Source organism: Streptomyces sp. S3(2020) (assembly GCF_013044505.1).
In the GTDB taxonomy this organism is placed as follows: domain Bacteria; phylum Actinomycetota; class Actinomycetes; order Streptomycetales; family Streptomycetaceae; genus Streptomyces.
In genome coordinates, this window is the sequence record NZ_JABERD010000001.1 from 57,099 (window position 1) to 112,920 (window position 55,822).

Here is a 55,822-nt window from a genome sequence, read left to right on the forward strand (position 1 = left end):
GAGTTCGTCGTAGAAGTCCCGAACGGCCTTGAGGGAGGCGGGGTCGACGCCGGAGACGACCTTCGGAGTCTCCTGGAAGCCCCAGACGGCGTTGCCGGGGTCGATGCGCTCAGGGCTGTAGCCGAGGTGGAAGTCGGCGCCCGCGGCCAGGCCCGAACCGTCCTCCAGGAGCGGGCCGAACAGCTCCTGGGTGGTGCCGGGATAGGTGGTCGACTCCAGGACCACGGTGGCCCCGGGGCGCAGATAGCGGGCGAGGGTGACCGCCGACTCCTTGATGTACCGCAGGTCCGGAGTGCCCTCGTGCAGCGGGGTCGGCACGGTCACCACCGCGACGTCGAACCCCCCGCAGTCCCGGGCCGACTCGCTCGGGCGGTAGGTGCCGTTGTCCAGCGCCGCGCGGATCCGCTCGGAGGAGACGTCCTCGACGAAGGACTCACCGGCGGCCAGGCTCTTGATCCGCCGGGCGTCGACGTCGTAGCCGATCACCTCGTGTCCGACCTCCGCGGCGCGGATGGCCAGCGGCAGACCGACGTATCCCTGTCCCACCACGACGACACGCATCAGTGACTCCTGTTCGCGGAAGCGGCCTGCGGGGTGGGCCGGATGAACTCGCGCGCCGTCATGAGGACGAAGGCGGCGTTGGTCGTGAGATAGCGCCGGCCCAGGCGGCGCGGCTCCTGGAGCGCGCGGTAGAGCCATTCGAGCCCCATGCGCTGCCAGGCGGCGGGGGCGCGCTTGGTGATCCCGGCCAGGATGTCGAAGGAGCCGCCGACCCCGTGCACGACCCGGGCGCCGGTGCGCGCGCCGTGGGCGGCGGTGAAGATCTCCTTCTTCGGCGAGGTCATGCCAAGGAAGAGCATCTGGGCACCGCTGTGCGCGATGTCGTCCGCGATGTCTTCCTGCTGGGAGTCCTCGAAGTAGCCGTTGCGGCTGCCGGCGACCTTCAGGGCGGGGAAGCGGTCGGCCACCCGGCGCACCATCTCCTCCAGTACCTCCTGCCTGGCACCCAGGAAGTACACCGACATGCCCGCCGACTCCGCCTCGGCGAGGAGCCGCAGGAACAGATCGATGCCGGCCACCCGTTCCGGCAGCGGGGCGCGCAGCACCCGGCCGGCCCAGACCACGGCCTGTCCGTCGGCGACGACGAGATCGCACCCGGACACCGCCTCGGCGAGCCTGGGGTCGCGCCGCATGTTCACCAGCTTCGCGGCGTTGACCACCCCGACCTCCAGCCGGCGGTCCTCCCGGACCGCGTCGAGGCAGCGTGCCACGGTCTGGTCCATGGTCAGTGGGTCCAGCTCCACCCCGAACAGGGTCCGGCGCTCGCTCATATCCGGCCCCCCTGCCAGGCGTAGAGCATCCAGCCGAACTCGTACGGCCGGCATTCGCGGTCCACGGACAGCGGGCGGTACACCCGGTCCAGGGACTTCAGCCGCAGGCCCGGCGCGAGCCGGGTGCCGAGGCCGCGGGCGGCGCGTACGGCCTTCTTCGGGTCGCCCCGGTAGACCTTGCGCCAGGTGGCGCCGAGCTCGTCGAGGATCAACGGCTCGTGTCCGGCGCCCAGTTCGGGCACGTCCGACATCCAGCGCAGGCCCTTGCGGATCGACGGGCCGAAGTCGCCGCCGCCGGCGTCGGTGAGGTCGAACAGGGCGGTCGGTGCCATCGCGTGCTGGTGGACGCTGTAGACCGGGTAGCCCTCCACGACACCGCCGGTGCGCGCGTCGTAGTGCCACCACCACTGCCCGCCGTCGCCCTGGAGCTCGCAGATGCGCCGCGCGCACGCCTCGGACGCGGCCAGCGCCTCGGGGTCGCCGCCCTGGTCGTCGCTGGCGTGGGCGCGGGCCAGGGCCTGGAGCGGGTACGTCTGGTCGGCGAAGCAGGCCACATGCGCCCGGTACCAGGGCACCAGGCCGGGTCCGGTCGCGTGCGGGAACAGCGGGCTGTCGCCGATGCGGGCCCTCAGCAGACGGTCGCGGGCCGCGGTGAAACGTCTCTCCACGTCGACCGTGTCGCGAGCGGCCGCGAGAGCGGACAGCACCCATGCCGCCTCGACGGTGTACTGGGGCCGGCCCTCCTCGTCCAGTGCCTCGACCCGGGCGAGGGCGTCGGAGAGTTTGGGGTGTCCGGTCTCGGCGGCGGCCCAGGCGATGAGCGCCGCGTCACCGAGGTTGGTCACCGCGGGCAGCGACTCGATCAGCAGACCCGTGAACTCCTGGGCGGTACGCCCCGCGAGCACCGCGCGCTGGCGGTCCTCGGGGAGGAACTCGACCCCCAGCGCGGTGATGGCCGCGTACCGGGTGCTGGTCCCGCGCCGCTCCAAGGTCCAGGAACCGTCTGGGGCTTTGCTCCCGGACATGGTGAAGGAGAAGGCTTCACCACCCGGGAGCAGCATCTCCGGAAGCCCCAACTCGGCTACGGAGAGCAGCCGTTGGGCGAGCGAGAGCAGCGGCGGATCCTCGTGGCCGAGAGCCGCCAGACGTGTGATGGTCATCTTCTGGGCACACCAACCCCCCTGTGGGTCCTTTTTTGCGCAGACTGGGATCGCCGCTGGCACGGATGGCCATACGGCGGAAGAAGGCGGACGTCAGGCGCCGGAGTGGTCGTCGCTCCTGGCAGCAGGCATACGTGTCCCCACCCTGTAACCCCCCCTGGGCACTACTGGTTCGTGCGCCTATTGTGCTCGGTCTGCACAGATCGCACACACGTTATGCCTGTAGATGTTCGATGATTTGCGTTTTTAGGGAAACAACGGAAACGGGAGTCATGCACGGGCCACGAGTTCGCTGTCCTTCTCGTCGTACAGCTCGCCCGTCTCGGGGCACTCCCACACGCCCGACTCGCCTTCCCGTTCGGTCAGTCGTACGCCGGCCCGGCCGACCCAGCCGATGCGGCGCGCCGGAACGCCGGCCACGAGCGCGAAGTCGGGCACGTCCCGGGTCACCACGGCGCCCGCCGCGACGAGCGCCCAACGGCCGATGCGTACCGGGGCCACGCACACCGAACGGGCCCCGATCGAGGCCCCCTCGGCCACCACGACCGCCACGGCCTCCCAGTCGCCGCCGCGCTTCAGCCGGCCCTCCGGGTCCACCGAGCGCGGGAAGTAGTCGTTGGTGAAGACCGCCGCGGGGCCGACGAACACGCCGTCGGCGAGGACCGCGGGTTCGTAGACCAGCGCGTAGTTCTGGAGCTTGACGTTGTCGCCGATCCGTACGCCCGGGCCGACATACGCCCCCCGGCCCACGATGCAGCCGCTGCCCAGCCGGGCGTCCTCCCGTATCTGGGCCAGGTCCCAGACCGTCGTCCCGTCGCCGATCGTGGCCGTCTCGTCGACCTGGGCGGTCGGCTGGATCCTGGAGCTCATCGGGAGGGACCTCTCTTCTCGAACAGGACTGGAAACGTCGCCCCACCAGGGTGGGCGCGGGAGGAAGGCCCCGTCACGACGAGATCTGGACCTTGCCGCGATCGCCCGGGGCGTGGCGGCGGGCGACCGGCTCGCGGGAGTCACCTCGGCATCGCGGCCGACGAGGCGGAACTCCACCCACGGGACGCCGCGCACCAAGGAGTGGCGCGGCACGATCGAGTACGCGGTCTCGCCGTGGCCGGCCGGAGCGAAGAGATGCGCGCCCGCCGGCGGAAGGCCGCTCCGGGGGCACGTGGGATGCTCCTCCGGGCCGATCGCCCGGGTGCCCGCGACGGGTGCGAGTCGCTGGACCGACGTACCGGTGACGGTGCGCGAACGGGTACCTGGGCCACCGGACAACAGGAGTGCCTTCACGAGATCACCATACGTACGCCGCGCTCACCGAAGAAAGGATTCGGCGCAGGTCGGCCGGTTCGTGCGGCCCGGGCATCCCGTGTGCCCCGGTGAGGTCATCCTGGAGGCTGACCCGGCGTTGGTACCGCGGTACCAGTGGCCGCGCGAAGTGACCTCCGCGGGCCCAGGGACGGGTGCGAGGGCGCCCCTAGCGTGAGTGGGGACAGACGTCACGGGCCCGCCGTGGCGGTGCGACGCGAAAGACGACGCCCGATGATCGAAGTACGCGACCTGACCAAGCGGTACGGGGACAAGACAGCCGTCGACTCACTGAGTTTCACCGTCAAACCGGGCGAGGTCACCGGATTCCTCGGCCCCAACGGCGCCGGAAAATCCACGACCATGCGCATGATCATCGGCCTGGACGCACCGACCGGCGGCACGGCCACTGTCAACGGCCGCCACTACGCGCGGCACTCCGCACCGCTCCAGGAGATCGGCGCCCTGCTGGAGGCCAAGTCGGTCCACCCGGGCCGCTCGGCCGTCGGCCACCTCATGGCCCTGGCCCACACCCACGGCATCCCGCGCCGCCGGGTCGACGAGGTCATCGAGCTGGCCGGACTCACCAGCGTGGCCGGAAAACGCGTCGGGGCCTTCTCCCTCGGCATGGGCCAGCGCCTCGGCATCGCCGCCGCCCTGCTCGGCGACCCGGCCGTCGTCATGCTCGACGAACCCGTCAACGGCCTCGACCCGGAAGGCGTGTTGTGGGTACGCAACCTGCTGCGCTCCCTGGCCGACGAGGGCCGGGCCGTGATGCTCTCCTCGCACCTGATGAGCGAGACCGCCCTCATCGCCGACCACCTCGTGATCATCGGCCGGGGCCGGCTGCTCGCCGACACCACGGTCGACGACTTCACCCGGGAGGCCGGGGGCGGCGGAGTGAAGGTCGCCACCACCGAGCCGGTCAAACTGCGCGCACTGCTGGCCGGGCCGGACGTCGTCATCTCCTCCAGCGCCACGGAGGAACTGGTCGTCTCCGGACGCGGCTCCCGCGAGATCGGCGTCATCGCCGCCCAGCACGGAGTGCCGCTGTACGAACTCACCCCCCAGTCCGTCTCCTTGGAGGAGGCGTTCATGGAACTCACCCGTGACGAGGTCGAGTACCAGAGCGCCCCGGCCGGGACCGCCCGGAAGGCCGGCTGATGACCGCCCCGACCCTCACCGTCGTACGCCCTCCCTACAAGGTCACCGGCCGTCGCGTCCTGCGCGCCGAGTGGGCCAAGTTCTGGTCGCTGCGCTCCAGTTGGATCACCCTGGGCGTCGCCCTGCTCCTGCTGATCGCCATCGGCGCGATCGCCTCCGCCACCTACAGCCCCGACGCCGTCGCGGGCGACGGTCCGCCCGGACCGGGCGGCGGCGCGGCCAGTGACGCCGTCAGCCTGGCCCTGACCGGACTGACCTTCGCCTCGCTGGCGATCGGCGTGCTCGGCGTGCTGGTCTCCGCGGGCGAGTACAGCACCGGCATGATCCGCTCCACCCTGGCCGCCGTACCCAGGCGACTGCCGGTGCTGTGGTCGAAGAGCGCCGTCTTCGGATCCGTCGCCCTCGTCGTCACGACCGTCGCCGCGCTGGCCGCCTTCACGCTGGGCGGCCTGGGCCTGGACGGCGAGAAGATCGCGCTGTCCCTCGGCGACGACGGGGTGCTCCGCAGCCTCGTGGGCGCCGGCCTCTACCTCGGCCTGGTGGCCGTGTGGGGCGTGGCCCTGGGCGCACTGGTGCGGTCCACCGCCGGAGGCATCGCCATCCTGGTCGGCGTCCTGCTCATCCTGGGCGGCCTGGCCACCCTGCTGCCCGACTCCTGGGAGGACACCATCACGCCCTACCTGCCGGGCAACGCAGGCGGTGCCGTCTACGCCCTGCACGAGTCCGCGGACTCCCTCAGCCCCGGCGCGGGCCTCGCGGTCTTCGTCGGGTGGGTGGCGCTGACGCTCGCCGGCGCCGCGTACCGGCTGGCCCGGACCGACGCCTGACCGGCGCAGACCCGACAATGGGACGCATGAGAGCCCGGCTGGCGGACCGGAGCCCGGAGACGGTGGTGTCACCGTCCTCCGGGCTCGACGCCGCGTGGGCGCACCCGGTCCTGGGCCGGCTGCTGCGCGGACAGCGGCGCCAGCAGGGCCTGGACCGACGTCATCCCTGGCTGTTCGACACGGTCGTGGTCCTGGCCGTGGCCGCCGTCAGCCTGCCCGACGTGTTCACCGGCGGCGACGAGGGCCCGTTCGGCGGGGCCCGGCAGGGGTCCGACGTCCCGACCTGGGTGATGGCCGTCGGCGCGATCGCCCTGGTCCTGCCGCTGTGGTGGCGGCGCAGGGCGCCCGCCGTCGCCTTCTTCGCGATCTCGCTGATCTCGCTGGTCCAGTGGTCGCTGGGGATCTGGCAACAGGCCGGCGTGAGTCTGCTGGTCGCCCTCTACAGCCTGGCGTTGCGCGGATCGCTGCGCACGCTCGCCTGGGCGGCCGGACTGATCGTCCTGGAGACGACCCTGGCCGTCTGTGTCCTGGTGCCCGTGGACCGCCCGCTGATCGGCCTGTTCTTCCTGCTGGGCACCACGACGGCCGCGGTGGCCCTGGGCCTGACCTTCCGCACCCGCCGGCTGTACATGGCGGCCCTGGAGGACCGGGCCGACCGGCTGGAGATCGAGCGGGAGCAGCGCGAGCGGCTCATGGCCGCCACCGAACGCTCGCGCGTCGCCCGCGAGATGCACGACATCGTCGGCCACAACCTCTCCGTCATGGTCGGCCTCGCCGACGGCGCCGCCACCCTCGCTGCGCACGGTGGCCCGGAACCCGTCGAAGCGCTGCGCCTCATCGGCGACACCGGACGGCAGGCCATGGGCGAGCTCCGGCGCACCCTCGGCGTCCTGCGGGAACGGCCGGAGGACGCCTCGCTCAGCCCGCTGCCCGGCATCGGCGACCTGGACGCGCTGCTCACCCGCGTCCGCGCGGCCGGACTGAAGGTGACGTACCGGACCGGCGGTGATCCGGCCGCGCTCGGCGACGGCGTCCAGCTGACCGTGTTCCGCATCGTCCAGGAAGCCCTCACCAACACGCTCAAGCACGCCGGCGCGGGAGCCGTGGCGGAGGTGACCGTCGCCGTGGAGAACGGGGGAGTCCAGGTCCGGGTGACCGACAGCGGACCCGGGCGCGGCGAGGGCCCGCCGCCGGCGACCGAGCCCGGACACGGGGTCGTCGGTATCCGGCAGCGGGCCGCGATGTACGGCGGGACCGTCACCATCGGGCCGCGCGACGGCACCGGTGGCTGGGTCGTGGACGTCCTGCTCGACGCCCCGGCCGGGCCCGAACCCGGGGAGCGTGCCCCATGACCACCGTCCTCATCGCCGACGACCAGCCCCTCCAGCGCCTCGGCTTCCGCATGCTGCTGACCGGTACCCCCGGCATGACCCCCCTCGGCGAGGCCGAACACGGCGCCGAGGCCGTGCGGATGGCCGCGGAACTCCGCCCCGACGTCGTCCTGATGGACGTCCGCATGCCCGGCATGGACGGCATCGAGGCCACTCGCCGTATCGTCGCCGCCGGCGGCCGCACCCGCGTCCTCATCGTCACCACGTTCGACCTCGACGAGTACGCCTACGCGGGCCTGCGCGCCGGAGCCAGCGGTTTCCTGCTCAAGGACGCCCGCCCCGAGGAACTCGTCGCCGGCATCCAGGCCGTCGCGACGGGCGACGCGGTCGTCGCCCCCAGCCTGACCAGACGTCTGCTGGACACCTACGTCCACCAGGTGGCCCCGCCGCCCACCGCGGCCCCGGACCCGCGCGTCGCCTCGCTCAGCGGGCGCGAACACGAGGTGCTGGTCGCCATCGGCCGGGGCTGGACCAACGCGGAGATCGCCGAGCGGCTGATGCTCACCGAGTCCACGGTGAAGAAGCACGTCAGCCGGGTACTCGCCAAGGTCGGCGCCCGCGACCGCATCCAGGCGGTGATCGTGGCGTACGACGCGGGCCTGGTCACACCACGGTCCTGAACGCCTGGGCGCGGTAGTCGGTGCTGTGGGGGTCTGTTGGTGAGGGCGCCCGGGCTCGGCTTCTGGCTTGTGCTTCGGAAGGCGCCGGGGTAGGTGTGCTCGGCCTCGCGGTGGTCTCGCTGGTGCCCGGTGTTCTCGGGAACGGGTGCGTCGACCGGTACGGACGCGCATGTGTGGGCCGATGCCCGGTGCGGAGGCGGGTGTTGCGTCGTATCCGCGGTTCGGTCCCCGTGGCGCGGTCGCCGTGCCGGATGCCCGCGCAGGTCGTCAGGTGTCTCGGCGTCGCGGCCACGGTTCCCGCCCGATGGCGCAACCGACCGGCACACACGCGTGCGCCGCTCCCGGAGAGTGTCCCTGCTCTCCGGGAGCGGCGCGTGGGGCCGTCGGTCGGGGCTCACATGTGGACGGCGGGGGCGGCGTCGGGGTCGGTGGTGGGGACGCCTCGGCGGTAGAGGAGGGCGCTGACGACCAGGCCGACGGCGAAGAAGGCGGCGGACCACCAGTAGGCGGTGGAGTAGCCCTCCAGGCCTGCCTGGGCCATGACCATGGGGTCCTTGGGGTTCTTGCCGGCGATGTAGTCGGTGACGGCGCTGGAGAAGAGGGTGTTGAGGAGTGCCGTGCCGAGGGAGCCGCCGACCTGCTGCATGGTGTTGACGGCCGCCGAGGCGACACCGGAGTCCTCCGCCGCGACGCCGCTGGTGGCGAGGCTCATCGCGGGGGCCATGACGAGGCCGAAGCCGAGACCGGCGACGATCAGCGGCGGCATGATGTGGGCGGCGTAGGAGCTGTCGAGGTCGAGGCCGGTGAGCCAGACCATGCCGGCGGCCGAGATGCCCATGCCCAGCGGGACGATCGGCTTGGGGCCGAAGCGCGGGACGAGCACGGTGGTGGCGAGGGTGGAGGCGACCATGAGTCCGGCGACCATGGGCAGGAAGGCCAGGCCCGTCTTGATCGGCGTGTAGCCGAGGCTCTGCTGGAGGTAGTAGGTGAGGAAGAGGAAGACACCGAACATGCCGGCGCCGATGAGCAGCACGGAGACGAACGAGGCGCCGCGGTTGCGGTCGAGCAGGACGCGCAGCGGCAGCAGGGGGTGCGCGGCACGGGTCTGCCACCAGGTGAACGCGGCGAGCAGGACGGTGCCGGCCACCAGGAAGCCCCAGGTCTGCACGGAGCTCCAGTCGTGGCTCTCGGCGTTGGAGAAGCCGTAGACGACGCAGAACAGTCCGCTTCCCACCAGGACGGCGCCGGGGATGTCGATGGTGGCGGACTTGTCCCGGGTCGTGCGCTGGAGCAGGAGGGCGCCGCCGACGAAGGCGACCACGGCGAAGGCCAGGTTGACGTAGAGGGTCCAGCGCCAGTCGAGGTACTCGGTCAGGACACCGCCGAGCAGAAGGCCGATGGCCCCGCCGGCGCCGGCGATGGCGCCGTAGACGCCGAAGGCCTTGGCGCGTTCCTTGGCGTCGGTGAACGTCACGGTCAGCAAGGACAGGGCGGCCGGTGCCAGCAGGGCGCCGAACAGGCCCTGGGCGGCACGGGCGGCGACGAGCATCTCGAAGCTGCCCGCGGCGCCGCCGAGCGCGGAGGCCCCGGCGAAGCCGACCAGTCCGACGAGGAAGGTCACCTTGCGGCCGAAGAGGTCGGCGATCCGGCCGCCGAGCAGCAGCAGGCTGCCGAAGGCGAGCGCGTAGGCGGTGACCACCCATTGCCGGTCGCCGTCGGAGAAGCCCAGGTCCTTCTGGGCCGAGGGCAGGGCGATGTTCACGATGGTCGCGTCCAGCACCACCATCAGCTGGGCCACGCCGATGACGGCGAGGATCCACCAGCGGTGGCGGGCCGAGACCTGACCCGGTGGAAGGGAGGTGACTTTCGCGTCGGCCGGGGTGTCGGTGGGTGTCTGAGGCATGACGGGACTCCAGAAGTACGGCAGGGGAAGAAGAGGCGGCGCTGGACGGCTGCGTCGTCGGAGTGGCTCTCACTTCCGGGAGGACAGCGTCTGACACCTGTCAGATTAGCTTCAATCTGACAGGTGTCAAGTAAGCTGTTGTCGAGCCCCTCGGCCGGACACGTGGGCCGATACGTGCAGCGGGCGCCCCTCGGGCGGGGTGCGAGGATGCACCCGGCAGGACACGCGGGCGGCGCACGCGGGGACGAGCAAGCGGCAATGGAGGCAGTGGTGGGAGCAAGAGCCGAATCCGCTCGACGGCCGGGGCGCCCTGGTGCGGGCAGCCCCGCCGTGCCCGAGGAGGAGAGCATCCTGACGCGCGGCCTGGAGGCCTTCGCGGAGCTGGGCTACGACCATGCCTCGGCCCGCGAGCTGGCCCGCCGGCTGGGCGTCAGCCACAATTTCATCAACGACCGGTACGGGTCCAAGGCGGCCTTCTGGCGTGCCGTGGTGGACCACGCGCTGGGGGCACAGCTGGCCGGTGTCCTGGACGTGGATCCCTCGGCCGACGACGCCGAGTGGCTGCGGCGGGTCATCACCGCCTTCTACCGGTCGGCGGCGGACGCGCCGCTCATGGGACGGGTCTTCGTCAACGAGTTCACGCAGGACAGCGAGCGGCTGGACCACCTGTACGAGAACTACATCGCCCCGACCCTCCAGGCCCTCACGCCCGCCATCGACCGGCTCGTCGCCTCCGGACGGATGGCGCCCATCCCGATGCACGTCCTGTTCTTCGCCATCGTCCCGCCCATCTCGGGCATGGTGGAGGTCCCCCTCGCGCGACGCCTCGGGCGGCCCGAGGCCGCCTACTCCCCGGAACAGCTCACCGCCACGGCGGAATCACTGGCGACGCTCGTGGTCAACGGCCTGCTGGCGACCGGCACGACAGGCCGCTCCTGAGCGCAGCCCGAAGGGGCGGTCCGGAGGGACCGCCCCTGACACGAGCGTGCTCCGACGCCTAGGACGCCATGGCCGTCCCGCGCGCCCCCCACCGGCGTACGCGCCGCCTGCCCGCCACGCGGCAGACGACGTAGATCGTGAACGACACGGTGGTGACATAGGGGCTGATCGGGACGGAGCTGCCGAGCGCGAGCAGGATGCCGCCCTCGATCGAGAGGACCGCGAAGAGCACGCTGAGCGCGGGGAGCAGCACCGGCGACGCGGTGACACGGGCGGCGGCCGCGGCCGGTGTCACGACGAGGCTCAGGACCAGCAGCGCGCCGACGACCTGCACCGACAGGGCCACCGCGAGCCCCAGCACGAGCATGAAGGCGAACGACAGCGCGCGCACCGGCACGCCCCGTGCCTCGGCGACGTCCGGGTCGGCGCTGGCGAAGGACAACGGCCGCCACATGACCGCGAGCGCGACCACGACCAGCGCCGAGGTGCCCAGCAGCCACGCCATCTGCGGGGTGTCGACCGCGACGATCTGCCCGGTCAGCAGGCCGAACTTGTTGGCCGCCCGCCCCTTGTAGAGAGCGAGGAAGAGCACCCCCAGCCCGAGCCCGAACGGCATGATGATGCCGATCACCGAGTTGCGGTCCCGCGCCCGCGCCCCCAGGACCCCGATCGTGCCGGCCGCGAGCAGCGAACCGACGATCGAGCCCACCACGATGTTCGCGTCCAGCAGCAGCGCCGCCGACGCCCCCGCGAAGGACAGCTCGCTGATGCCGTGCACCGCGAACGGCAGATCACGCATCATCACGAAGACCCCGGCGAGACCGCCGACCAGGCCGAGGGCGGCCCCGGCGACGAGCGAGTTGCGGACCAGCGCGAGGAGTTCGCCGTAGTTCTCGAAGCTGAAGATCTGCTGCCAGACCCCGTCGGCAGACGTCATGAGCGCACCTCCTCGACGGCGGGGGCGTGGTGGGGCGGTGCGGCCGTCTCCTCGGGGGCGCCGACGACCACGACCCGTCCCCGCACGCGGACGACGTCGACCCGTGTGCCGTACAGCTCCGACAGGGACGCGGAGGTCAGCACCTCCTTCGGCGCGCCGACGCGGTGACCGGCCCGGGCCAGGTACAGCACCCGGTCCACCAGGCCGAGCACCGGATTGATCTCGTGGGTCACGAAGACCACGGCCGTGCCCTGCGAACGGCGGCGGGCGTCGACCAGTTCGGTGACGGCCCGCTGGTGGTGCAGGTCGAGCGAGAGCAGCGGTTCGTCGCACAGCAGGATCCGCGGATCGGTCGCCAACGCCTGCCCGATGCGCACGCGTTGGCGCTCCCCGCCGGACAGCATGCCGAGCGGGACGTCCGCGTACGCCGACGCCCCGACCGACTCCAGGATCTCGTCGACCCGTCGGCGGACCGTCCCGGTGCGCAGCCGTGGTCCGAAGCGGTGCCCGTCGATACCGAAGCGCACGAGGTCGCGGGCGCGCAGCATGGCCTGCGCCGACAACTCCGCCTGCTGGGGCACGTATCCGATCTGCCGTGCCGCCTCGCGCGGAGAACGGCCCAGCACGGTCAGCGTCCCGGCGGACAGCGGCTGCCGGCCCAGCAGGGCCCGGACGAAACTGGTCTTGCCGGCCCCGTTCGGCCCGAGCACGGCCACGAACTCGCCGGGCCGCACGTCGAGTTCGAGGTCGCGCCACACGACCCGCTCGCCGTACGACAGGGCGGCCCCGCGCAGACTGATGACCGCACCGGTCCCGCCCTGTACCGGGATCCGGCCCGGGGCGGCGGCGCGGACGCCGGGGCCCCTCACTTGTCCAGCGCGCCCGCGAGCGCGTCGACGTTGGAGGTCATCCAGGCGACGTAGTCCTTGCCGCTGGGCAGGGTCTCCGTCACCGGGACGACGGGGATGCCGGCCGCCTTCGCCGCGGCCTCGGCCTTCTCGGTCTGCGGACCGGAGGTCTGCGCGTTGTAGACCAGCGCCTCGACCTTCCTGCCGGAGAACAGGGCCAGCGCTGCCTGGAGGACCTTGGGGGAGACGTCGCTGCCCTCCTCGATGGCCTCGCTGAACTCCGCGGGCGTCGCGTTCCTCAGCCCGCTCGCCTCGATCATGTACAGCGGCACGGGCTCGGTGATGGCGACCGCCTCACCACCGTGCTCCTTCTTGATCTGCGCCTCCTTCGCCTCCAGGGGCTGGAGTTTCGCCTTGAAGGCCGTCGCGTTCTCGGTGAACGTGGCCGCGTCGTCCGGGTCGGCCTTGCCGAGGGCGGCGGCGATACTGTCGGCGATCCTGGAGACGGTGGGGAAGTCGTACCAGACGTGCTCGTTGAGCTCGCCGCCCTTCGGCGCGGTCTTGCCGGAGACCTTGACGGCGTTGACGACCTCGGCGGAGGAGCCGCCGCTCTTCAGCATCCGGTCCACGAAGTCGTCGTAGCCGCCGCCGTTCTCGACGACGACCTTCGCCTTCGACAGGGCCAGCTGGTTCTGGGTGTTGGCCTCGTAGGAGTGCGGGTCCTGGTCCGGGTCGCTGATGATCGAGGTGACATCGACCTTCGTGCCGCCTATCTGTCCGACGATGTCGCCGTAGACGTTCGTCGAGGTGACGACCGGTATCGCGGAGGCGGCGGCCGGGGTCTGCGAGGCGCTCCCGCCGCTGTCGGAGCCCGACGAACTGCCACAGCCTGCCAGGACGACCAGCGAGGCGCCGGTGATCAGGGCGGCGAGGTGCCGGGACGGGGACGTGGGCATGGATCCTCCACGGAGGGGTGGAACAAGGGGACGTATGCCACGCTAGATGAAAATGAATGTCAGAAGTATGGCCGAATCCGTTCCATGTGAAAATCATTGCCAATACTTGACGCCGACGCTGGCCGAAACCTGACGTGGGCTTTGCCGCTGTGTTGTTGTACCTGCAAAGGGTTCGCAGAAGCCTGGGAGGCGCGGCTGAAGACGGCCGTTCGCCGACACGTGAGGGCCCGCGCCGCCATGACCACCGCTCACCGCATCCGCACCTCGATGACCCGGAAGGAGTGGGCGAGCCTCGGTGGGATGGCCACGTTCATCCTGGCGTTGCATGTCATCGGCTGGTTCACGCTGGTGGTGATCGTCGCGCCGGAGCACTACAGCCTGGGCGAGAAGAGCTTCGGGATCGGTATCGGGGTCACCGCCTACACCCTCGGCATGCGGCACGCCTTCGACGCCGACCACATCGCCGCGATCGACAACACCACCCGCAAGCTGATGAGCGAGGGGAAACGGCCGCTGTCGGTGGGCTTCTGGTTCTCCCTCGGGCACTCCAGCATCGTCTTCGCGCTCGCCTTCCTGCTCTCGCTCGGGGTGAAGGCGCTGGCCGGACCGGTCGCGGACGACGACTCCACGCTGCACAGCGTCACCGGCTGGATCGGCACCACCGTCTCCGGGACCTTCCTGTACCTCATCGCGATCATCAACATGGTGATCATGGCCGGTATCTGGAAGGTCTTCCGGCAGATGCGCACCGGCCACTTCGACGAGGCCGCCCTGGAGGAGCAGCTCAACAACCGGGGCTTCATGAACCGCCTGCTGGGCCGGCTGATGAAGTCGATCACCGAGCCGTGGCAGATGTACCCGCTGGGCCTTCTCTTCGGCCTCGGCTTCGACACGGCGACCGAGATCGCGCTGCTCGTGCTGGCCGGCTCGGGCGCCGCCTCCGGGCTGCCCTGGTACGCGATCCTGTGTCTGCCGGTCCTGTTCGCGGCCGGGATGTCCCTGCTGGACACGATCGACGGCTCGTTCATGAACTTCGCCTACGGCTGGGCGTTCTCCAAGCCGGTCCGCAAGGTCTACTACAACCTCACCATCACCGGACTGTCCGTCGCCGTCGCGCTCCTCATCGGCACGGTCGAACTGCTCGGCCTGATCGCCGAACAGGCCGACCTCCACGGCCCGTTCTGGGACTGGGTCGCCGGCCTCGACCTCAACATCATCGGCTACGTCGTCGTGGCCCTGTTCTTCGCCACCTGGGCGGTCGCCTGGCTGGTGTGGAAGGTCGGCCGGATCGAGGAGAAGTGGACTACGGGCCTGGCCCGTCCCACCGCGGTCCCGGCCACCGAGGAGACCTGAGCGGACCCGCGTCCCTCGTCGTAGCGGCCGGCCGCTACGACGAGGGACGGTGCCGGGTGTCCCCTCCCGGCACCGCCCGGGGCCGTGTGCCGCTCAAGGCACGGCCCGTATCGGGGTGCGGAGGCCGGGGCGAGGGGCTCCGGCCTCCGGGGGCGTCCGCTCAGACGCCCGCGCGCTCCTCCGGGGAGGTCCGCGTCTCCCGCGGTTGCGCAGGGCCGTCCCCGCGGTTCTTGCGGCGGCCCGGCAGGACCGCGAGGACGATCAGCGTGCCGGCGGCCATGATGATCCCGCCGATGAGGCTGGTGTGGGCGACGCTGTGGGCGAAGGACTCGTGCACGGCGTCGAGCACGGCCTGCGCCTGCTGGGGTGTGGCGCCCGGGGTCCTGGCGACCTGCTCCGCGACCGCGAGCCCGCCGCCCACCGAGTCCTTGGCCGTCTCCAGCGCGTCGTGCGGCAGCTGTCCGCCGACCAGGTCGGTCAGCCTGTCCTTGTAGGACGTGGCGAGCAGCGAGCCGAGGATCGCGATACCGAGGGAGCCGCCGAGTTCCAGCGCGGTGTCGTTGGCGCCGCCGCCGACGCCCAGCTCGCTCTCCGGGAAGGAGTCCATGATCGTGTCCGTGGCGGGCGAGACGCTCAGGCCGATCGCGAAGCCGAGCATCATCATCGGGGCCAGGAAGTCGGTGTACGTCGAGCCCGTCTCGATCCGGGTGAGCAGGAAGACGCCCGCGGTGCCGATCACCATGCCCGCCGTCACCATCGCCTTCACCCCGAGCTTCGGGGTCAGCCGCCCGGTCGCCGCCGCGCCGAGGAACACGGCACCGGCCAGCGGCAGCAGTCGTACGCCGGTCTCCAGGGCGTCGTAGCCGAGGACGAACTGGAGGAACTGCGTCGAGTAGTAGATCGCGCCGAAGGTGCCGAAGAAGAAGAACAGCACCGCGAGCATCGAGCCGCTGAAGGGGCGCTGCCGGAACTTGCGGACATCCAGCATCGGGTGCGGGTGGCGCAGCTCCCACGCCACGAAGGCGACCAGGCCGACGCCGGCGATGACGGCCGCGGTGATCGGTCCTGCGCCCCAGCCGAAGTGCGGGCCCTCGATGATCGCGTAGACCAGGGAACCGACGGACACGATCGACAGCAGACCGCCGACGTAGTCGATCCGGCCCATGGCCGCGGCCTTCGACGGCGGGACGAGGGCGAGCGCGCCGAGGACGGCGACGAGCGCGATGGGGACGTTGATCAGGAACGTGGAGCCCCAGGCGTGGTCCTCCAGCAGATACCCGGCGAGCAGCGGACCGGCCGCGATGGCGAGCCCCGAAGTCGCCGTCCAGGCCGTGATGGCCTTGGCGCGCTCACCGCGCGGGAAGGTGGCGACCAGCAGGGACAGCGTGGCCGGCATGACCACGGCCGCGCCGACCCCCATGATCGCGCGGGCGGCGATGACCAGCGCGGTCTCGTCCACCAGGCTGCCCATGACCGAGCCGCCCGCGAAGATCAGCAGACCGGTGACGAGCGCGCCGCGGCGGCTGTACTTGTCGCCGATCGAGCCCAGCACCAGCATCAGCGCGGCGTAGGGGACGGTGTAGCCGTCGATGACCCACTGGAGGTCGCTGCTGGACAGGCCCAGGTCGGTGGTCATGTCGGGGGCCGCCACGATCAGCGACGTGTTCGCCATGACGACGATCAGCAGGCTCAGACAGAGCACCACCAGGGCCCACCAGCGCCGTGCGTACGGCCCTGTCATCTTCTCGACGGGAGTACTGGCAACGAGCGGCATCACGAGCTCCTCGGAGTGAGGCGGGAGGTGCGGGCGGGGTATCAGCACCTCGGGCAGTTAATTGCCCACTGATGTGCAGCGTAGGTTATTGCTCGCCAGTGTGCAACTAGAGCGCTGTCCGTGCCTCCGGCCCGGCGGTTTCCCGACAGCGCTTGACGTGCCGTACCGGCAGACGGTGAGGTGAGGCCAGATCAGATCAACTCCGGGAGTTCGCATGCCACTTGACGCCAAGCTCATCAACAGCGACGTGCCCCACTCCGCCCGGATCTGGAACTACTGGCTGGGCGGCAAGGACTGCTACGAGATCGACCGCCTCGTCGGTGACCAGATCGTCGAGGCAAATCCGCAGATCCTCGACATAGCCCGGGCCCAGCGGGCCTTCCTCGTCCGAACGGTGGAACACCTCGTCCGTGAGGTGGGCATACGCCAGTTCCTGGACGTCGGCACGGGCCTGCCCACCGCCGACAACACCCATGAGGTCGCGCAGCGGATCGCCCCGGAGACCCGGATCGTCTACGTCGACAACGACCCCGTCGTGCTCGCCCACGCCGAGGCCCTGCTCACCAGCTCGCCCGAGGGCGTGACCGCCTACATCGACGCCGACATCCGCGACCCCGAGGGCATCCTGCGGACCGCCGCCGAGACGCTGGACTTCAGCGAGCCCATCGCGCTCGTGCTGCTGGGGATCACCGCCCACATCGTCGACGACCAGGCCTACGACATCGTCGGGCGCCTCGTCGAGGCCTTGCCGTCCGGAAGCCATGTCGTGCTCTGCGACGACACCGAGGTGCTCGACCCCGAGGGCATGCGCACCATGATCGAGCAGTGGAACGAGGCGGGCGACAACCCGCGGGTCAACCGCAGCCCCGAGGAACTGGCCCGCTTCTTCGACGGACTGGAACTGGTCGACCCGGGAGTGGTCTCGGTCTCCCGCTGGCGCCCGGGACCGGCCGGGACCGAGGGGCCGGAGGTCGACGACTTCGGAGGCGTGGGCCGCAAGCCGTGACAACGGCGCGGGCCGGGCGGTTCCGGGCACTCGCCCCCGACCCGCCCGGCCACGTCCGCCCCGCCGTCGATCCGACGGTGACGATCGACGGGCCGGGCGGCATCAGCGGGGCGGGACGCCGTGGCCCGGCGCCGAGTTCGGTCCGCTCCTGGTCGCTGGTGACGTCGAGGCGGCGACCTGGCACGACGATCACCGCCTCGCCCAGCGGCTTCACTCCCGCTCCCGCTCCCGCTCCCGGGTACGGCGACGGCCGGTCGGCAGTGGTACCGGGGTGACCCCGGCGACCACGGTGTTGGAGACGGTGCCGATGCCCTCGACGGTGAGGGTCACGGTGTCGCCGGGACGGAGCGGCGGGGGGTCCTGGCGACCCCGGACGCCCCACAGCTCGGCCAGGCAGCCGCCGTTGCCGCAGGTGCCCGAACCGAGGACGTCACCGGGGCGCACGACGGTGCCGCGCGAGGCGTAGGCGACCATCTCCTCGAAGGTCCAACTCATGTGGGAGAGAAGGTCCTTGCCGATGATCTCGCCGTTCACGGCGGCCGTCAGGGACAGCCGCAGGAACCCGTCCGCGTCCCGGTACTCCTCCAGCTCGTCGGCGGTGACCAGGTACGGGCCGAGCGTGGCGGCCGTGTCCTTGCCCTTGCAGGGGCCGAGGTTGACCTGCATCTCGCGGGACTGGAGGTCGCGCGCGGACCAGTCGTTGAGGATCGTGTAGCCGACGATGTGCTCCCGGGCCCGTTCGGGCGTGAGGTCCCGGCCCTCGCGGCCGATGACCGCGGCGACCTCCAACTCGAAGTCCAGGACCCGTGAACCCGGGGGCACGGGCACGTCGTCGTACGGTCCGACGACCGCGTAGGGGTTGGTGAAGTAGAAGGTCGGGGCGTCGTACCAGGCCTCCGGCACCCCGGCGTCGCCGTCGATCGAGCGCCGTACACCCTCGACGTGCTCCTCGAAGGTGACGAAGTCCCGGATGGTCGGGGGCTGGAGAGGCGCCAGCAGGCGTACGTCGCTCAGCGGCACGGCGGGCCCCACCGGGCGCACACCGAAGGCGGCCTCGACCGGCGAGGTGCCGTCGGGCAGTCGGCGTACGACGGTGTCCTCGACGACACCGACCCGACGGCGCCCCTCGTGGAGGTAGGTGGCTATGCGCACGTGGACCTCACACCGGAGGGGCGACGAACACGCCGCGGTCGACGTCGTTGAACGACTCCTTGGCGACGAGTTCGTTCATCGCGTTGGCCGTGCCCCACTGGTCGGAGATCTCCGGCTGGGAGAAGTCGTAGACGTGCGGGTGCCAGGTGTCCTCGTCCAGCAGCTCCAACTCCGTCGTGTACTCGACCGTGTTGCCGTGCGGGTCCAGGAAGTACGTGAAGGTGTTGTCGCCCGCCATGTGCCGGCCCGGCCCCCAGACCTTCTGGAAGCCGGCCCGCATCACCCGGCCGGAGCCGCGCATGTACTCGTCGATGCCGCGCATCTCGAAGGAGATGTGGTGCAGCGCGGTGTGCGGGCCCTGGGCGATGGCCATGGAGTGGTGCTGGTTGCTGATCCGCATGAAGTGCATGGCCTCGCCCATGCGCGGGTGCATGAGGGTGTCGGAGAGCCGGAAGCCCAGGTGCCGCTCGTACCACTCCCGAGTGACGTTCAGATCGGGGGAGTTGAGGACGACGTGCGACAGCTTGACCGGGATCGCCTCCTTCTCCTCGATCCTGCGGTGCCGGCGTACCTCGACGTCCGCCGAGACCTCGATGGTGCGGCCGTCGACGTCGAAGAAGCGGAAGCCGTAACCGCCGCCCGGGGTGTCGACCTTGCCGGGCCGCGAGATCAACTCGACGCCACCCGCGAGCAGTTCCTCCGCGAGCGTGTCCACGTCGGCCACCGAGGCGGCGCCGTACGAGACGAGGTCCAGGCGCTTCTCCTCGGCCCTGCGCAGTCGTACGACGTACTGCTCCGGCGAGCCCTCGGCCGCGAGGAAGGAGATCCCGGAGTCCTCGGCGACCTTGGTCAGGCCCCAGACACCGGCATAGAAGTCGAGCTGCCTGTCGTAGTCGGGCACGGCGAGGTCGACGTGCCGCAGATGGGTGAGCAGACGCATGCGGTCAGTCCTTCCGGAGGAGGGCGGCGGCGTTGCCGCCCCGTACGGCGTGGAAGTCGGGGTCGGTCAGCCGGGCCGCGCGCAGGGCGCCGACGGGGTCCTCGGTGCCCATGTCGAAGGGGAAGTCGGAGCCGAGCACGACCCGGTCGGCGCCGGCGACCCGGACCAACTCCCGCAGCACGTGCGGGTCGTGGACGAGGGAGTCGAACCAGATCCGCTTCAGATAGCTGCTCGGCGGGTGCGCGCAGCCGGCGCCCGCGTCGGAGCGGGCCGACCAGGCGTGGTCGGAGCGGCCGATGTGGGTGGGCAGATAGCCACCGCCGTGCGCGGCGATCACCTTCAGACCGGGGTGGCGGTCCAGTACCCCGGAGAAGATCAGGTGCGAGAGCGCGACGGCGTTCTCCGTGGGCTGGCCGACGGTGTTGGACAGGTACCACCGGTCGAGCCGCTCGTCGAGCGTGCAGCCGAAGGGGTGCAGGAAGAGCAGCGCGCCGGTCGACTCGGCCAGGGCCCACAGGGGCGCGTAGGCAGGGTCGGACAGTTCCCGGCCGGGGGCGTGGGACGAGATCTCCACCCCCGACAGACCCTGGTCCAGGGCATGGGCGAGGGCGCGCACCGCCTGCTCGGGGTGTTGCAGCGGGACGATCCCGAGTCCGCGGAGCCGCTCCGGCGCCCGCGCGCAGTGCGCGGCCGTCGCCTCGTTGGCCAGGCGGTACACCTTCTCGGCCGTCTCCTCGTCCGCCCAGTAGTGGTAGTGCGAGGGGGAAGGGCTGACCAGCTGGATGTCCACGCCCTGGGCGTCCATCGCGGCCAGCCGCAGGGACACGTCGGTCGCCTTCGGGGCGACGGAGCGGACCATCGGACCGCTCACCGCCAGGGAGGCGGCGCCGTTGCGGCGGGCGTCCAGCGCCCTGGCCGCGGCCAGGCCGGGGAGAGCGGCGACCGCCCCCTCGACCTCGGGGATCAGGAGATGGGCGTGGACATCGACGGTGGGGGAGTTCACGGCAGTTCCTTCAGGAAGTTCATCGTGCGGCCGATCAGCCCGGGCACATCGGCGTCACGGACACCGTCCAGCTGCCACTGCCCGATCTGCACCGACGCCTCGACGACGGTCCGCACCCGGGGGATACGGCGTTCGTAGTACGCCTGGAAGAGCGCGTCGTCCCAGTCGCGACCGCCGGTGAGCAGCTCCGCGAGGACGGAGGCGTCCTCCAGGGACTGCGCCGCGCCCTGGGCGATGGTCGGCGGGCAGCAGTGCGCGGCGTCGCCGACGAGGACGACCCGGCCGCGATGCCAGGAGCCCTCCACCAGCAGCCGGTCGAACCAGGTGTAGTTGACCTGCGCCGGGTCGGTGATGTGCTCGACGATCTCGGGCCAGACCCCGCCGTACGCCCGCGCGAGCCGGCGCATCTCGTCCGCGTAGGTCTCCGGCGGGATCGAGGCGAGGTCGCGGTTGGCCTCGACGACGTACGCGTAGAGGGTGTCCTCGCTGGTCGGGCAGTAGCCGGCGATGTAGGCGGGGCCGCCGTAGGCGAGGTCGGTGCGGGTGACGGCGGCCGGGCGCGGGGCGGGGGTGCGCCAGATGGCCATGCCGGTCGGCTCCGGTCTGTCGGTGATCCCGATCGCGGCGCGGGTGGTGGAGTTCAGGCCGTCGGCGGCGATCACCAGGTCGTAGCGGCCGGTCGTGCCGTCGTCGAAGGCCACGGAGACACCGGCGCCGTCCTGCTCCAGGGTCTTGGCGGTGGTGCCGAGCCGGACGTCGGCACCGGAGGCGCGGACCGCGTCGATGAGGATCTGCTGGAGCCGGGGCCGCCGCATGCCGAGCGTGGCGGGCAGGTCCTCGCCGCCGGTGCGGATGTCCTCGTTCTCGTGGACCACCGTGCCGTCGGGGACGGTCACGCCGAGCGAGCCGAAGGCGTACCCGGAGGCCGAGACCTCGTCCCACACGCCGAGTTCGCGCAGCACGCGCAGGGCGTTGCCCTGGAGGGTGATGCCGGATCCGGTGGTGGCGTTCCAGTCGGGACTGGCCTCGACCAGGTCCACCGCGAGGCCGGCGCGGCGCAGCAGGATCGTCACCGCGTTGCCGGCCGCGCCGCCGCCTGTGACGAGGACGCTGCGGGGTGTGCTCATGGGGAACTCCTTTGTTCCGCCGGTTACTTGACGGCGATCGGATTGACCGGGGAGCCGACGGCCCCGGTGATGGGCAGGGGCGCGGCGGTGAGCCAGAACTCGTACACGCCGTCCGCCGCGCAGTCGGCGGCGAGCGCGTCGAGGTCCCACATCTCGCCGATCAGCAGGCCGATGTGCGGGATGGCCACCTGGTGCAGCGGCTGGAAGGCGTGCTCGAACTCGTTCGGCCGCACCTCGAAGCCCCAGGTGTCGGTGGCGATCGCGCAGATCTCGGTGCGGTGCAGCCAGCCGGCCGTGGTGAACGACAGCCCCGGGGAGTCGCCGCCCGCGTAGTCGCCCCAGCCCTCGCGCCGGGCGCGGGCCAGCCGTCCGGTGCGGACGGCGACGAGGTCACCGCGTCCGACGCGCACGCCGTGGGCTTCGGCGGTCGCGGTCAGGTGCTCCTCGGTGACGGCGAACCCGTCGGGCAACTCGCCGTCGCGGCCCACGACTTCGCCGACGTCCAGCAGCACTCCGCGCCCCGCGACATACGGCGCCATGTGCTCGATGCCCGTGACGAGGTCGCCGTCCGAGGTGACGGTGCGGGCCGCGTCCCGGCCGTTCCAGGCCTTGCCGTGGTCGAAGATGTGCCCGAGCCCGTCCCACTGCGTCGAGCACTGCAACGGCATCGCGATCACGTCGTCGGCGCCGCCGATGCCGTGCGGGAAGCCCTGGTTGCCGAGGGCCGCGTCGGTGCCGGTGTCGAGCATGGTGTGCACCGGGTTGGTGCGCCGCCGCCAGCCCTTCTGCGGCCCGTTCATGTCGAAGCTCTGCGAGAGGGAGAAGCTCACACCGCGCCGCACGAGCGCGGCGCCCTCGCGGCGCTTGGCCTCGTCGAGGAAGTTGAGCGTGCCGAGCACGTCGTCCTCACCCCAACGCCCCCAGTTGGAGCACGCCTTGGCGGCCTCGGCGATCGCGCCCTCGGGGTCGCTCCGGTCGAGCGTCACCGGGGCACCTCCGCGGTGCAGCGCGTGCGCTGGGCGCCCAGACCGGTGATCGACCCGTCCATCACGTCGCCGTCGCGCAGCAACCGGCCCCAGTGCATGCCGTTTCCGGCCGGGGAACCCGTCAACACCAGGTCCCCGGGCAGGAGTCGCGAGGTCCGGGAGGCGTACGACACGATCCGCGCGACACCGAAGAGCATGTCCTTGGTCGACTCGTCCTGCATCGTCTCGCCGTTCAGCTTCAGAGTGACCCGCAGGTCACCCGGGTCCGCGATCGACTCGGCCGGCACGATCCAGGGGCCGAGCGGGGTGAAGCCGGGCGCGTTCTTGGAGCGCAGCCAGTCCGTGCCGATGGCCTTCATGTCACGGCGGAAGACGGTGGCACGGTCGGTGAGGTCGTTGGCGATGGTGTACCCGGCGACGTGGTCCAGGGCCTCCTCGACGGACACCCGGTAGGCGGGCCGGGAGATCACGGCCGCCAACTCCAGCTCCCAGTCCGGCTGTTCGGCCCAGGACGGCAGGACGACGTCGTCGTACGGGCCGGTGACCGCGCTCGGCAGTCCGATGAAGACGTACGGCAGGTCCTCGGCGGCCCGGCGGTCCATGATCCCGGCGATCTCGGCCCGAGCCTCCTCGACCGTGCGCGGGTCGTCGGGGGAGCGGTGGGCGACCTCCAGATCGATCACGTGCTGCCGGTAGTTCGCGCCGGACTGGAAGATCTGGCGGGGCTCCACGGGAGCGTGGACGCGCAGGCCGTCCAGGGGACGGCGGTCGGCCTCCGGGTCCGCCGCCAGCTCGTGCAGACGGGGGAGCAGCTCGGTCCAGCGCTCGAAGACCGCGCGGGTCGTCGGGGCGGGCTCGTCGAGAGCCGTCCGCAGGTCCAGCACCTGCCCCTCGGGGATCAGGAGGCCGGGGAAAGCGGCCTGGCCGGGGGCGGAGAAGGTACCGAGCGCGAACGGTCCGGAGAAGGCTGCAGATTTCACGGGCGTGTCCTCCTGATGGCGATGTGACTAATCTGGGCCCTCCTCTCGTAATCTGGGAAATCGATTCCGTGGATGCGGATCATCCATGCGGTTTATGGCGATCGAAGGGCGTGCGATGAGCCTGGCCAGCCTCGACCTCAACCTCGTGGTCGCCCTGCGTGCCCTCCTGGAGGAACGCAACGTCACCCGCGCCGGGCGCCGGGTCGGTCTGAGCCAGCCCGCGATGAGCGCGTCCCTGGCCCGGCTGCGCCGCCACTTCGACGACGACCTGCTCTCCCGCGTCGGCGGCCACTACGAGCTGACCGCGCTCGGCCAGGTCCTCCTCGACCGCACCTCCACCGCCTGCGACCTGCTGGAACGCCTCTTCACCAGCCAGGCCGACTTCGATCCGGCGGTCGAGGAACGGGAGTTCACGATCGTCTCCTCCGACTACGCGGTCGCCGTCTTCGGCGCCGCACTCGCCCGCACGGTCCACGAGGAGGCTCCCGGCATCCGGCTGCGCTTCGTCCAGACCCCGCCCGGCATCGTCGAGCAGGCCGGCACCCTGCTGAGCACCACCGAGGGACTGCTCATGCCGCACGGCATCATCAGCGGCTTCCCCGCCACCGAGCTCTACCGGGACCAGTGGGTCTTCCTGGTCGCCGACGACAATCCGGAGGTGGGCGAGCGGCTCACCCGGGACGACGTGGCACGGCTGCCCTGGGTGACGTACCAGCGCACCTACGACGCCCCGGCGGTCCGTCAGCTCGGCATGCTCGGCATCGAACCCAGGGTCGAGGTGTCCGTCGACAGCTTCACGGTGCTGCCGTTCCTGGTCGCCGGGACCCGTCGCATCGCCCTGGTCCAGGCACTCCTCGCCGAGCGGCTGCGCGGCGTGGCCCCCGTGCGGATCATGGCGGCGCCCTACGAGTCGGTACCTCTCCAGGAAGCCCTGTGGTGGCATCCGGTGCACACCCACGATGCCGCGCACATGTGGCTGCGCGAGACCGCGGCACGGGTGGGGGCCTCGGTGACGGGACATGGCGGCCGGGCGGCGGAGGGATACGACATCCAGGCGGTGGAGGGACTCGACATCCGAGCGGCGCAAGGACTCGACAACCAAGCGGCGGAAGGCCACGACACGCCGGTGACGGAGGGTCCAGGTCGGCCGGCCGATGGCGGGGCGGGGCATCCAGCCGGTGGATGATCCCGATCCGGGAGATCGATCGGCTGAGGGCTAGGCGCGGCGGGCGTGCCGGTTCATAGTCGGGGCAGTTCCTGACGCCCGCCGCTCGGGCGCAGTCCCCTCCGGTGCCGCAGTCGCCGCACCTCATGCCCCCCGACGTGGAGCCCCGCCATGCCCGGTCCGTCCCCCTGCGCGCCCCTCTCCTGATGGCCGGCAGCTGCCTGCCCGTCCTCGGCGCGGTCCTGATCGCCCCGGTGCTGCCGAAGATGCAGGACCACTTCGACTCGGTACCCGGCGCCAAGACGCTCGTCCCCGTCGTCCTGACCGTCCCGGCGCTGGCGCTCGCCCTGCTGGCCCCGTTCGCGGGCGTCATCGTCGACCGGCTGGGCCGCAGACGCCTGCTGGTCGTGGCGACCGTGCTGTACGCGCTCTTCGGCACCGCCCCGCTCTGGCTCGACTCCCTGGGCGCGATCGTCGCCTCCCGGGTCCTGGTCGGCATCACCGAGGCCGCGATCATGACCTGCTGCACCACACTGATCGGCGACTACTACACGGGCCGTGTCCGGGACCGCTATCTCGCCCTCCAGACCATGTGCGCCTCCGCCTCCGCCACCGCGTTCTTCGTGATCGGCGGCGCGGTCGGCTCGGCGGGCTGGCGCGCCCCCTTCTGGATCTACGCGGTCGGCCTGCTGCTGGCCCCCCTCATGGCGACCGCCCTGCCCAGGCTCCGTCAGGACGCCGCCGAGGAAGTCACCACCGAGCCGCGTCCGTTCCCCGTACGACGGCTGGCCGGCATCTGCGCGCTGACCGTGTTCGGTGCCATGGTCTTCTACACCGTGCCCGTCGAGACGGCCTATCTGCTCGACGACCTGGGCATCACCTCCACCGGCGTCATCGGTCTGGCCACCGCCCTCGCCAGTGCCGCCACGGTGGCCGGATCGATCGCCTTCACCAGGCTGCCGGGCACCCCCGCGAGCCGGCTGCCCGTGGTGTTCGCGCTGTGCGGCACCGGGTTCGTGGTCATGGGGCTGGCGAGCGGACCCGTGCTGCTGATCGCGGGTGCGGTGCTCAACTGCCTCGGTACGGGCGTCCTGTTGCCGTCCCTGCTCACCGCCGCGATGTCCAGGCTGGAGTACACCGACCGAGGGCGCGGCACCGGACTGTGGACGGCCGCCTTCTTCTTCGGCGAGTTCATCTGCCCGCTGATCCTGATCGGGCTGGAGACCGTGGTCGGGAGCCTGGCCACCGCCGTCGGCGTCCTGGGCCTCGCCTCGGGGCTGCTCGCGGGCGGACTGCTGCTCGTGGGACGGTCGGCGGTCGTCGAGCCCGACCCTGCCGGCCCTTGGGATGTGAAGGCCCCTCGTCTATAGTCAACGACATTACTAGGTGCGTACTTGTCCAAGTGGGGCGGCCGGTCATGACGGAGAACGGACCTCTGCGGTACGTCGCCCTCGGCGACAGCCAGACCGAAGGGTGCGGCGACGGCGACGACGTACGAGGACTGCGCGGATGGGCCGACCGGCTCGCCGAGCAGCTCGCCCGGGACACACCGGACGTGCTCTACGCCAATCTCGCCGTGCGCGGCCGTCTCGCCGGGCAGGTGCGGGACGAACAGCTCGCGCCCGCCCTCGCGTTGGAGCCCGGCCTCGCCACGGTCGTCGCCGGGGTCAACGACCTGCTGCGGTCCCGTTTCGACGCCGACGAGGTGGCCGGTCACCTGGAGGCGATGTTCGCCGCACTCACCGCGCGGGGCGCCCGCGTGGCGACGGTGACCTTCCCGGACGTCGCCCGGATCACCCCGCTGGCCCGCCCGGTCCGCCCCCGGGTCATCGCCCTCAACGACCGCATCCGACAGGCCGCGGCCCGGCACGGAGTCGTGGTCGCCGAGACCTCCCACCACCCCGTCGTGACCGACCCGCGCCTGTGGAGCCCCGACCGGCTGCACGCCAGCCCGCTCGGTCACGCCCGGATCGCCGCCGCCGTGGCCGACGCCCTCGGCCTGCCGGGCAGCGACGACGGCTGGACCCGGCCGCTGCCCGCCGACCCGCGGGCGGCCTCGGGGCTGCGCGCGGTCGGCGGCGAGCTGCGCTGGGCCGGCTCCTTCCTCGGCCCCTGGCTCGTACGGCGGGTCCGCGGCCGGTCCTCCGGCGACGGCCGGCGCGCCAAGCGGCCCGAACTGCTCCCGATGCCCCGGCCCGCCGATACGCACCCCATTGACTAGTCAACTAGGTTGATCCCATGGCTCTGCGCAACGCGGTGATGGCCGCCCTCCTGGAGGGCGAGGCCTCCGGATACGACCTCGCCAAGGGCTTCGAGGCCTCCGTCGCCAACTTCTGGATGGCCACCCCGCAGCAGCTCTATCGGGAACTGGAGCGCATGGCGGCCGAGGGCCTCGTCTCCGCCCGCGTGATCCAGCAGGAACGCCGCCCCAACAAGCGCCTGTTCTCCCTCACCGAGGCCGGTCTGGAGGTCCTGCGCGCGTACATCGCCGACGAGCCCGCGAGGCCGACCGCCATCCGCGACGAGCTGATGGTCAAGGTCCAGTGCGTAGACATCGGCGACACCGACGCCGTACGGACCGCGATCGCCGAGCGCGTGGAGCGGTCCACCGCCAAGCTGGCCCGCTACGAACGGATGCGGGAGCGCATGCTCGCCGGCCGCACCGAGGACGAGTACTTCGCCGAGGCCGACCGCATCGGGCCCTACCTCACCCTGCTCGGCGGCATGACCTTCGAACGGTCGAATCTCGCGTGGGGCGAGACCGCCCTGAAGAGGCTCGCTCAGCGCGGCGCACGTCTGCCGTGAGCGAGCGGCCGATCCCCGGCGCCGGAGAGAGCTGCCCGCACCTCGACTGGGCCGCCTCCGGGGCCATGGCGCTCACCGGTGAGCAGGACGGCCCGCCGCTCCTGGCGCCGGGCGGGTTGATGCCCCTCCTGCACCGGATCCGCGGCGCGCTCCCCGTCGACATCGACCCCGCCCTCCTCCTCGGCGCCCGAGCCGGTGCCATGGGCCTGACCCGGCGCGGCCGTACGTCCACGGGTGGCGCCACCCGCCTGCTGCGAGCCGCCGACGGCTGGTGCGCGGTCACCCTGGCCCGCCCCGACGACCTCGACCTCGTCCCCGCGATCCTCGGCCGCGCCGACGTCCACGCCCCGTGGGACGACCTCGCCACCGCCGCACGCACCACGAAGGCCCGCGAACTCGCCACGCGCATCCGCATGTTCGGGGTCCCCGCCGCCGCACTCCCGACCGGGCCGGGAGCACCGGCCGACACTCCGTACCGCACCTCCCGCATCGCCGCACCCGCCAAGGACCCGAAGCTCGAAGGCGCCCTCGTCGTCGACCTCTCCTCCCTCTGGGCCGGCCCCCTCTGCGCCCATCTGCTCGGACGGGCCGGCGCCCGTGTCGTCAAGGTCGAGAGCACCCGGCGCCCCGATGGCGCCCGGGCCGGGAACCGGCGGTTCTACGACTGGCTGCACGCCGGCCACGAGAGCGTCGCCGTCGACTTCACCACGGCCGAAGGACGCGCGGCGCTCGCGGAGTTGGTCGGCGAGGCGGACATCGTGATCGAGGCGTCCCGACCGCGAGCGCTCGCGCAACTGGGGCTGGCCGTCGAACGCCTCGACCATCGTGCGGGCAAGGTGTGGGTCGCCATCACGGGGTACGGCCGCGGCCACCCCGACCGGGTCGCCTTCGGCGACGACGCCGCGGTCGCCGGGGGACTGGTGGCGCGGTCCGACCACGGCCCGGTCTTCTGCGGCGACGCGATCGCCGACCCGCTCACGGGACTGGTCGCCGCACTGGGCGCCTTCACGTCCCTGGCCCGCGGCGGCGGGGAGCTGATCGACGTCTCGATGCGCGAGGTGGCCGCCGCCTTCGCCGGGACCGCTCCCGACACGGAGCACGGCCCGCATCCGGTACGCCGGGACGGCGGCACCGGCTGGACGGTCACCTGCCCGCGCCTCGCCCGGACGCAACAGATCCTTCCACCACGCCCACCCGAAGCGACGGGCCCGGCAGCCGAGTCGGGCGCCGACAACGCCCTCATCCGTGTACGACCCGCCCCGCGATGAACGTGGCGCGCTGCTGCTCGGCGGGACGTGACGGGTTCTTCCGCCGCGCCGACCCGAAGTGGCGCCTGCCGCGGCCGAGTCGGGCGTCGACAGCGCTCTCGTCCGTGCGCGACGCGTCCCGCGATGAGCGTGGTGCGCTGCTGCTCGGCGTCGGGTGGGCAGTCGCCTGCCTGCTGCTCGGCCGGACGCAGCGGGTTCTTCCGCCGCGACCACCCGAAGTGGCGGCTCCCGCGGTCGAGTCGGGCGCCGACAACGCTCTCATCCGTGTACGACCCGCCCCGCGATGAACGTGGCGCGCACCTGACCGGCGTCCGGCGTGCGCAGTGCCTCGCTCAGGGGTCGGTCGAGGAGCACGAGGTCGGCGGGTTGGCCCGGGGCGACGCGACGTGGGGGGCCGCCCGGATCGGACAGTGGGGAGAGCAGGCCGGTCAGGACCGTGGCGGGTGGGACGCGTTCGGCAGGGCCCAGTACCCGTCCGGAGGGGGTGAGCCGCTGTGTCGCCGCACGGAGGCAGGCCCAGGGGTCGGGGTCCCCGTACGGGGCGTCGCTGCTCGCCGCCACCCGGACGCCCGCCCGCAGCAGACCGGCGTACGGCCACAGGTCCGGCCGGTCCTCGGGCTCGGCGCGGTCCCAGTACGTGTCACCGCGCCGGGCCACCAGCGTCGGTTGGGTGACCACGGTGATCCCCCGCACCGCCAACTCCTCGGCGAGGGCCGCGTCGGCGACGGCACAGTGTTCGACGCGGTCGCCCCGCAGGGACCCGGCCTCGTCCAGCGCGGCCAGGGTCAGGGCGAGGGCCACACGGGTCACACAGTGCACGGCGACGGGACGGCCGGCGGTGTGGGCCCGCCGTATGCGCTCGGTGAGGTCGCCGAGGTCGGGGAGCGTGTGGTCGGCGACCACCAGCTTCACCGGGCCCACGCTCAGCCGGGGATGATCCGCCGGGCCGCTGTCGGCGGCCATCAGCATGACGTGCTGGGGGAGTTCGCCCCGCCGTACCGCGTCCGCCACGGCCGCGGCGGCCCCGTCGTCCGGGGTGGCGTCCGCGAGGTGGGTGACCCCGAGGGCGGCGAGGCGGGCGCCCACCGCCCGCAGGGACGGCGGACGGGAACCGAGCCTCTCGCGCAGCCAGGCATCGGCCCGCCACAGCAGCCCGCGCTCGACCCCGGTGTCCCCGAGCCGATCCAGCCCCGCCGAGTTGACCACCCACAGCGCACCGGAACGATGCTGCACCCGCACCGGCAGCACCCGGTTCCAGGCATCGAGGACATCCCGGTCGAGCTCGCCGTGGACCACGTCGTCGTATCCGACGGCCCGCACCCACCCGTCCTCGCCCGGCACGGCCCGCGCGACCGCCTCGGCCAGACCGTCGCGCGACACACCGGACACGTCGAGCGACGACTCCCGCGCCGCCATGGCCGCCAGATGCAGATGATGATCGGCCAGCCCCGGAAGCAGCGCGCCCCCCTCACCCGCTACGACCAACTCGGCGTCCCCCGCCCGCAGTCGAGGCCCGATCTCCGCCACGACACCCCCACGGACCCGGCAGTCGACCGGGCGGCCCGGCCACGACCGCACCGACACGCCCCGCAGCAGCACGTCACCGCTCATGGCCGTCGATCTCGTCCACCAGCCCCCACCGCAGGGCGGTACCCGCATCCAGCCGGGCCCCGCTCAGCATCAGCCACGCCGCCCGCCACCGTCCGATCCGCCGCGGCACACTCACCGTGCCGCCCGCGCCGGGCACCAGCCCCATGGCCACCTCGGGCAGCTGGAAGAAGGCGCCCGGCGAGGCCACCACGCGCCCGGCGAACGCGGCCATCTCGATACCGGCGCCCACGGCCGCGCCCCGCACCCGGACCGTGACCCGGTCCCGCAGACGGTCGACGAGCCGCCACGGTGCCCGGTCGAGCCGCACCAGATACGCGGCCACGAGATCGCGGGCGGTGCCGAACTCGGCCAGGTCGCCCCCGCTGCAGAACACCGGCCCCGCGCCGCCGAGTTCCACCTCCTCGACCGAGTCGTCGAGAGCGGCGATCTCCAGGGCGTCGTAGAGCTCCTCACGCATCCGGAAGGCGAACGCGTTCCGGCGCTCGGGGCGGTCCAGCAGGATCGACAGCCTGCCGCCGGTCCGCGACAGCCGGACGCACTCCCCGTCGGCGGCCGCCGTCCGCGGACCCCGTTCGGCGAGCCAGGCGGCGAACTCGGTCCCGCCCAGCAGCATCGAGTAGGCCGCCGCCTCCGCGGCCAGGGCGTCCAGGGTGCCGAGCGAGGGAGTCTGCCGCAGCAGTCTGCCCAGCGTGACGGTGGTCTGCGGGCGGCGGTCGGCGACCTCGGCCAGTGCGGCGTACGCCTGCCACGGGTCCGCCACGGGTACCGACTCGCGGTCGGGAGCGATCACCTGTGGGCCGATGAGAGTCAGCGTCAGTGCCCGGACCAGCGGCCTCAAGTGCTGCGGCGGCTGCCGCGTCGCGATCCCGACGGTGAGCGGGAGGGAGTCGGCGACCCGGGCGGCGGCCTCCGCGACACGTGCCGGATCGGCGGTGTGCCAGTCGTCGAGGTCCACCTGTTCCATGCGGCGAGCGTAGACGACGGCGAGCGTGGACAGGATCCGATTCTCCGTGCTGGTATTGGCATTCTCCTTTTCTGCAAGTAGCGTATCCACACGATGAATGACTTTGCCCAGACCTCGTCCGGAATCCCGCTCAAACCGGTCTACGGACCGGCGGACCGGGCCGTCGAGCCGCCGGCGCCGGGGGACTTCCCGTTCACGCGCGGCAATTACGCCTCCGGCTACCGGGGGCGGCTGTGGACGCTCAGGCAGTACTCGGGGTTCGGCACCGCGGAGGAGTCCAACCGCCGCTACCGCTATCTGCTCGATCAGGGCGGCACCGGGCTGTCGGTGGCCCTGGACCTGCCCACGCAGTGCGGCTACGACTCCGACGACCCCGAGGTCAGCGAGGAGGTCGGGCGGGTCGGTGTCGCCGTCGACACCCTCGCCGACGCCGAGGTGCTCTTCGAGGGCATCCCGCTGGACCGGATCAGCACCAGCTTCACCATCAACGGGACGGCGGCGATCCTGCTCGCCTTCTACGTGGCCGCCGCCGAGCGCCGGGGTGTGCCACGGGCGAAGCTGACCGGGACCATCCAGAACGACATCCTCAAGGAGTACGCCTCCCGCGGCACCTGGATCTGGCCGCCGGAGCCGTCGCTCAGACTGATCGCCGACACCATCGAGTTCTGCGCGGCCGAGGTGCCGCGGTTCAACGCGATCTCCGTCGCCGGCGCGCACTTCCGCGACGCCGGGGCCAACGCCGTGCAGGAGATGGCGTTCACCCTCGCCGACGGGGTGACGTACTGCGACACCGTGCTGGAACGCGGACGTATGACGATCGATCAGTTCGCCCCGCAGGTCTCCTTCTTCTTCTACACGCACGGCGATTTCTTCGAGGAGATCGCCAAGTACCGTGCCGGGCGCAGGCGTTGGGCGACCATCGTCCGCGAGCGCTACGGGGCGGGCTCCGACAAGGCCGCGATGTTCCGCTTCGGCTGTGTCGCCGGGGGAGCCTCGCTCTACGCGCCGCAGGCCCCCAACAACACCGTCAGGGTCGCCTACGAGGCGCTGGCCTCCGTCCTCGGCGGCGTCCAGTCGATGTTCACGGCCGCCTGGGACGAGCCCTTCGCGCTGCCCAGCGAGGAGTCGGCCACGCTCGCCCTGCGCACCCAGCAGATCCTCGCCCACGAGACCGGCGTCGCCCGCGTCGCGGACCCGCTCGGCGGCTCCTACTTCGTCGAGGCGCTCACCGACGCGACCGAGGAGCGGATCGTCGAGATCATGGCGGATCTGGAGCGGCACGGCGGTATGGTCCGGGCGATCGAGGACGGCTATCTCCAGGGCCTCATCGCGGACGAGGCCTACCGCGTCCACCGGGCGGTCGAGGCGGGCGAGCGGCCCGTCATCGGGGTCAACCGGTACGTCGACGAGGACGAGCCCGCCCCCGACGTCGCCACCTACGAACTCGACGCCAAGGGCCGCGAGACCCAGCTGGAACGGCTCGCCCGGGTCAAGGCCGAACGCGACCCGGCCGCCGTCCGCACCCGCCTCGCCGCCCTCGCGCGCGCCGCCGAGGGCACCGACAACCTCATGGGCCCGCTCGTCGACTGTGCCAACGCCTACTGCACGGTCGGCGAGATGGTCACCGCCCTCAAGGACGTGTGGGGCGAGTTCCAGCAGCCGGTGGTGTTCTGATGGGCACCCGGATCCTCATCGCCAAGCCCGGTCTCGACGGCCACGACCGAGGCGCGAAGATCGTCGCCCGGGCGCTGCGCGACGCCGGGTTCGAGGTCGTCTTCACCGGCATCCGGCAGAAGGTCGAGGACATCGTGGCGACCGCCGTCCAGGAGGACGTCGCGATGGTCGGCCTCAGCATGCTGTCCGGGGCGCATCTGGCGCTGACCGCCAGGACCGTGGAGGGCCTGCGGGCCGCGGACGCCGGGGACATCACGGTCGTCGTCGGCGGCACCATCCCGCCGGCCGACGTGCCGCGCCTGAAGGCCGCGGGCGCCGCTGCCGTGTTCCCCACCGGAACACCCCTTGACGTCGTGGTGGCGGACGTACGCGCCCTCACCTCGCGCTGACCTGGAGCCCCTGACACCTGGAGGGAACGTGCGGATCGGAGTCATGATCGGACCCGAGCGGGGGGACTCGGCGCGCAAGGCCGAGCGGATGCTCGCGGATGTGGAGTGGGCCGAGTCGGCCGGGATGGACACCGCCTGGATCCCCCAGGTCCCCACGGACTTCGACGCGTTGACCGCCGTGGCGCTGATGGGGACCCGGACCAGCCGCATCGAGCTGGGCACCGCCGTCGTCCCCCTCCAGGCCCAGCATCCCGTCGCCCTCGCCCGCCAGGCCCTGTCCACCCAGGCGGCCACCGGCGGCCGGCTCGCACTCGGTGTCGGCCCCTCGCACCACTGGATCGTCCAGGACATGCTCGGCCTGCCCTACGCCCGCCCGGCCGGCCTCACCCGCGACTACCTCGACGTCCTCGACGCGGCATGGCGCGGCCCCGGCCCCGTCGACGTCGAGAACCGCACCTACACCGTGCACAACCCCCTCGACCTCGCCCCCGTGGCCCCGCTGCCGATCCTCCTCGCCGCCCTCGGCCCGGTCATGCTGGCCCTCGCCGGGGAGCGTGCCGACGGAACCGTGCTGTGGATGGCCGACGAACGCGCCGTCGCCGACCATGTCGTCCCGCGCATCACGAAGGCCGCCGAGAGCGCCGGACGCCCGGCCCCCCGCGTCGTCGCCGGCATCCCGGTCTGTCTGTGCGCCCCCTCCGAGGTCGACGCCGCCCGCGAGCGGGCCAACCGGATCCTCGGCGAGGCCGAGATCTCGCCCAACTACCAGCGGCTGCTGGACTACGGCGACGCCAGGGACGTCGGCGACCTGTGCGCGGCGGGCGACGAGACGGCCATCCTCCAGCGCTTCAAGCGCTTCGCCGACGCCGGCGTCACCGACCTCTCCGTACGCCTCCTGCCCATCGGCGACGGCCGCGACGAACTGCTCGCCTCCAAGCGCCGCACCCGCGAGATGATCGCGAACCTCGCGACGGAGCTGAGGTGACGGGCACCGACCGCGGCTCCGGAGGCGCTGCGGAGGCGGGGCCCGGTGGGAGCGGACTTCGGGTCGGTGAGGGCGAGGGGGAGGCATCGGTTGCCGAGTCGCCTGGTGGCGAGCCTCCTGGTGCCGAGGGGATTGGCGCCGGCCGCGGGCCGCGGTGCCGGTCCCGGGCGTCGGCCGATGACCGTGCGCCTCGGCGTGCCCCTCAGGTGACCCCCGGCCCCCTCGCGGGCCTGCGGATCCTCGAAGTCGGTCATATCCTCGCGGGCCCGTTCGCCACCATGCTCCTCGCGGACCTCGGTGCAGAGGTCACCAAGGTCGAGCCGCCCGGCGGGGACCTCTCGCGGCAGGTCGGTGACGCCTACTTCGCCAGCATCAACCGCGGCAAGCGCAGCATCTGCCTCGACCTCGGCACGGACCAAGGACAGGAACGCCTGGGCGAGTTGGCGGCCGACGCACACGCGCTGCTGGTCAACCTGAAACCGTCGGTCATCCGGCGGCTGGGGCTGACGTACGACAGTCTGCGCCGGCACAACGAGCGGATCGTCTGCGTGGCGGTCACCGGATACGGCCTGGACGGCGGTGACGACCCGGCCTTCGACTACGTCATCCAGGCCGCCACCGGAGTCGCCGCCCTCACCGGCGACCCCGACGGTCCGCCGACCCTGCCCGGGTACTCCTCCGTCGACAACTCCGCCGCCCTGACCGCCGCGTTGGGCCTGCTCGCCCAGATCGTGTCCGGCCGCGGCGGGCAGGTCGACGTGGCGCTGCGGGACGTGATGCTGTCCCAGCTCAACTACCGGGCGTCCGCCTACCTCAACGACGGGGTCGAGCCGCGCCGGCTGCCCTTCGGAGCGCACTCGTACTACGTGCCGGCCCAGCTGTTCCCCACGGCGGCAGGGCACTTGGCGCTGTTCATCACGCACGACGGCTTCTGGAAGACCTTCGCCGCGGAGGCCGGCATAGCGGGCTTCCCGACGATGGCCGAGCGGGCGGAGCGACGGGACGAGGTCCTCGACGCCGTCACGCGGGCGCTGAGCACCGACACCGCCAAGGGCTGGGAGGCCCGGCTGCGGCCGCTCGGCATTCCGGCGGCGGCCGTCCGCACGCTCCCCGAGGCACTGGAGGCGACACCCGAGGTCGTCGTGCGGGCCGGCGACTACAGACTGATCGGCAGTCCCGTCAGGATCGCCGGATACGAGCCCGTCTACGGCCCGCCGCCCGCCCTGGGCTCACTCGTAGTGGACGGTGACTGAGCCCTCGTCGGGCACGCCCTGGCAGGTCAGGACATAGCCCTCGGCCACCTCGTCCTCGGTCAGCGCGTCGTTCACCCGCATGGTGGCGCTGCCCTCGGTGATCCTGGCCATGCAGGTGGCGCAGTTGCCCGCCTCGCAGGAGAAGGGCGGGGTGAGGCCGGCCCGGCGGGCGCTCTGCAGGAGCGTCTCGTTCGGGTGCTTGGCGACGGTGGCGCGCTTGGTGCCGAGGACGATCGTGACGGTGCCGTCAGCCACCGGGCGGGTCACGGGCGGCGGTTGAGGCGCTCCGCCGAACCGCTCGCTGAACACCCGGCCCGGCCCCGGCAGCACCGACTCCACCAGCTCCATGAAGGGCTCGGGCCCGCACACATACGCGTCCGCCCCGCCGTCCGCGCCGACGAACTCCCGTATCGCGTCGGCGTCGACGAGCCCCCGCTCGGCGTCGAGATGCCGCACGACGCTCAGCCGGCCCGGGAACTCCGCGGCCAGCTCGGTGAGCGCCGCGTCGAAGATGGCCGACGCCCGGTCCCGGTCGGCGCACAGCAGCCGCACCGGACGGCAGGTCGCGGCCAGCGCGCTCTTGGCGAGGGAGAGGATCGGGGTGATCCCGCTGCCGCCGCTGAAGCCGAGCAGCGGTGTCTCGGCCGGCCGCAGACAGAACAGGCCCCGCGGCTGGGTGAGTTCGACCTCGTCGCCCTCGCCGACATGGTCGTGCAGCCAGTTGGAGACCTTGCCGCCGGGGACGCGCTTGACCGTCGTCATCAGCTCGGCGTCCGTCTCCGGGGCGCTCGACATCGAGTAGGAGCGCAGCAGGTCCCTGCCGTCGACCCGGACCCGGAAGACACAGAACTGCCCTGCCTGGTAGGCGAACGGGCCGTCGTGCGGGTCGAGGACGAAGGTCCGGGCGTCGGGGGTCTCCTGGACGATCTTGACGACGGTCGCGCGCCGGAACAGGACGGGGCTCGCCATGGACGCCCTCCTCGGGCTCTGGTATCAAGGTTCTATCACTGCGAGAATACTATTCTCATCAGGAAGATGGGACCCTCTCAACAGGCGGGGACGAGAGATGAGCGAACGGGCCGCGCTGGTCTTCGAGGACCGGGAGTACACCCTGGCCGCACTGGAGGGCCTCGCGGACGGGCTGGCCGGCGAGCTGGAGCGGCGCGGTGTGCGGGCGGGGGAGCGGGTGGCGCTCATGTCCTCCAACCGGCCCGAGTTCGTGGTCGCGGTGCGGGCCGTGTGGCGGCTCGGCGCGGCGGTCGTGCTGCTCAGCCCGGCCTGGAAGCGGGGCGAGGTCGAACACGCCCTGGAGATCACCGGGGCGACGCACGCCGTCGGTGACCATCCGGTGCTCGCGGAACTGATGCCGATGCGCCACCTGGACGAACCGATCCCACCCGGACCGGGCTCCTGCGCCTGGCCCCCCGAACAGGCCGACGCCGTCCTGGTGTTCAGCTCCGGCACGACCGGGATGCCCAAGGCCGTACGGCACACCCACGCCTCCCTCGCCGCCGCCGTACGCCACTGGCGGGACGCCCTCGGACTGACGGCACGGGACCGCATCCAGATCGCCACACCGCCCTCGCACATCCTCGGCCTGCTCAACATCGTCACCGCGCTGGAGACGGGCGCCTGGCTGCGGCTGCACCGCCGCTTCGACCTCGACCGGCTGCTCCAGCACATCGAACTTGACCGCATCACCGTCGAGATGGCCGTCGCCCCGATCGCGCTCGCCATCGCCTCGCACCCGAAGCTGGAGTCCTACGACCTGTCCTCGCTCCGCTACATCATGTGGGGCGCCACACCGGTCACCCCGAGCGTCGCCGAGACCGTCACCCGGCGCACCGGGGTCGGCTGGGTGCCCGCCTACGGGGCCAGCGAACTGCCCGTCATCGCCTGCAACCCGCTCGACGGGGCGCGCCTGGACACCCCGGGACGGCCCGTGCCGGGGGTGAGCGCACGGGTGGTCTCCCTGGAGACCGGGGCGCCGGTCGGGCCGGGTGAGACCGGTGAGATCGAGGTCCGCTCCGACTCCCTGATGGCCGGCTATCTGCCCGCCGAGGCGACGGCGGAAGCCCTCCATGACGGCTGGTACCGGACCGGGGACGTCGGCAGTCTCGACGCCGACGGCTGGCTGCGGCTCACCGACCGCTCCAAGGAAATGATCAAAGTGCGGGCGTTCCAGGTCGCGCCCGCGGAGGTCGAAGCCGTGCTGCACGGCCATCCCGCGGTCGCCGACTGCGCGGTGTTCGGCGTCCCCGACCCGGTCGACGGGGAGGCGGTCGTCGCGGCCGTACGGACGACCCGCCCGGTGGCGGCGGCCGAGCTCATCGACCTGGTCGGCACGCGGCTCGCCTCCTACAAACGCCCGAGCCGTGTGGAGTTCGTGCCCGAGATCCCCCGCCTGCCGTCCGGCAAGGTCCTGCGCCGGGTCCTCAAGGAGCGCCATGGATGTACGTCTGACACCTGAACAGCGTCAACTGCGGGCCGCGGCGGCCCGGTTGGCCGACGACCTCGGCCCCGACTCCGTCCTCGACCTGGACGACGTCGACCGGATCGCGCGTCTGGAGAAGGCCGTCGAGGCCACCGGCTGGCGGACGCTGCGCTCGGACGGGGCGTCGGGGGTCGAAGTCGCCCTGGTCGTCGAGGAGTTCGGGCGGGGACTGGTCGACGTACCGCTCCTGGGCCCCGTACTCGCCGACGACCTGGCCCCCGGGATCCCTTCGGCCACCGTCGTCGTGGACGGCGAGGCCCGGGACGCGCGCGGCCTGCGCAAGGGCGTCCTCGTCGAAGGCGACCGCGTGCTGGCCGCCGACATCGGCTCCCGCGTCCCGGGCGCCGACCTGACCCGTCAGAGCGCCTGCGTCACCGGCCCGGCCGAGCCGATCGCCACCCTCACCGCCGAAACCGCCACCCGCAGCCGGGCGTTGGCCCTCGTGGCCACCACCGCCGACCTGCTCGGCACGGCCCGCGGCGCCCACGCGCTCGCCGTCGCCCACGCCAAGCTGCGTGAGCAGTACGGCAGGCCGATCGGCACCTACCAGGCCGTCGCCCATCTGCTCGCCGAAGGACTGGCGTTGATCGAGGGCTCGGTGAGCGTGCTGCGGCACGCGGCGTGGGCGGTCGACGAACTCCCCGGGACGGAGGCGCTGCGGTCCGCCCGGATCGCCAAGCTCTACTGCGCCCGCGCCGCCCGCACCGTCTGCGAGACGGCGATCCAGGTGCACGGCGGCATCGGCAACACCTGGGAGTGCCTCGCCCACGTCCATCTGCGCCGCGCCCTGGCGTCCACCGAGCTGTTCCCCGTACGCCTGGAGGAGATCGACCGTGGACTTTCGTGACTCCCCTCAGGAGGCCGCCTTCCGGACACGCCTGCGGACCTGGCTGACCGAGCGGGCCGGAGCGTTCCCGACCTCGGGCGACGCCTACTGGGCACGGCAGGGCGAATGGCACCGCGCGCTCCACGCGGCCGGCTTCTTCGGACTGTCCTGGCCCAAGGCGTACGGCGGTCAGGAACTGCCGCCCGTCTACGACGTCATCCTGGACGAGGAACTGGCCCGGGCCGGCACCCCGGCCCGCCCCAGCCTCGGCTACCTCGTGCAGGGCCTGGGCCGGCACGGCGGCGAGGAACTGTGCCGCCGGTTCCTGCCCGGCATGATCGACGGCACCGAGCGCTGGTGCCAGGGCTTCAGCGAACCCGGCGCCGGATCCGACCTCGCCTCCCTGACCACCACCGCCACCCGCGACGGCGACACCTACGTGGTGCGCGGCCACAAGATCTGGACCAGCTACTCCGACGTCGCCGACTGGTGCCTGCTCCTCGCCCGCACCGACCCGGACGCACCCCGGCACAAGGGCATCTCGGCGTTCGTGATCGCCATGGACCAACCCGGCATCGAGCAACGCCCGTTGACGATGATGAGCGGGGTGACCAAGGAGTTCGGCCAGGTCCTCTTCGACGGCGCGACCGTGCCCGCGGACCAGATGGTCGGGGAGCCCGGCGAGGGCTGGGCGCTCGCCATGACGGTCGTGGGACACGAGCGGGAGCCCGCGACGCTGGGCTTCTCGGCCCGGTACGGCAAGCTCGTGCGCCAACTCGCCGCCCGCACGCCCGGCGTCGTGCCACCGGAGCTCGCCTGGGCCGTCGTCGAGACGGAGATGCTGCGCCTGCACGTACGGCGGCGGCTGTCCGAGCAGCTGGACGGGGTCTCGCACGGTCCGGAGGGGTCGCTGGACAAGCTGCTCATGACCTGGACGGAACAGACGGTCGGCCACGCGGCCCTCGCGGTCGGCGGCACCGGCGACCAGGAACTCCTGAACGCCTACCTCTACAGCCGGGCGCAGAGTGTCATGGGCGGCACCTCGCAGATCCAGAAGAACATCATCGCCTCGCGCATCCTCGAACTGGGAGCCTGACGTGACGGAGAACCTGTACGGCATGCCGGAGGAGATCCAGGTCCGGGCGGACGGCCCGCTGCGGATCATCACCCTGAACCGGCCCGACGTCCTGAACGCCGTCAACGACCCGCTCCACACCGGCCTCGCCCGGCTGTGGCCCCGTCTCGGCGCGGACCGCGACGCCCGCGCGGCCGTGCTCACGGGCGCCGGCAAGGGGTTCTCGGCGGGCGGCGACTTCGCCTACCTCGACGAGATCCGGCAGGACCCGGACCTGCTGGCCCGCACCATCGCGGACGGCCGGGACATCGTCCTCGGCATGGTCCGCTGCCGGGTCCCCGTCGTCGCGGCCGTCAACGGGCCCGCCGTGGGCCTGGGATGCAGCCTCGTCGCCCTCAGCGACACCGCCTACATCGCCGAGACCGCGTACCTGTCCGACCCGCACGTCCAGGTCGGCCTCGTCGCCGCCGACGGCGGCCCGCTCACCTGGCCCCTGCACACCAGCCTGCTCCTCGCCAAGGAGTACGCCCTGACCGGCGCCCGCATCCCGGCCGAGAAGGCCGTGGCCATGGGCCTCGCCAACCATGTGGTGTCCGACCCCCTGGCCGAGGCGACGGCCTGCGCGAAACGGATCGCGGAACTGCCCCGACAGGCCGTCGAGAGCACCAAACGCCTTCTCAACCTGCACCTGGAACGGGCGGTCCTGGCGACCCTCGACTTCGCGACGAACGCCGAGGAGCAGTCCTTCCGCACGGACGACTTCCGGACCACCCTCGCGCGCCTCACGGGTGGATCGGACTGAGCGGCCTACTTCGGAGGGAACCTCAACGCCCCGTCGAGCCGGACGACTTCGCCGTTGAGGTAGTCGTTCTCGCAGATGTGCTGGACCAGGGAAGCGAACTCGGGGGAGCGCCCCATGCGCCGGGGATGGGGCACCTTTGGCCCCCAGTAGGCCTCCAGCTGGTCACCGGCCTTGCCGTACGCGGGGGTGAGGAAGGTGCCGGGGGCGATGGTGACGACGCGGATGCCGAGGGGGGACAGGTCGCGGGCGGCGACCAGGGTCATGGCGGCGACCCCGCCCTTGGCGGCGGCGTAGGGGAGCTGGCCGATCTGGCCCTCGTACGCGGCGATCGAGGCCGTGTTGACGACGACACCGCGGGCGCCGTCCTCGTCGACGGGCTCGTGGCGGGCCATGGCGGCGGCGGTCAGGCGCAGGACGTTGAAGACGCCGGTCAGATAGATGTCGACGGTCTGCCGGAACCCGGCCAGATCCAGGGGCTCCCCGTCCCGGCCGATCAGCCGGCCGCCGCTCGCGGGGCCGCCGTGGGTGTCCACCGAGATCCGCAGCGGGCCGAGCGCCTCGGCCTCCCCGACGGCCGTGCGCACGTCGTCCTCGCTGGTGGCGTCGGTGCGTACGTAGCGGACGCCCAACTCCTCCTCCAGGGCCTTGCCCTTGTCGTCGGCGAGGTCCGCGACGACGACCGCCGCACCCGCCGCGTGGAGCCGGCGCACCGTCGCCTCGCCCAGACCTCCCGCTCCGCCGACCACGATCGCGGACGACCCTGCTATCTGCATGACAGCTCCCTTGCGAGTCATGTTCTAGTTTTGCGAGAGTAGCATTCTCATCTGTTGGTGTGACCGAGTTGGAGGCGTCCATGCCCGAGGCAGTCATCGTGTCCGCCCTGCGCACCCCCGTCGGCACCGCGGTCAAGGGCACCCTGCGCGACACCACCGCCTTCGACCTGGCCCGCCACATCGTCGGCGCCGCGGCGAAGGGGCTCGACCCGGACCGCGTCGACGACGTGATCCTCGGCGAGGGTCTCTACGGCGGCGGGGTCATCGCCCGCCACGCCGCGCTGACCGCGGGGCTCACCTCGGTCCCGGGGGCGGCCTGCAACCGCCACTGCGCGGCAGGTCTGGAGGCCGTGGCGGGCGCGGCCGGGAGTGTGCGGGCCGGGATGGACGGGCTGGTGGTCGCGGGAGGGGTCAACTCGGCTTCCACGGCGCCGAAGTCGCGGTTTCGGATCGACGGGGAGTGGGCCGAGCCGTGGATGCCGCCCACCCACCCCGACCGGCCGGACGCGCCCAACGCCGACATGTCGATCTGCATCGGCTGGAACGTGGCCCAGCGGGCCGGGGTCTCGCGCGCGGAGATGGACGCGTGGGCGCTGCGCTCGCACCGGAATGCCGTACGCGCCATCGACGAGGGCCGCTTCGACGCCGAGATCGTGCCCATCGAGACCCCGCACGGGCTCTTCTCGGTCGACGAACACCCGCGCAGGGACACGTCGTCGGAGAAGCTCGCCGGGCTGAAGCCGCTGCATCCGGAGATCGAGGGCTTCAGCATCACCGCGGGCAACGCCTGCGGCGGCAACGACGGCGCCGCCGCCCTGGTCGTGGCGAGCGAGGCGGTCGCTGCCGGCGAAGGGCTGCCCGCCCTGGCGACCGTACGCTCCTGGGCCTCCGTCGGCGTCGACCCCGCCGAGACCGGCCTCTCCCCGGTGAAGGCGATCCCCAAGGCGCTGGCCCGCGCGGGCCTCACCACGTCCGACGTCGACCTGTTCGAGATCAACGAGGCCTTCGCCTCGGTGACCGTCGCCGCCGTCCGTCTCCTCGACCTCGACCCGGAGACGGTCAACGTCAACGGCAGCGGCTGTTCGCTGGGCCACCCCGTCGCCGCCACCGGTGCCCGCATGCTGGTCACCCTCGTCCACGAACTGCGCCGGCGCGGCGGCGGGATCGGCGTGGCGTCCATGTGCGCGGGTGGCGGGATGGGCTCCGCGATGGTCGTGGAGGTCAGCTGAGGGTCGCCGTGATCTGCGGCAGGTCCACCGTCGTCCGGATCCCGGGCTCGGCCGCGCACACGAACGGCACCGCGTTCACCGCCCGGTTGGCCGTGTACGACGGCGACACCTCCGCCATCCGGTCCAGCGGTACCGGCAGCCGGATGCCGACGTCGAGCGGCGCGTCACCGTCGACCGTGATGTGCCAGCCGGTGTCGCCGAGGTCCCAGGCCGGATCGAGGTCGGTCGCGCAGTACCAGGTCGCGCGGAACCGCAGCAGCGGACGGCCCGCGTGGACGCCGGTCACCGTCAGACGCTGCGCGGCCACGGTCCCCGCCGCCAACTCACCCGCGGCGATCCGCACCGCGCCGCGGGCCGTCGCCAACTCCCCGCTCGCCTCAAGGGAGTCCAACGGCAGCGACAGCGCGTCGGCGACCAGTCGCAGTGACGGGCCGAAGCTCGTCCGCGCCCGGGAGAGCCGCGCCTCCTCGAACTCGGCGGGCGCGACACCGAACCCCATCACCCCGAACAGCAGGTCCGGCGAAGGGCGTTGCGACAGATCGGCGTACTCGTCGATCGTCACCCCCTCGACCCGCCGCGCGATCGACGTCACCACGATCGGCACCGCCTCGGTGATGAACCCGGGGCTGCTGCCCGTGCTGTGGATCGAGGTACCGCCCCGCCTGCAGGCGGCCTCCACACGCTCGCGGACGACGGGGTCCATGCTTCCGGGATGATGGAACTCCCCGCGCGTGGTGACGATGTTCGCGCCCGACTCCAGCAGCCGGCACACGTCGTCCAGATCGCACACGAGCGGCATGTACAGCACACAGTCGGCCCCGAGACCCACGATGCGCTCCACGTCCCGCGTGGCGGTCACCCCGGTCGTCGCCAGCCCGCACAACTCGCCCGCGTCCAGCCCCGCCTTGCCGGCCGAGTGGACGTACAACCCGGCCAGCGACAGGTCCGGGTGCTCGACGACGGCGCGCAGCGAGCGGCTGCCGATGGTTCCGGTGGCCCACTGGACGACCCGGTGGGCACTCACACCGCCTCCCTGGCCAGCCGCAGCAGCGCCTCCTGGGCGTAGGAGGCGACCAGCGAGCCGTCCCGCGTGAACACATCGCCCCGGCCGAAGCAGCGGCCGTGGGCGAGGACCGGGCTGTGCTGGCGCAGCAGCAGCCAGTCGTCGGCGCGGAAGGGACGGTGGAACCACACCGTGTGCGAGGTGACGGCGGACGTGAACGCCTTCTGCGCGTCGCGTTGGCCGAGGCCCTCCAGCGGGCGCAGCGCCGTTCCGATGAGGGTCAGATCGGTGGCGTACGCCGTGAGCGCCGGAGCCAGTGCGGCGTCGGCCGCCGGGGTGCGCATCCAGAGGTCGAGCACGGGCGGGGCCGCGTCGGGGGAGTCCAGGTCGGCGGCGGTACGGGTCTCCCAGGGCAGCGGATGCAACTCGATCCGGTGCTCGGGGCCGAGGAGGGGCGGGACGGGCTCGGTGCTCTGGTGGGCCGGTCCGTCCTCGGCGCAGTGCAGGGAGGCGGTGGCGGTGGCGACGACGCCGTGGGTCTGCCGGGCCACGACCGTCAGGGTGGCGAACGTACCGCCCTCGTGGTGGCGTTCCACCTCGTAGCGCACGGACTCCTCGGGCCGTCCCGCCCGCGGGAACAGCATGTGCAGCGACTTGACGTCCTTGTCCGGGCAGCTCAGCCGCGCCGCCCGGACGGACTGCGCCAGCAACTGGCCGCCGAACAGCCGGTGGTAGCCCAGTCGCTGGTTCCGGGCCTCGTAGTGCGAGCCGCCCGGAGCGGGCCGCAGATCGAGGCAGGACAGCAGGTCGTCCCAGAGTTCACTCGTGGCAAGGGGCATGCCAGCGAGCGTAAGGGAGATTTCCTGGGTTGAGAATGGGATTCTCTGGGCTAGCTCAGGGTGAACCCCTTCGCGCAGAAGTCCCAGATCTCGTCGGCGGTGATCGGGTGGGAGCCCGCCTGGCCGCTGGACTGCGCGTTGAACATGACGGTCTGCATGGTCAGGGCCGCCACCCGGCGGGGCTTGAAGCCCTCGCGCAGCAGGCCGGCCTCCTCCAGGTCCGTCATCAGCTCGGTGAGCAGGGCGAGCAGCGGCGCGTTCGCGACCCGCATCTCGTTGGGGTGCGAGACCAGCAGGCGCAGCGCGAAGTCGGTGAACAGCGGGCGCTGTGCGGCCGGGTCGGGGCAGGAGTTCTCGAACAGGGTCTGTACGGCGACCTTGAGCCGGTCCAGCGGGTTCGAGAGCTCGGCCGCGGCGGTGCGCAGCTGCTCCGCCGACTTGCTCATGGCGTCCTCGAACAGGGCGAGCAGCAGCTCGTGCTTGCCGTCGAAGTGCTGGTAGAAGCTGCGGAGCGACTGCTTGGAGCGGTCGACGACCTCCTGCACGGTGAAGTCGGTCGTACCCTTCTCCGCCATGATCGACTGGGCCGCGTCGAGGAACCGCTCCACCCGCTGCTCGGCCCGGCGCTTGGCCGCCTGGGTGGAACGCTCGACCGCGCGCTGCTTCCAGGCCGGCTCTTCGGTGGGGGTGCTCAAGGGCTGGTCCGCCTTCTGTGCCATGGGGAGAACTTTACTGCAGTGTAGCGACAACAGCCCTCCGGCCAGGCTGGACGCCTCTTCTCGCCCCGGTGAGACTCTTAATTTCTCCCAGTGAGAATGTTATTCTCGCGCCAAGGAGGCCCCCATGCTCTTGGAGTTCGACGCCGAGCAACGGCTGTGGCAGGACACCGTGCACAAGGCCGTACTGAAGGAGTGCCCACCGGCCCTGATCCGCCGGATCTCCGACGAGGGCGCCGACCCGGAACCCCTGTGGCGGGTCTACGCCGATCTCGGCTGGACCGAACTGACCGACCCCGCCGACGCCGTCGAGCTGGCGATCGTCCTGGAGGAGTTGGGCCGCGCCACCGACCCGACGCCCTACCTCGCGACGATGACCCAGTTCGCGCCCCTGGCACCTGACTTCGCCGAACCGGGACGACCCGGCACCGCCGTGTACTCGGGAGTCACCTCCCGGGCCGACGGCGCCGGCTGGGTCCTGGACGGTGTGGCCCGCCATGTGCTCGACGGCGACCGGGCCGAACAGTTCGCCGTGGTGACCGCGGGCGGCATCTTCGTCGTACCCGCCACCGCCGTGACCGCCGTACGGTCCACCGTCTTCGACCCCGTCCTGCACATCGCCGACGTCCTGTTCGACCACGTCCGCGTGCCCGCCCGCAGCCGAAGCGCCGCCGACCCCGAACGCGCCCGCCACCACGCCCTGACCGGCCTGGCCCTGACCATGGTCGGCGCCTGCCGGCGCGCCCTCGACCTGGTGCTCGACCACGCCCGCACCCGGCACCAGTTCGGCGCCCCCATCGGCTCGTTCCAGGCCGTGCAGCACAAGGCGGCCGACATGCACGTGGCCGTCGAGCGGGCCCGCGCCCTCGGCTACTTCGCGGCCCTGACGATCGCCGAGGACGACCCCCGGCGGCGGCTGGCCTCCGCCATGGCCAAGGCGGCGGCGGGCGAGTGCCAGGCCCTGGTGTTCCGCAACGCCGTGCAGCTGTCCGGGGCGATGGGACACACCTGGGAGAACGACCTCCAGTTCGCGATCAAGCGGGCCAAGGCGGGCGAGCTGCTGCTGGGCGGCGCCGCCGAGCACCGGGCGCTGATAGCCGAGGAGTGCCATGCGACTGACCTTTGACACCGACGTCGAGGCCTTCCGCGCCGAGTTCGCGGCGTTTCTGGAGGCCCACCTCCCCACCGAGGCGGAGGCCGCCGAGCGGTCCCGCTCCACAGGGCACCTCCCCGACTGGGCCCGGCGCTGGCAGCGCCTCCAGTTCGACGAGGGCTGGCTGCTGCCGGGCAATCCGCCGCGGTACGGCGGTCGCGACGCCACCGTCATCCAGAGTTTCGTCCACATGGAGGAGCTGTCCAGGCGCCGTATCTTCCACAGCTTCAACCCGCAGGGCGTCGGCATCATCGCCGCCTCCCTGCTCACCTTCGGCACCGAGGAGCAGAAGCGGCGCTGGGCGGTGCCCATCCTGCGCGCCGAACTCACCGCGGCCCTCGGCATGAGCGAGCCCGGTGCCGGTTCCGACCTCGCGTCCCTGCGCACCCGTGCCGAACCGAAGGGCGACCACTTCCTGGTCAACGGCCAGAAGGTGTGGACCTCCGGAGCCCACGACGCCGACGTCCTGCTCACCTTCGTCCGCACCGACCCGGACGCGCCGAAGCACAAGGGGATCAGCGTCCTGCTGATCCCCACCGACAGCCCCGGCCTGACCCGCCGCCCCTTCGCCTCGTACACCAACCCCGAGGACAAGGACTTCAACGAGGTCTTCTTCGAGGACGTCCGCGTGCCGGCGGAGAACCTCGTCGGCCCCCTCAACGAGGGCTGGCGGGTCGCCAACGGCTCGCTCGGGCACGAGCGCACCCTGATGTGGGTGAGCGAGGCCGAACGGCTCGGCGACGTCGTACGCGACTTCCGCCCCTCCGGGCCACTGGAGAAGGACTGGTACGCCACGCTCGTCATGGACCTCCAGGCCCTGCGCCTGCTGGGCTCGGCCGCCCTGTCCCGCGCCGCCCGCGGCGAACAGGACGTACCGGCCCTGTCCGTGCTGAAGGTGTTCGGCTCCGAGGCCTCGCAACGCGCCCTGGAGAAGGTCCTGGAGGCGGCCGGCCCCGACGGTCTTGTCCACCCGGCGACCACGGCACCGGCGTACCACATGACCTACGACGACAACTTCGCCAGCTGGTTCCACCGCTACGCCCGCAGCTTCGGCGCCACCATCGCCGGCGGAACGTCCGAGATCCAGCGCACCATCATCGCCGAGCGCGTGCTCGGCCTGCCCCGACGCTGAGGAGCCGTTCGTGCACATCCTGTACGAGGTGAAGGACCGCATCGCGACGCTCACCCTGAACCGCCCAGAGGTCGCCAACGCCCAGAACATGGCCCTCCTCGACGAACTCGACGCGGCCTGGACGCGGGCCGCGCAGGACGAGGACGTGAAGGTCGTGGTCCTGCGTGCCGAAGGGAAGCACTTCTCCGCCGGGCACGACCTCAAGGACCGCTGGCCCGCCCCGGACGAGATCACCCTGGAGTGGATCTACCGGGCCGAGACCCGCCGCTACCTCGAGTACACCCTGCGCTGGCGCAATCTGCCCAAGCCGTCGATCGCCGCCGTCCAGGGGCGCTGTATCGCGGGCGGGCTGATGCTGTGCTGGCCGTGCGATCTGATCGTCGCCGCGCAGGACGCCCTGTTCTCGGACCCGGTGGTCACGATGGGTATCGGCGGCGTCGAATACCACGGCCACACCTGGGAGTTGGGGGCCCGCAAGGCGAAGGAGATCCTGTTCACCGGCCGTCCGCTGACCGCGGAGGAGGCGGAGAAGGTCGGCATGGTCAACCGGGTGGTGCCTCGGGATCAGTTGGACACGGAAACTAGGGAACTCGCCGAGCAGATCGCCAGGATGCCCGCGTTCGGCCTCCGCCAGGCCAAGCGGGCGGTCAACCAGACCCTGGACGTGCAGGGCTTCTACGCCGCCGTCCAGTCGGTGTTCGACGTCCACCAGACCGGGCACGGCAACGCGTTGAGCGTGAGCGGCTATCCGATCCTGGCGAAGCTGGACGAGATGAAGGAGAAGCTGCGCTAGGCGTTCCGCGAGACAGCCGCGAAGGAGCGCTTTTCGTCCGCGGCGCCGTGTGGGCTGGTCGCGCGGTTCCCCGCGCCCCTGCGGGGCGCTCAGGTCGCGTTGGGCAGATACCGCGCCGCCACGAGCCTGGCCATGGTCCGCAGCCGCGCGAAGTAGGACGCGCAGTAGGTGTCGCCGATCAGGGGCAGGGCCTTGTCGAGGTCGGCCAGGCACGCCCAGAGGATCGCGACACCCTCGTCGTCGAGTCCGCCGTGGAGCTCGCCATGGACGAGACCGGCGACATCCGAGTCGAGCAGGATCAGCTCCACCCCTGCGATGGCCACGCCGCGGAAGCCGGAGGGGTACGGCGCGAGTCTGTGCTCCTCCCACAGCGGGGAGAGTTCCGGCGCGCTCATGCCCTTGATCATCGCACCCTAGAGGTGCACCAGCCTCGGCGCCGAGCCCTCCGCCCGCAGTCGTGCCCCGGCCTCGCGGGTCAACTCGCGGGCGCTGCCCAGCAGTCCGTCCAGGACCAGGGCCCGGCGGAGGTGCCGGTGCAGGGGGTGCTCGGCGGTGAAGCCGATGCCGCCGAGCACCTGCTGGCAGTGCCGGGCCGCTGTCAGTGCCGCTTCTCCGGCCGCCGCCTTCGCGAGGAGGGAGCCGAGCGGGTCGGTGGCGGCGATCAGTGTGGCCTCCGCGCCCTCCAGGGCCACCAGGGTCTCGGCCAGCCGGTGCCGTACCGCCTGGAAGGAGGCGAGGGGGCGGCCGAACTGGACGCGGTCCAGCGCGTGGGTCCGGGCGAGCGTCAGCATGGCGTGCCCGGTGCCGACCAGCCACCAGCCGAGGGCGCGGCGGCCGGCGGAGACGGGCAGGGACCGCCCCGACGGGACGGTCCGCAAGGGCAGTTCGGGGTCGAGGGCCGTACCCGGACCGGTGGGCGACCACACCACCCACGCCCCACCGGCGTACGGCAACGCCGGAGTACCGCCGCCCATCACGTCGTTGAGCGACGAGGCGTGCGCCCCCGTTTCGCCGAGCAGCCCGAAGACCGTGCGGATCGCCGACTCCGGGTACTCCGCGAGGAGTTCACGCCACCCGAGCTCCGTCAGCGCCGTATCCAGCGCGGGCCCCGAGGGCGTCGTCGTCATCGTCTTGCGCAGGGTCGCGGTGAGCAGCTCCAGCTCCGCGGAATCCACGGTCACTCCTTTCCGAGGCCGAGCAACCGGCGGGCGACGATGTTCCGTTGGATCTCGGCCGTACCGCCGTAGATCGTGGCCGCCCGTGCGTACAGGTACTCGGTGCGCCACGGTGTGTCCGCGAGCTCCAGCACGCCCGGCAGCAGGTCCCGCGCGGTGTCGAACAGCCGCTGTTCCGCCGTGGCGAGGAGCACCTTGTCCACCGAGGTCTCCGGGCCGAGCCGGGCCCCCTCGGCGAGCCTGCGCTGGGTCGCGTGGGAGCGGCAGCGGACGGTGTGGAGGGCGAGGTAGGCGGCGCCCAGCGCGGTCTCGTCGGGCTCCGGGGCCTCGTCGAGCAGGCGGTCCAGACGGGTGTAGAGGTGGGCGACCCGGTGCCAGAAGCACGTCGAGCGTTCATGCGGGAGCAGGTCCATCGCCAGGCTCCAGCCGTCCCCGGGGCGGCCGAGCATCCGGTCGCCGGGGACGACGACGTCGTCGAGGAAGACCTCCGCGAACTCGTCGACGCCGTGCATCGTGCGCAGCGGGCGGACCGTGATGCCCGGGGTGTCCATGTCGACGAAGAAGGCGGTGATACCGGCGTGGCCGGGTGCGGTGCGGGTGAGGAGGACGCAGCGGGCCGCGTACTGGGCGAGGCTCGTCCAGACCTTCTGGCCGTTGACCACCCAGGTGCCGTCGTCCCGGGGGACCGCCCGGGTGGTCAGGGACGCCAGGTCGCTGCCGGAGCCCGGTTCGGAGAAGCCCTGGCACCACTGTTCGCGCCCGCTCAGCAGCAACGGGACCATTTCGGCGGCCAGTTCGGGAGGCGCGTAGGACATCAGGGTCGGGACGAGGACCTCGACCATGGAGTAGATGCCGGGCTCGGCGAGGCCGCGGGTGGCGACCTCCTCGCCGAGCACCGCCCGGAACACGGCCGGCCCGCCGAGCCCCCTCACCTCGGCGGGCCAGCCGTAGCGCATCCAGCCCGCGTCGAACAGGGCCCCGCGGACCCGGCCGAGCTGGGCGACCTGCGCGTCCAGGGAGCGGTCGGGGCCGGGGGAGAGGTCGTGTTGCGCGAGCCAGTCCTGGAGGGCGGAGCGGAACTCCGCGACCGAGTTCATACCGCGGGGCGCCCGAAGGCGTGCGGGCGGCCGGAGTCGTGGGCGCCGCTGCGGCGGATGAACGTCATCGCGCGGGTCCGCAGCCGCCAGCCGTCCGGTGTGCGCAGGTAGGTGTCGTCGTAGTAGCCGATCCGCATGTCGTGCGTGGCGTGGTCGACGAAGCACAGGGGTTGGGTCCCCTTCGCCGTGCCGTTGTCCGACTCCTCTATGACCGGTGTCCCGGTGAGGAACAGGCCCTTGGGGGCGGCCGCCACCAGTGCGGGGAACTCCGCGAGGGGATAGGTGTCGCCGAAGGCGCTGTAGGTGCCGTCGGGGGTGAAGACCGTGAGCAGTCCGTCGATGTCGCCCCGGGTGATGGTCACCGCGTAGCGGGCGAGGAGCTGCTGGATCTCCACGAGGTCGTCAGTGGTCATGACCGCTCCCTTCGATGTCGGGCACCACGCCGAACGTGTTGAAGGCCATCGCCATCACCGCGTACGCCCCGACCGTGAACACCAGGTCCATCCGCTGGCGTTCGTCGAGGTGCTCTTCGAGGGCCTCCCAGGTCCGGTCGGAGAGGGTGGAGCGCTCCTCCAGCTCGTCGACGGCGGTGAGGACGAGGACGTCCAGCGGGGCGTCGGCCTTGCCCCGGCCGGCCGCTTCGATCTCCGCCTCCGTCAGACCCGCCTCGCGTGCCAGCTTCTGGTGGTGGACCCACTCGTAGGCGCACTCCCGGCGCGCGGCCACCCGCAGCGTGGCCAGCTCGCGCACCCGGGCCGGCAGTGTCGAGCGGAACAGGATGTACACGCTGAAGGAGAGGAAGGCCTCCGTCAGATCGGGATGGCGGGCGAGCCTGGACATCGCCGGGCCGGCACCGCGCTCGTCGCGCAGCCTCCTGGGGAGCAGCGCGGACAGCGCCTCGCGTGTGCGGTCGTCCCACTCGTCGTCCGGCAGTGGGGGAAGGCGCATCCGTGACTCCCTCGAGACTGGGGTGAGAATGGCATTCTCTCCATACGGACTGAAGGTTTCCATGCGGGTGGCGAGGGCGTCAACCGTCAGGCGCGCAGCTTGGCGAAGTCCCAACTGACGACCCGCTCGGGCCGCATCCTGAGCCAGGCGTGCCGTCCGTCGTAATGGAAGGGGCGCCCGCCCGCGTACTTGTCCGCGAACAGCCGCTCGGGATCGCCGAGTTCGTCCAGCGGCTCCCCTCTGCGGGGCGTCTCGCCCACGACCTGGGCGCTTCCCAGCAGCTCCACGCCGCGCAGTCGCAGGAAGTCGAAGCCTCCGTCGTCGACGAGCACGCTGATGTCGGGATTGCTGCCGATGTCAGCCCATCGTCGGCTTTTTGTCAGGGAGTTGAGCCACAATGCCGTCCCGTCCCAGACGAACCAGAGCGCGCTCGCGTGCGGGCGGCCGCCCGGCCCCGCCGTCGCGACCCGGCACACCGGCTGGGCGCGCAGGAAGGCGTCCCGCTCCTCGTCCGTCATGGCGATCTTCGTGCCCCTGCGCTGACCGGGCATGATTCCTCCCGCTCTTCGATGAATGCCTAATTCTCGTGCACGGATGGTTGCTTCTCCTCTAGTGAGAAGCTACTTTCCACCGCAGGCGGGGCCGTGGCAAGCAGGGCCCCGCGTCACCCGGAAGAGATGGGGAGCCGTGAGTCTTTTCCATGAGGACCGGCTGTTGATCGACGGTGAACTCGTCCACGCGGGGCGCAGCTTCGAGACCGTCGATCCGTCCACCGGAAAGGTGCTGGGCACCGCGTCCGACGCGGAGGCCGCGCATGTCGAGGCGGCCGTCGCCGCGGCCCGCCGGGCGTTCGACACCACCGACTGGATGCGCGACCGCGAGCTGCGACTGCGCTGTCTGCGCCAGCTGTACCAGGCCCTGCTGCTCCACCGCGAGGAGCTGCGCGAGCTGACCATCGCCGAGGTGGGGGCACCCCGCTCACTGACCCACGCCACCCAGCTCGACGAGCCGATCGAGCTGGTCAAGTGGTACGCCGACCTCCTGGAACGCTATGAGTTCCGCGAAGAGCTCGCCTTGCTGGAGAGCCGGGGCCGGACGCACCGCCGCTGGATGGAGAAGGAGGCGGCCGGAGTGGTCGCCGCGATCCTGCCGTACAACTTCCCCAACCAGCTCGCCCTCGCCAAGCTCGCCCCCGCCCTCGCCGCCGGCTGCACGGTCGTCCTCAAGGGCGCCCCCGACACCCCGTGGACCACACTCGCCCTCGGCCGGATCATCGCCGAGGAGACCGACATCCCCGCCGGCGTCGTCAACGTCCTCACCTCGTCCCGGCCCGAGACCGGTGAACTGCTCACCACCCACCCGGGCGTCGACATGATCAGCTTCACCGGGTCGACCCCGGTCGGCCGGGCCATCATGGCGGCCGCCTCGGCCACCCTGAAGAAGGTCTTCCTGGAGCTCGGCGGCAAGTCGGCGATGCTCGTACTGGACGACGCCGACTTCACACAGGCCGCGATGTTCGCCGCCTTCACCGTCTGCACCCACTCGGGCCAGGGCTGCGGGATCACCTCACGGCTCCTGGTCCCGCGCGCCCGCCACGACGAGGCGGTCCAGCTGGTCGCCGCCATGCTCGCCCGGGTGACCTACGGCGACCCGTCCGACCCGGCCACCCACATGGGACCCCTGATCAGCGAACGGCAGCGCACCAAGGTGCACGGCCTGGTCGAGCGAGCCGTCGCCGCCGGCGCCCGCCTGGTCACCGGCGGCCGGCCCGCCGAGCGCGAGGGCTTCTTCTACGAACCGACGCTGCTCGCCGACGTCGACCCCGGCTCCGAGATCGCCCAGGAGGAGATCTTCGGACCCGTCCTGGTCGTCATCCCCTACGACGACGAGGACCACGCCGTCCGGATCGCCAACGACTCGGTGTACGGCCTGTCCGGAGCGGTGCTCGGCGCCGACGACGACCGGTCGATCGCCGTGGCGCGAAGGATCCGCAGCGGCAGTTTCAGCATCAACGGGGGCATCTACTTCGGCCCCGACGCCCCGTTCGGAGGCTTCAAGCAGTCCGGCATCGGGCGGGAGATGGGTGTGGCCGGGCTGGAGGAGTTCCTCGAGCTCAGGACGTTCGGCGTGCCGGCGAAGTAGCCGGGCACGGCATCGAGGAGGCAAGCCCGTGAGAGTCCAGGCAATCCCCGCCGCCCTGACGGCGGCCCTGCTGCTCGCCGTCGCCGGATGCGGCGGCCACGACGACGCCGCCGAGTCCGACGGCGCCGACGGCACACCCACCAAGGCCGCGCAGCAGGCGGCCACCGGCGACTTCGGCGATCTGAAGGGCGTCTGCGGAGCCGGCACGGCGAAGAGCGCGCCCGCCCAGGGCGTCACCGCCGACGAGATCAAGGTCGGAGTCTTCTCCGACATCGGCTTCACCAAGAAGTCCGAGTTCGTGGACGCCGCGAAGGTGTTCACCTCCTGGTGCAACGCGGCCGGCGGCATCAACGGCCGCAAGCTCGTCGCCACCACCCGCGACTCCAAGCTGATGGAGGTCCGCCAGCGCATGCTGGAGGCCTGCAAGGAGGACTTCGCACTGGTCGGCGGCGGCGCCGCCCTGGACGCCCTCGGCGTCAAGGACCGCCTGGAGTGCACGCTGCCCGACTTCCCGGGCCAGGTCAGCCAGATCCAGAACAACGGATCCGACCTCCAGCTCAACCCGACGGGCGGCGCGTCCTACAACCGCTACGCCGGCTACTACGAGTGGCTCCTGAAGGAGGGCTATCCGGGCTCCGCGGACGCCATCGGCACCATCGGCGGCGACGTCCCGGTCACCAAGGTCATCAACGCCGAGTCGCAGGAAGGCCTCCAGGCCGCGGGCGCGAAGATCATCTACAAGGACCTCTACCCCGCCCAGGGCGTGTCCGACTGGACGCCCTATGCCCAGGCCATCAAGAGCAAGGGCGTCAAGGGCCTCGTCTTCAACGGCGACTTCGTCAGCCTGACCAAACTGGAACAGGTCCTGACCGGCATGGACTACAAGCTCGACTGGATCGACGCCAACAACAACGCCTACGGACCCGCCTTCCTGCAACTCGCGGGCAAGTCCCTCGACTTCCAGAACAACCTGGCCGACCTCAGCGGTGTGTACCCGCTGGAGAAGGCCGCCGACAACCCCGCCACCGAACAGGTCGTCGCACTCTTCAAGCAGTACGCCCCGAAGGCCCAGGTCACCCTGCCCGCCGTCCGCGGCTTCGCGGCCTGGCTGCTGTTCGCCAAGTCCGCCAAGAGCTGCGGCGACGACCTCACCCGCACCTGCGTCTACGAGACGGCCCGCAAGGAGTCCGCGTGGACGGGCGGCGGACTGCTCGCCCCGGTCGACCTGACCACCTCCGACGCCGCGCTGACCTGCTTCAACATCGAGAAGGCCACCTCCAAGGGCTGGGAGCCCGCCGACTTCGGGCCGAACGACGGCGCCTACCGCTGCGACGCCCCCGCCTACAAGTTCAAGGGCGACTACGGCAAGCCGCTGACCCTGGCCGACGTCGGCAAGAGCATGAGCGATGTGAAGTGACGTGAGCTGATGGAACAGTTCCTCACCTTCGGGATCGTCGGTCTGAGCACCGCGGCCATCTACGCGGTGATCGGCAGCGGCCTGGTCCTCACCTACGTCACCACCGGCGTGTTCAACTTCGCGCACGGGGCGGCCGGCATGCTGGCGGCGTTCTGCTACTGGCAGTTCACCGTCGGCTGGGGCTGGCCGGTGCCCCTCGCCCTGGCCCTGGTGCTCCTCGTGCTCGCCCCGGGCTTCGGTCTCGCCGTGGAACGGGTCCTGATGCGGCCCGTGCAACGCCTCGGCGAGGCCGAACGGCTGGTGATGACGGTGGCGCTGCTCAGCGGCGCCATCGCCGCCGCCCGCTGGATCTGGGACCCCAACGTCCCGCGCCCGCTGGGGGTCTTCTTCGCCGA

Annotated in this window: 55 protein-coding genes (2 of these 55 only partly in view); 27 read left to right on the top strand and 28 right to left on the bottom strand. The window is 71.8% G+C overall.

Features of this window, described 5'->3' with window-relative positions; translation table 11 throughout:
- From HLK59_RS00265 to HLK59_RS00280, 4 genes are all read right to left on the bottom strand, one after another.
- Positions 1-561, bottom strand: partial view of a nucleotide sugar dehydrogenase gene (locus HLK59_RS00265; RefSeq protein WP_171139066.1) — the 5' portion only. 699 nt of this gene lie to the left of the window's left edge; only the first 561 of its 1,260 coding nucleotides appear in the window; it begins with the start codon at positions 559-561; the stop codon falls past the left edge of the window.
- Positions 561-1,331, bottom strand: coding sequence for a WecB/TagA/CpsF family glycosyltransferase (locus HLK59_RS00270; protein WP_171139067.1), 771 nt, complete (start codon positions 1,329-1,331; stop codon positions 561-563). Before HLK59_RS00270 ends, HLK59_RS00265 begins: the two co-directional genes overlap by 1 nt.
- Positions 1,328-2,491, bottom strand: coding sequence for a hypothetical protein (locus tag HLK59_RS00275; RefSeq protein ID WP_171139068.1), 1,164 nt, complete (start codon positions 2,489-2,491; stop codon positions 1,328-1,330). Before HLK59_RS00275 ends, HLK59_RS00270 begins: the two co-directional genes overlap by 4 nt.
- Before the next feature lie 270 nt (positions 2,492-2,761).
- On the bottom strand, positions 2,762-3,361 hold the full coding sequence (locus HLK59_RS00280; RefSeq protein ID WP_171139069.1) for an acyltransferase: 600 nt from the start codon (positions 3,359-3,361) through the stop codon (positions 2,762-2,764).
- A gap of 666 nt (positions 3,362-4,027) precedes the next feature.
- Here HLK59_RS00280 and HLK59_RS00285 point away from each other — a divergent pair.
- Genes HLK59_RS00285 through HLK59_RS00300 form a run of 4 tightly spaced genes read left to right on the top strand, consistent with a single transcriptional unit; the run spans position 4,028 to position 7,795 of the window.
- On the top strand, positions 4,028-4,957 hold the full coding sequence (locus HLK59_RS00285) for an ABC transporter ATP-binding protein (RefSeq protein ID WP_171139070.1): 930 nt from the start codon (positions 4,028-4,030) through the stop codon (positions 4,955-4,957).
- Positions 4,957-5,784 (top strand): ABC transporter permease, encoded by an 828-nt coding sequence (locus HLK59_RS00290; protein WP_171139071.1) that lies wholly within the window; start codon positions 4,957-4,959, stop codon positions 5,782-5,784. The genes HLK59_RS00285 and HLK59_RS00290 overlap by 1 nt, the downstream gene beginning before the upstream one ends.
- Before the next feature lie 26 nt (positions 5,785-5,810).
- Positions 5,811-7,136: a histidine kinase gene (locus HLK59_RS00295; protein WP_240982101.1), complete on the top strand. Its 1,326-nt coding sequence runs from the start codon at positions 5,811-5,813 to the stop codon at positions 7,134-7,136.
- Complete coding sequence (locus HLK59_RS00300; RefSeq protein ID WP_171139073.1) at positions 7,133-7,795, top strand: response regulator transcription factor; 663 nt, start codon at positions 7,133-7,135, stop codon at positions 7,793-7,795. Before HLK59_RS00295 ends, HLK59_RS00300 begins: the two co-directional genes overlap by 4 nt.
- A 394-nt stretch (positions 7,796-8,189) precedes the next feature.
- Here the strand turns inward: HLK59_RS00300 and HLK59_RS00305 are convergent, their stop codons facing one another.
- A complete protein-coding gene (locus HLK59_RS00305) occupies positions 8,190-9,698 on the bottom strand; it encodes an MFS transporter (protein WP_171139074.1) in 1,509 nt (502 codons plus the stop codon).
- Between the two features lie 330 nt (positions 9,699-10,028).
- Between HLK59_RS00305 and HLK59_RS00310 the strand changes: the two genes are divergently transcribed.
- Positions 10,029-10,637, top strand: coding sequence for a TetR/AcrR family transcriptional regulator (locus HLK59_RS00310; protein WP_346779612.1), 609 nt, complete (start codon positions 10,029-10,031; stop codon positions 10,635-10,637).
- 58 nt (positions 10,638-10,695) lie between these two features.
- Here the strand turns inward: HLK59_RS00310 and HLK59_RS00315 are convergent, their stop codons facing one another.
- Genes HLK59_RS00315 through HLK59_RS00325 form a run of 3 tightly spaced genes read right to left on the bottom strand, consistent with a single transcriptional unit; the run spans position 10,696 to position 13,378 of the window.
- Complete coding sequence (locus tag HLK59_RS00315; protein ID WP_171139076.1) at positions 10,696-11,574, bottom strand: metal ABC transporter permease; 879 nt, start codon at positions 11,572-11,574, stop codon at positions 10,696-10,698.
- Positions 11,571-12,404: an ATP-binding cassette domain-containing protein gene (locus tag HLK59_RS00320; RefSeq protein ID WP_171139220.1), complete on the bottom strand. Its 834-nt coding sequence runs from the start codon at positions 12,402-12,404 to the stop codon at positions 11,571-11,573. The genes HLK59_RS00315 and HLK59_RS00320 overlap by 4 nt, the downstream gene beginning before the upstream one ends.
- Positions 12,405-12,439: 35 nt before the next feature.
- Entirely contained in the window at positions 12,440-13,378 is a 939-nt protein-coding gene (locus tag HLK59_RS00325; RefSeq protein ID WP_171139077.1) for a zinc ABC transporter substrate-binding protein, read from the bottom strand.
- 237 nt (positions 13,379-13,615) lie between these two features.
- Here HLK59_RS00325 and HLK59_RS00330 point away from each other — a divergent pair, with 237 nt between their 5' ends.
- A complete protein-coding gene (locus HLK59_RS00330) occupies positions 13,616-14,731 on the top strand; it encodes a HoxN/HupN/NixA family nickel/cobalt transporter (protein WP_240982102.1) in 1,116 nt (371 codons plus the stop codon).
- Positions 14,732-14,891: 160 nt separating this feature from the next.
- On the opposite strand, the gene HLK59_RS00335 is transcribed toward HLK59_RS00330, so the two are convergent.
- Complete coding sequence (locus tag HLK59_RS00335) at positions 14,892-16,505, bottom strand: MFS transporter (RefSeq protein ID WP_171139078.1); 1,614 nt, start codon at positions 16,503-16,505, stop codon at positions 14,892-14,894.
- A 214-nt stretch (positions 16,506-16,719) separates the two neighbouring features.
- Here HLK59_RS00335 and HLK59_RS00340 point away from each other — a divergent pair, with 214 nt between their 5' ends.
- On the top strand, positions 16,720-17,511 hold the full coding sequence (locus HLK59_RS00340; RefSeq protein WP_171139079.1) for an SAM-dependent methyltransferase: 792 nt from the start codon (positions 16,720-16,722) through the stop codon (positions 17,509-17,511).
- Between the two features lie 210 nt (positions 17,512-17,721).
- On the opposite strand, the gene HLK59_RS00345 is transcribed toward HLK59_RS00340, so the two are convergent.
- Genes HLK59_RS00345 through HLK59_RS00370 form a run of 6 tightly spaced genes read right to left on the bottom strand, consistent with a single transcriptional unit; the run spans position 17,722 to position 23,699 of the window.
- Positions 17,722-18,663, bottom strand: coding sequence for a fumarylacetoacetate hydrolase family protein (locus tag HLK59_RS00345; protein ID WP_171139080.1), 942 nt, complete (start codon positions 18,661-18,663; stop codon positions 17,722-17,724).
- Positions 18,664-18,670: 7 nt separating this feature from the next.
- Positions 18,671-19,603: a VOC family protein gene (locus tag HLK59_RS00350; protein ID WP_171139081.1), complete on the bottom strand. Its 933-nt coding sequence runs from the start codon at positions 19,601-19,603 to the stop codon at positions 18,671-18,673.
- Positions 19,604-19,607: 4 nt separating this feature from the next.
- Complete coding sequence (locus tag HLK59_RS00355) at positions 19,608-20,606, bottom strand: amidohydrolase family protein (RefSeq protein WP_171139082.1); 999 nt, start codon at positions 20,604-20,606, stop codon at positions 19,608-19,610.
- Positions 20,603-21,733, bottom strand: coding sequence for an FAD-dependent oxidoreductase (locus HLK59_RS00360; RefSeq protein ID WP_171139083.1), 1,131 nt, complete (start codon positions 21,731-21,733; stop codon positions 20,603-20,605). The genes HLK59_RS00355 and HLK59_RS00360 overlap by 4 nt, the downstream gene beginning before the upstream one ends.
- Positions 21,734-21,756: 23 nt before the next feature.
- Complete coding sequence (locus tag HLK59_RS00365) at positions 21,757-22,719, bottom strand: cyclase family protein (RefSeq protein WP_171139084.1); 963 nt, start codon at positions 22,717-22,719, stop codon at positions 21,757-21,759.
- The gene (locus HLK59_RS00370) at positions 22,716-23,699 is read right to left on the bottom strand and encodes a fumarylacetoacetate hydrolase family protein (protein WP_171139085.1); all 984 of its coding nucleotides are present in this window, start codon (positions 23,697-23,699) and stop codon (positions 22,716-22,718) included. Before HLK59_RS00370 ends, HLK59_RS00365 begins: the two co-directional genes overlap by 4 nt.
- Before the next feature lie 115 nt (positions 23,700-23,814).
- Here HLK59_RS00370 and HLK59_RS00375 point away from each other — a divergent pair, with 115 nt between their 5' ends.
- From HLK59_RS00375 to HLK59_RS00395, 5 genes are all read left to right on the top strand, one after another.
- A complete protein-coding gene (locus HLK59_RS00375; RefSeq protein ID WP_171139086.1) occupies positions 23,815-24,885 on the top strand; it encodes a LysR family transcriptional regulator in 1,071 nt (356 codons plus the stop codon).
- A gap of 125 nt (positions 24,886-25,010) precedes the next feature.
- Positions 25,011-26,234, top strand: coding sequence for an MFS transporter (locus tag HLK59_RS00380; RefSeq protein WP_171139087.1), 1,224 nt, complete (start codon positions 25,011-25,013; stop codon positions 26,232-26,234).
- 47 nt (positions 26,235-26,281) lie between these two features.
- On the top strand, positions 26,282-27,085 hold the full coding sequence (locus tag HLK59_RS00385) for an SGNH/GDSL hydrolase family protein (protein ID WP_171139088.1): 804 nt from the start codon (positions 26,282-26,284) through the stop codon (positions 27,083-27,085).
- Between the two features lie 17 nt (positions 27,086-27,102).
- The gene (locus HLK59_RS00390; RefSeq protein WP_171139089.1) at positions 27,103-27,669 is read left to right on the top strand and encodes a PadR family transcriptional regulator; all 567 of its coding nucleotides are present in this window, start codon (positions 27,103-27,105) and stop codon (positions 27,667-27,669) included.
- Positions 27,666-28,937 (top strand): CoA transferase, encoded by a 1,272-nt coding sequence (locus HLK59_RS00395; protein WP_206326595.1) that lies wholly within the window; start codon positions 27,666-27,668, stop codon positions 28,935-28,937. The genes HLK59_RS00390 and HLK59_RS00395 overlap by 4 nt, the downstream gene beginning before the upstream one ends.
- Positions 28,938-29,195: 258 nt before the next feature.
- Here the strand turns inward: HLK59_RS00395 and HLK59_RS00400 are convergent, their stop codons facing one another.
- Both HLK59_RS00400 and HLK59_RS00405 read right to left on the bottom strand, forming a co-directional pair.
- Positions 29,196-30,548, bottom strand: a complete 1,353-nt coding sequence (locus HLK59_RS00400) for an amidohydrolase family protein (RefSeq protein ID WP_171139090.1) — start codon at positions 30,546-30,548, stop codon at positions 29,196-29,198.
- A complete protein-coding gene (locus HLK59_RS00405; protein WP_171139091.1) occupies positions 30,538-31,512 on the bottom strand; it encodes an enoyl-CoA hydratase/isomerase family protein in 975 nt (324 codons plus the stop codon). The genes HLK59_RS00400 and HLK59_RS00405 overlap by 11 nt, the downstream gene beginning before the upstream one ends.
- Before the next feature lie 93 nt (positions 31,513-31,605).
- On the opposite strand from HLK59_RS00405, the gene HLK59_RS00410 reads away from it, so the two are divergent.
- The 4 genes from HLK59_RS00410 (at position 31,606) to HLK59_RS00425 (ending at position 35,813) form a co-directional block, all read left to right on the top strand.
- Positions 31,606-33,186 carry a methylmalonyl-CoA mutase family protein gene (locus HLK59_RS00410; RefSeq protein WP_171139092.1) on the top strand — a complete coding sequence of 527 codons (1,581 nt, stop codon included), beginning with the start codon at positions 31,606-31,608 and terminating at the stop codon, positions 33,184-33,186.
- A complete protein-coding gene (locus HLK59_RS00415; protein ID WP_171139093.1) occupies positions 33,186-33,575 on the top strand; it encodes a cobalamin B12-binding domain-containing protein in 390 nt (129 codons plus the stop codon). The genes HLK59_RS00410 and HLK59_RS00415 overlap by 1 nt, the downstream gene beginning before the upstream one ends.
- 43 nt (positions 33,576-33,618) lie before the next feature.
- Entirely contained in the window at positions 33,619-34,560 is a 942-nt protein-coding gene (locus tag HLK59_RS00420; RefSeq protein ID WP_206326596.1) for an LLM class F420-dependent oxidoreductase, read from the top strand.
- Between the two features lie 206 nt (positions 34,561-34,766).
- Positions 34,767-35,813 carry a CoA transferase gene (locus HLK59_RS00425; RefSeq protein WP_171139095.1) on the top strand — a complete coding sequence of 349 codons (1,047 nt, stop codon included), beginning with the start codon at positions 34,767-34,769 and terminating at the stop codon, positions 35,811-35,813.
- Here HLK59_RS00425 and HLK59_RS00430 read toward each other — a convergent pair.
- Positions 35,790-36,782 (bottom strand): ferredoxin--NADP reductase, encoded by a 993-nt coding sequence (locus HLK59_RS00430; protein WP_171139096.1) that lies wholly within the window; start codon positions 36,780-36,782, stop codon positions 35,790-35,792. The two genes, HLK59_RS00425 and HLK59_RS00430, sit on opposite strands and share 24 nt — an antisense overlap.
- 97 nt (positions 36,783-36,879) lie before the next feature.
- Here HLK59_RS00430 and HLK59_RS00435 point away from each other — a divergent pair, with 97 nt between their 5' ends.
- From HLK59_RS00435 to HLK59_RS00450, 4 genes are read left to right on the top strand one after another with little or no spacing between them, the layout of a single operon-like run.
- Entirely contained in the window at positions 36,880-38,283 is a 1,404-nt protein-coding gene (locus tag HLK59_RS00435) for an AMP-binding protein (RefSeq protein ID WP_171139097.1), read from the top strand.
- Positions 38,261-39,154 carry an acyl-CoA dehydrogenase family protein gene (locus HLK59_RS51855; RefSeq protein ID WP_171139098.1) on the top strand — a complete coding sequence of 298 codons (894 nt, stop codon included), beginning with the start codon at positions 38,261-38,263 and terminating at the stop codon, positions 39,152-39,154. Before HLK59_RS00435 ends, HLK59_RS51855 begins: the two co-directional genes overlap by 23 nt.
- Positions 39,141-40,229, top strand: coding sequence for an acyl-CoA dehydrogenase family protein (locus HLK59_RS52265; protein ID WP_171139099.1), 1,089 nt, complete (start codon positions 39,141-39,143; stop codon positions 40,227-40,229). The genes HLK59_RS51855 and HLK59_RS52265 overlap by 14 nt, the downstream gene beginning before the upstream one ends.
- Before the next feature lies 1 nt (position 40,230).
- Complete coding sequence (locus HLK59_RS00450) at positions 40,231-41,010, top strand: enoyl-CoA hydratase/isomerase family protein (protein ID WP_206326597.1); 780 nt, start codon at positions 40,231-40,233, stop codon at positions 41,008-41,010.
- 5 nt (positions 41,011-41,015) lie between these two features.
- Here HLK59_RS00450 and HLK59_RS00455 read toward each other — a convergent pair whose 3' ends face one another.
- Positions 41,016-41,783: an SDR family NAD(P)-dependent oxidoreductase gene (locus HLK59_RS00455; protein WP_171139100.1), complete on the bottom strand. Its 768-nt coding sequence runs from the start codon at positions 41,781-41,783 to the stop codon at positions 41,016-41,018.
- Between the two features lie 80 nt (positions 41,784-41,863).
- Here HLK59_RS00455 and HLK59_RS00460 point away from each other — a divergent pair, with 80 nt between their 5' ends.
- Entirely contained in the window at positions 41,864-43,012 is a 1,149-nt protein-coding gene (locus HLK59_RS00460) for a thiolase family protein (protein ID WP_171139101.1), read from the top strand.
- Here HLK59_RS00460 and HLK59_RS00465 read toward each other — a convergent pair.
- From HLK59_RS00465 to HLK59_RS00475, 3 genes are read right to left on the bottom strand one after another with little or no spacing between them, the layout of a single operon-like run.
- Positions 43,005-44,036, bottom strand: a complete 1,032-nt coding sequence (locus HLK59_RS00465) for a dihydrodipicolinate reductase (protein ID WP_171139102.1) — start codon at positions 44,034-44,036, stop codon at positions 43,005-43,007. The genes HLK59_RS00460 and HLK59_RS00465 overlap by 8 nt on opposite strands.
- Positions 44,033-44,854, bottom strand: a complete 822-nt coding sequence (locus HLK59_RS00470) for an acyl-CoA thioesterase domain-containing protein (protein WP_171139103.1) — start codon at positions 44,852-44,854, stop codon at positions 44,033-44,035. The genes HLK59_RS00465 and HLK59_RS00470 overlap by 4 nt, the downstream gene beginning before the upstream one ends.
- A 50-nt stretch (positions 44,855-44,904) precedes the next feature.
- On the bottom strand, positions 44,905-45,573 hold the full coding sequence (locus tag HLK59_RS00475; RefSeq protein WP_171139104.1) for a TetR/AcrR family transcriptional regulator: 669 nt from the start codon (positions 45,571-45,573) through the stop codon (positions 44,905-44,907).
- 124 nt (positions 45,574-45,697) lie between these two features.
- Between HLK59_RS00475 and HLK59_RS00480 the strand changes: the two genes are divergently transcribed.
- Genes HLK59_RS00480 through HLK59_RS00490 form a run of 3 tightly spaced genes read left to right on the top strand, consistent with a single transcriptional unit; the run spans position 45,698 to position 48,648 of the window.
- Positions 45,698-46,696 (top strand): acyl-CoA dehydrogenase family protein, encoded by a 999-nt coding sequence (locus HLK59_RS00480; RefSeq protein ID WP_171139105.1) that lies wholly within the window; start codon positions 45,698-45,700, stop codon positions 46,694-46,696.
- Positions 46,680-47,855, top strand: coding sequence for an acyl-CoA dehydrogenase family protein (locus HLK59_RS00485; protein ID WP_171139106.1), 1,176 nt, complete (start codon positions 46,680-46,682; stop codon positions 47,853-47,855). The genes HLK59_RS00480 and HLK59_RS00485 overlap by 17 nt, the downstream gene beginning before the upstream one ends.
- 10 nt (positions 47,856-47,865) lie before the next feature.
- Positions 47,866-48,648 (top strand): enoyl-CoA hydratase, encoded by a 783-nt coding sequence (locus HLK59_RS00490; RefSeq protein ID WP_171139107.1) that lies wholly within the window; start codon positions 47,866-47,868, stop codon positions 48,646-48,648.
- Between the two features lie 89 nt (positions 48,649-48,737).
- On the opposite strand, the gene HLK59_RS00495 is transcribed toward HLK59_RS00490, so the two are convergent.
- From HLK59_RS00495 to HLK59_RS00520, 6 genes are all read right to left on the bottom strand, one after another.
- A complete protein-coding gene (locus tag HLK59_RS00495; RefSeq protein ID WP_171139108.1) occupies positions 48,738-49,043 on the bottom strand; it encodes a hypothetical protein in 306 nt (101 codons plus the stop codon).
- An 18-nt stretch (positions 49,044-49,061) separates the two neighbouring features.
- A complete protein-coding gene (locus HLK59_RS00500) occupies positions 49,062-49,823 on the bottom strand; it encodes an acyl-CoA dehydrogenase family protein (RefSeq protein WP_171139109.1) in 762 nt (253 codons plus the stop codon).
- A 2-nt stretch (positions 49,824-49,825) separates the two neighbouring features.
- Entirely contained in the window at positions 49,826-50,920 is a 1,095-nt protein-coding gene (locus HLK59_RS00505) for an acyl-CoA dehydrogenase family protein (protein ID WP_171139110.1), read from the bottom strand.
- A complete protein-coding gene (locus HLK59_RS00510; RefSeq protein ID WP_171139111.1) occupies positions 50,917-51,333 on the bottom strand; it encodes a nuclear transport factor 2 family protein in 417 nt (138 codons plus the stop codon). Before HLK59_RS00510 ends, HLK59_RS00505 begins: the two co-directional genes overlap by 4 nt.
- Positions 51,323-51,868, bottom strand: a complete 546-nt coding sequence (locus HLK59_RS00515; RefSeq protein WP_171139112.1) for a carboxymuconolactone decarboxylase family protein — start codon at positions 51,866-51,868, stop codon at positions 51,323-51,325. Before HLK59_RS00515 ends, HLK59_RS00510 begins: the two co-directional genes overlap by 11 nt.
- 86 nt (positions 51,869-51,954) lie before the next feature.
- The gene (locus HLK59_RS00520; RefSeq protein WP_171139113.1) at positions 51,955-52,419 is read right to left on the bottom strand and encodes a pyridoxamine 5'-phosphate oxidase family protein; all 465 of its coding nucleotides are present in this window, start codon (positions 52,417-52,419) and stop codon (positions 51,955-51,957) included.
- A 136-nt stretch (positions 52,420-52,555) separates the two neighbouring features.
- Between HLK59_RS00520 and HLK59_RS00525 the strand changes: the two genes are divergently transcribed.
- The 3 genes in view from HLK59_RS00525 to HLK59_RS00535 are tightly spaced (at most 28 nt apart) and all read left to right on the top strand, a layout consistent with a single transcriptional unit that may run on beyond the window.
- Positions 52,556-54,010 carry an aldehyde dehydrogenase family protein gene (locus HLK59_RS00525; protein WP_346779613.1) on the top strand — a complete coding sequence of 485 codons (1,455 nt, stop codon included), beginning with the start codon at positions 52,556-52,558 and terminating at the stop codon, positions 54,008-54,010.
- Positions 54,011-54,038: 28 nt separating this feature from the next.
- On the top strand, positions 54,039-55,427 hold the full coding sequence (locus HLK59_RS00530; RefSeq protein WP_171139115.1) for an ABC transporter substrate-binding protein: 1,389 nt from the start codon (positions 54,039-54,041) through the stop codon (positions 55,425-55,427).
- Between the two features lie 9 nt (positions 55,428-55,436).
- Positions 55,437-55,822, top strand: the beginning of a protein-coding gene (locus HLK59_RS00535) for an ABC transporter permease (RefSeq protein WP_171139116.1). Its footprint extends 1,726 nt past the window's final position; only the first 386 of its 2,112 coding nucleotides appear in the window; the start codon lies at positions 55,437-55,439; its stop codon lies beyond the right edge, outside the window.

Excerpts from the sequence above, each read along its gene's own strand:
- HLK59_RS00270 (WP_171139067.1), bottom strand. The coding sequence starts at position 1,331 with ATGAGCGAGCGCCGGACCCTGTTCGGGGTGGAGCTGGACCCACTGACC.
- HLK59_RS00275 (WP_171139068.1), bottom strand. The coding sequence starts at position 2,491 with ATGACCATCACACGTCTGGCGGCTCTCGGCCACGAGGATCCGCCGCTG.
- HLK59_RS00280 (WP_171139069.1), bottom strand. The coding sequence starts at position 3,361 with ATGAGCTCCAGGATCCAGCCGACCGCCCAGGTCGACGAGACGGCCACG.
- HLK59_RS00285 (WP_171139070.1), top strand. The coding sequence starts at position 4,028 with ATGATCGAAGTACGCGACCTGACCAAGCGGTACGGGGACAAGACAGCC.
- HLK59_RS00290 (WP_171139071.1), top strand. The coding sequence starts at position 4,957 with ATGACCGCCCCGACCCTCACCGTCGTACGCCCTCCCTACAAGGTCACC.
- HLK59_RS00295 (WP_240982101.1), top strand. The coding sequence starts at position 5,811 with ATGAGAGCCCGGCTGGCGGACCGGAGCCCGGAGACGGTGGTGTCACCG.
- HLK59_RS00300 (WP_171139073.1), top strand. The coding sequence starts at position 7,133 with ATGACCACCGTCCTCATCGCCGACGACCAGCCCCTCCAGCGCCTCGGC.
- HLK59_RS00305 (WP_171139074.1), bottom strand. The coding sequence starts at position 9,698 with ATGCCTCAGACACCCACCGACACCCCGGCCGACGCGAAAGTCACCTCC.
- HLK59_RS00315 (WP_171139076.1), bottom strand. The coding sequence starts at position 11,574 with ATGACGTCTGCCGACGGGGTCTGGCAGCAGATCTTCAGCTTCGAGAAC.
- HLK59_RS00325 (WP_171139077.1), bottom strand. The coding sequence starts at position 13,378 with ATGCCCACGTCCCCGTCCCGGCACCTCGCCGCCCTGATCACCGGCGCC.
- HLK59_RS00330 (WP_240982102.1), top strand. The coding sequence starts at position 13,616 with ATGACCACCGCTCACCGCATCCGCACCTCGATGACCCGGAAGGAGTGG.
- HLK59_RS00335 (WP_171139078.1), bottom strand. The coding sequence starts at position 16,505 with ATGCCGCTCGTTGCCAGTACTCCCGTCGAGAAGATGACAGGGCCGTAC.
- HLK59_RS00340 (WP_171139079.1), top strand. The coding sequence starts at position 16,720 with ATGCCACTTGACGCCAAGCTCATCAACAGCGACGTGCCCCACTCCGCC.
- HLK59_RS00350 (WP_171139081.1), bottom strand. The coding sequence starts at position 19,603 with ATGCGTCTGCTCACCCATCTGCGGCACGTCGACCTCGCCGTGCCCGAC.
- HLK59_RS00360 (WP_171139083.1), bottom strand. The coding sequence starts at position 21,733 with ATGAGCACACCCCGCAGCGTCCTCGTCACAGGCGGCGGCGCGGCCGGC.
- HLK59_RS00375 (WP_171139086.1), top strand. The coding sequence starts at position 23,815 with ATGAGCCTGGCCAGCCTCGACCTCAACCTCGTGGTCGCCCTGCGTGCC.
- HLK59_RS00380 (WP_171139087.1), top strand. The coding sequence starts at position 25,011 with ATGCCCCCCGACGTGGAGCCCCGCCATGCCCGGTCCGTCCCCCTGCGC.
- HLK59_RS00385 (WP_171139088.1), top strand. The coding sequence starts at position 26,282 with ATGACGGAGAACGGACCTCTGCGGTACGTCGCCCTCGGCGACAGCCAG.
- HLK59_RS00390 (WP_171139089.1), top strand. The coding sequence starts at position 27,103 with ATGGCTCTGCGCAACGCGGTGATGGCCGCCCTCCTGGAGGGCGAGGCC.
- HLK59_RS00400 (WP_171139090.1), bottom strand. The coding sequence starts at position 30,548 with ATGAGCGGTGACGTGCTGCTGCGGGGCGTGTCGGTGCGGTCGTGGCCG.
- HLK59_RS00405 (WP_171139091.1), bottom strand. The coding sequence starts at position 31,512 with ATGGAACAGGTGGACCTCGACGACTGGCACACCGCCGATCCGGCACGT.
- HLK59_RS00410 (WP_171139092.1), top strand. The coding sequence starts at position 31,606 with ATGAATGACTTTGCCCAGACCTCGTCCGGAATCCCGCTCAAACCGGTC.
- HLK59_RS00415 (WP_171139093.1), top strand. The coding sequence starts at position 33,186 with ATGGGCACCCGGATCCTCATCGCCAAGCCCGGTCTCGACGGCCACGAC.
- HLK59_RS00420 (WP_206326596.1), top strand. The coding sequence starts at position 33,619 with ATGATCGGACCCGAGCGGGGGGACTCGGCGCGCAAGGCCGAGCGGATG.
- HLK59_RS00430 (WP_171139096.1), bottom strand. The coding sequence starts at position 36,782 with ATGGCGAGCCCCGTCCTGTTCCGGCGCGCGACCGTCGTCAAGATCGTC.
- HLK59_RS00435 (WP_171139097.1), top strand. The coding sequence starts at position 36,880 with ATGAGCGAACGGGCCGCGCTGGTCTTCGAGGACCGGGAGTACACCCTG.
- HLK59_RS51855 (WP_171139098.1), top strand. The coding sequence starts at position 38,261 with ATGGATGTACGTCTGACACCTGAACAGCGTCAACTGCGGGCCGCGGCG.
- HLK59_RS00455 (WP_171139100.1), bottom strand. The coding sequence starts at position 41,783 with ATGCAGATAGCAGGGTCGTCCGCGATCGTGGTCGGCGGAGCGGGAGGT.
- HLK59_RS00460 (WP_171139101.1), top strand. The coding sequence starts at position 41,864 with ATGCCCGAGGCAGTCATCGTGTCCGCCCTGCGCACCCCCGTCGGCACC.
- HLK59_RS00470 (WP_171139103.1), bottom strand. The coding sequence starts at position 44,854 with ATGCCCCTTGCCACGAGTGAACTCTGGGACGACCTGCTGTCCTGCCTC.
- HLK59_RS00475 (WP_171139104.1), bottom strand. The coding sequence starts at position 45,573 with ATGGCACAGAAGGCGGACCAGCCCTTGAGCACCCCCACCGAAGAGCCG.
- HLK59_RS00480 (WP_171139105.1), top strand. The coding sequence starts at position 45,698 with ATGCTCTTGGAGTTCGACGCCGAGCAACGGCTGTGGCAGGACACCGTG.
- HLK59_RS00485 (WP_171139106.1), top strand. The coding sequence starts at position 46,680 with ATGCGACTGACCTTTGACACCGACGTCGAGGCCTTCCGCGCCGAGTTC.
- HLK59_RS00495 (WP_171139108.1), bottom strand. The coding sequence starts at position 49,043 with ATGAGCGCGCCGGAACTCTCCCCGCTGTGGGAGGAGCACAGACTCGCG.
- HLK59_RS00505 (WP_171139110.1), bottom strand. The coding sequence starts at position 50,920 with ATGAACTCGGTCGCGGAGTTCCGCTCCGCCCTCCAGGACTGGCTCGCG.
- HLK59_RS00510 (WP_171139111.1), bottom strand. The coding sequence starts at position 51,333 with ATGACCACTGACGACCTCGTGGAGATCCAGCAGCTCCTCGCCCGCTAC.
- HLK59_RS00515 (WP_171139112.1), bottom strand. The coding sequence starts at position 51,868 with ATGCGCCTTCCCCCACTGCCGGACGACGAGTGGGACGACCGCACACGC.
- HLK59_RS00520 (WP_171139113.1), bottom strand. The coding sequence starts at position 52,419 with ATGCCCGGTCAGCGCAGGGGCACGAAGATCGCCATGACGGACGAGGAG.